The sequence below is a fragment of the Vreelandella sulfidaeris genome (genome assembly GCF_042429665.1).
Lineage (GTDB): Bacteria > Pseudomonadota > Gammaproteobacteria > Pseudomonadales > Halomonadaceae > Vreelandella.
On the sequence record NZ_JBHMAC010000012.1, the window covers coordinates 114,025 to 168,445 of the forward strand.

63 protein-coding genes and 3 pseudogenes (2 of these 66 running past the window's edge) are annotated in these 54,421 nt (G+C 55.2%); 16 read left to right on the top strand and 50 right to left on the bottom strand.

Features of this window, described 5'->3' with window-relative positions:
- The 4 genes in view from ACFFLD_RS14160 to ACFFLD_RS14175 are tightly spaced (each overlapping or abutting the next) and all read left to right on the top strand, a layout consistent with a single transcriptional unit that may run on beyond the window.
- Positions 1-75: the end of a hypothetical protein gene (locus ACFFLD_RS14160; protein ID WP_386036881.1), read on the top strand. 249 nt of this gene lie to the left of the window's left edge; only the last 75 of its 324 coding nucleotides appear in the window; the start codon falls outside the window, past its left edge; it ends in the stop codon at positions 73-75.
- Entirely contained in the window at positions 68-1,024 is a 957-nt protein-coding gene (locus ACFFLD_RS14165) for a tyrosine-type recombinase/integrase (RefSeq protein WP_386036884.1), read from the top strand. Before ACFFLD_RS14160 ends, ACFFLD_RS14165 begins: the two co-directional genes overlap by 8 nt.
- The gene (locus ACFFLD_RS14170; protein WP_240719873.1) at positions 1,021-1,389 is read left to right on the top strand and encodes a hypothetical protein; all 369 of its coding nucleotides are present in this window, start codon (positions 1,021-1,023) and stop codon (positions 1,387-1,389) included. The genes ACFFLD_RS14165 and ACFFLD_RS14170 overlap by 4 nt, the downstream gene beginning before the upstream one ends.
- Entirely contained in the window at positions 1,386-2,117 is a 732-nt protein-coding gene (locus ACFFLD_RS14175) for a hypothetical protein (protein WP_240719871.1), read from the top strand. Before ACFFLD_RS14170 ends, ACFFLD_RS14175 begins: the two co-directional genes overlap by 4 nt.
- A gap of 51 nt (positions 2,118-2,168) precedes the next feature.
- Here ACFFLD_RS14175 and ACFFLD_RS14180 read toward each other — a convergent pair whose 3' ends face one another.
- The 20 genes and pseudogenes from ACFFLD_RS14180 to ACFFLD_RS14275 form a co-directional block, all read right to left on the bottom strand.
- Positions 2,169-3,230, bottom strand: a complete 1,062-nt coding sequence (locus ACFFLD_RS14180) for a YaaC family protein (RefSeq protein WP_386036888.1) — start codon at positions 3,228-3,230, stop codon at positions 2,169-2,171.
- 108 nt (positions 3,231-3,338) lie between these two features.
- A complete protein-coding gene (locus ACFFLD_RS14185; protein WP_240719867.1) occupies positions 3,339-4,352 on the bottom strand; it encodes a hypothetical protein in 1,014 nt (337 codons plus the stop codon).
- Positions 4,353-4,440: 88 nt separating this feature from the next.
- Positions 4,441-4,722, bottom strand: coding sequence for a helix-turn-helix domain-containing protein (locus ACFFLD_RS14190; protein ID WP_240719865.1), 282 nt, complete (start codon positions 4,720-4,722; stop codon positions 4,441-4,443).
- A 5-nt stretch (positions 4,723-4,727) separates the two neighbouring features.
- Positions 4,728-5,897 (bottom strand): ParB/RepB/Spo0J family partition protein, encoded by a 1,170-nt coding sequence (locus tag ACFFLD_RS14195; RefSeq protein WP_240719863.1) that lies wholly within the window; start codon positions 5,895-5,897, stop codon positions 4,728-4,730.
- 1 nt (position 5,898) lies between these two features.
- Positions 5,899-6,675, bottom strand: coding sequence for a ParA family protein (locus tag ACFFLD_RS14200; RefSeq protein ID WP_113270641.1), 777 nt, complete (start codon positions 6,673-6,675; stop codon positions 5,899-5,901).
- A gap of 196 nt (positions 6,676-6,871) precedes the next feature.
- A complete protein-coding gene (locus tag ACFFLD_RS14205; protein WP_240719861.1) occupies positions 6,872-7,102 on the bottom strand; it encodes a recombination-associated protein RdgC in 231 nt (76 codons plus the stop codon).
- Positions 7,086-7,406 carry a recombination-associated protein RdgC gene (rdgC, locus tag ACFFLD_RS14210; RefSeq protein WP_386036894.1) on the bottom strand — a complete coding sequence of 107 codons (321 nt, stop codon included), beginning with the start codon at positions 7,404-7,406 and terminating at the stop codon, positions 7,086-7,088. Before rdgC ends, ACFFLD_RS14205 begins: the two co-directional genes overlap by 17 nt.
- 634 nt (positions 7,407-8,040) lie before the next feature.
- A complete protein-coding gene (locus tag ACFFLD_RS14215; protein ID WP_240719857.1) occupies positions 8,041-8,409 on the bottom strand; it encodes a hypothetical protein in 369 nt (122 codons plus the stop codon).
- Positions 8,406-8,864, bottom strand: coding sequence for a hypothetical protein (locus tag ACFFLD_RS14220; protein WP_240719855.1), 459 nt, complete (start codon positions 8,862-8,864; stop codon positions 8,406-8,408). The genes ACFFLD_RS14215 and ACFFLD_RS14220 overlap by 4 nt, the downstream gene beginning before the upstream one ends.
- A 449-nt stretch (positions 8,865-9,313) precedes the next feature.
- On the bottom strand, positions 9,314-10,129 hold the full coding sequence (locus ACFFLD_RS14225; protein ID WP_240719853.1) for a DsbC family protein: 816 nt from the start codon (positions 10,127-10,129) through the stop codon (positions 9,314-9,316).
- A gap of 94 nt (positions 10,130-10,223) precedes the next feature.
- Positions 10,224-10,787, bottom strand: coding sequence for a hypothetical protein (locus ACFFLD_RS14230; protein WP_240719851.1), 564 nt, complete (start codon positions 10,785-10,787; stop codon positions 10,224-10,226).
- A gap of 64 nt (positions 10,788-10,851) precedes the next feature.
- Entirely contained in the window at positions 10,852-11,193 is a 342-nt protein-coding gene (locus ACFFLD_RS14235) for a single-stranded DNA-binding protein (protein WP_386036899.1), read from the bottom strand.
- 153 nt (positions 11,194-11,346) lie between these two features.
- Positions 11,347-11,808, bottom strand: coding sequence for a hypothetical protein (locus tag ACFFLD_RS14240; protein ID WP_240719847.1), 462 nt, complete (start codon positions 11,806-11,808; stop codon positions 11,347-11,349).
- Positions 11,809-11,979: 171 nt separating this feature from the next.
- Positions 11,980-13,017: pseudogene (locus tag ACFFLD_RS14245) on the bottom strand (ISL3 family transposase).
- A 332-nt stretch (positions 13,018-13,349) separates the two neighbouring features.
- On the bottom strand, positions 13,350-14,696 hold the full coding sequence (locus ACFFLD_RS14250; RefSeq protein WP_240719845.1) for a dihydrolipoyl dehydrogenase family protein: 1,347 nt from the start codon (positions 14,694-14,696) through the stop codon (positions 13,350-13,352).
- Positions 14,697-14,834: 138 nt separating this feature from the next.
- A complete protein-coding gene (locus ACFFLD_RS14255) occupies positions 14,835-15,419 on the bottom strand; it encodes a DUF3231 family protein (protein WP_386036903.1) in 585 nt (194 codons plus the stop codon).
- 431 nt (positions 15,420-15,850) lie between these two features.
- Positions 15,851-16,288 (bottom strand): glycoside hydrolase family 15 protein, encoded by a 438-nt coding sequence (locus tag ACFFLD_RS14260; protein WP_240719841.1) that lies wholly within the window; start codon positions 16,286-16,288, stop codon positions 15,851-15,853.
- Between the two features lie 219 nt (positions 16,289-16,507).
- Positions 16,508-18,142 carry a mercury(II) reductase gene (merA, locus tag ACFFLD_RS14265; RefSeq protein WP_240719839.1) on the bottom strand — a complete coding sequence of 545 codons (1,635 nt, stop codon included), beginning with the start codon at positions 18,140-18,142 and terminating at the stop codon, positions 16,508-16,510.
- A gap of 63 nt (positions 18,143-18,205) precedes the next feature.
- Positions 18,206-18,511 carry a mercury resistance system periplasmic binding protein MerP gene (merP, locus tag ACFFLD_RS14270; RefSeq protein ID WP_035557896.1) on the bottom strand — a complete coding sequence of 102 codons (306 nt, stop codon included), beginning with the start codon at positions 18,509-18,511 and terminating at the stop codon, positions 18,206-18,208.
- Between the two features lie 33 nt (positions 18,512-18,544).
- Complete coding sequence (locus tag ACFFLD_RS14275) at positions 18,545-18,964, bottom strand: mercuric transporter MerT family protein (RefSeq protein WP_035557893.1); 420 nt, start codon at positions 18,962-18,964, stop codon at positions 18,545-18,547.
- Between the two features lie 78 nt (positions 18,965-19,042).
- Between ACFFLD_RS14275 and ACFFLD_RS14280 the strand changes: the two genes are divergently transcribed.
- A complete protein-coding gene (locus ACFFLD_RS14280) occupies positions 19,043-19,441 on the top strand; it encodes a MerR family transcriptional regulator (RefSeq protein WP_386036909.1) in 399 nt (132 codons plus the stop codon).
- A 606-nt stretch (positions 19,442-20,047) separates the two neighbouring features.
- Here the strand turns inward: ACFFLD_RS14280 and ACFFLD_RS14285 are convergent.
- The 5 genes from ACFFLD_RS14285 to ACFFLD_RS14305 all read right to left on the bottom strand — a co-directional run bounded on the left by ACFFLD_RS14285 (position 20,048) and on the right by ACFFLD_RS14305 (position 23,857).
- Complete coding sequence (locus tag ACFFLD_RS14285) at positions 20,048-20,830, bottom strand: hypothetical protein (protein WP_240719835.1); 783 nt, start codon at positions 20,828-20,830, stop codon at positions 20,048-20,050.
- Between the two features lie 125 nt (positions 20,831-20,955).
- The gene (locus ACFFLD_RS14290) at positions 20,956-21,534 is read right to left on the bottom strand and encodes a hypothetical protein (RefSeq protein ID WP_240719833.1); all 579 of its coding nucleotides are present in this window, start codon (positions 21,532-21,534) and stop codon (positions 20,956-20,958) included.
- Positions 21,535-21,728: 194 nt separating this feature from the next.
- A complete protein-coding gene (locus ACFFLD_RS14295; RefSeq protein WP_386036913.1) occupies positions 21,729-22,073 on the bottom strand; it encodes a DUF6927 domain-containing protein in 345 nt (114 codons plus the stop codon).
- Between the two features lie 1,024 nt (positions 22,074-23,097).
- Positions 23,098-23,508 carry a DUF6573 family protein gene (locus ACFFLD_RS14300; RefSeq protein ID WP_386036916.1) on the bottom strand — a complete coding sequence of 137 codons (411 nt, stop codon included), beginning with the start codon at positions 23,506-23,508 and terminating at the stop codon, positions 23,098-23,100.
- Positions 23,501-23,857 carry a hypothetical protein gene (locus tag ACFFLD_RS14305; protein WP_240719829.1) on the bottom strand — a complete coding sequence of 119 codons (357 nt, stop codon included), beginning with the start codon at positions 23,855-23,857 and terminating at the stop codon, positions 23,501-23,503. The genes ACFFLD_RS14300 and ACFFLD_RS14305 overlap by 8 nt, the downstream gene beginning before the upstream one ends.
- A 442-nt stretch (positions 23,858-24,299) precedes the next feature.
- On the opposite strand from ACFFLD_RS14305, the gene ACFFLD_RS14310 reads away from it, so the two are divergent.
- Positions 24,300-24,830, top strand: a complete 531-nt coding sequence (locus tag ACFFLD_RS14310) for a hypothetical protein (RefSeq protein ID WP_240719828.1) — start codon at positions 24,300-24,302, stop codon at positions 24,828-24,830.
- A 243-nt stretch (positions 24,831-25,073) separates the two neighbouring features.
- On the opposite strand, the gene ACFFLD_RS14315 is transcribed toward ACFFLD_RS14310, so the two are convergent.
- From ACFFLD_RS14315 to ACFFLD_RS14325, 3 genes are all read right to left on the bottom strand, one after another.
- Positions 25,074-25,349, bottom strand: a complete 276-nt coding sequence (locus tag ACFFLD_RS14315; protein ID WP_035557873.1) for a hypothetical protein — start codon at positions 25,347-25,349, stop codon at positions 25,074-25,076.
- Between the two features lie 191 nt (positions 25,350-25,540).
- Entirely contained in the window at positions 25,541-25,693 is a 153-nt protein-coding gene (locus tag ACFFLD_RS14320) for a hypothetical protein (protein WP_157826462.1), read from the bottom strand.
- 457 nt (positions 25,694-26,150) lie between these two features.
- The gene (locus ACFFLD_RS14325; protein ID WP_240719825.1) at positions 26,151-26,777 is read right to left on the bottom strand and encodes a class I SAM-dependent methyltransferase; all 627 of its coding nucleotides are present in this window, start codon (positions 26,775-26,777) and stop codon (positions 26,151-26,153) included.
- Between the two features lie 1,487 nt (positions 26,778-28,264).
- Here ACFFLD_RS14325 and ACFFLD_RS14330 point away from each other — a divergent pair.
- From ACFFLD_RS14330 to ACFFLD_RS14355, 6 genes are all read left to right on the top strand, one after another.
- Positions 28,265-28,411 (top strand): hypothetical protein, encoded by a 147-nt coding sequence (locus ACFFLD_RS14330; protein ID WP_240719823.1) that lies wholly within the window; start codon positions 28,265-28,267, stop codon positions 28,409-28,411.
- Between the two features lie 287 nt (positions 28,412-28,698).
- Positions 28,699-29,610, top strand: coding sequence for an MBL fold metallo-hydrolase (locus ACFFLD_RS14335; protein WP_240719821.1), 912 nt, complete (start codon positions 28,699-28,701; stop codon positions 29,608-29,610).
- Positions 29,611-29,630: 20 nt separating this feature from the next.
- Positions 29,631-30,059 carry a TIGR01244 family sulfur transferase gene (locus tag ACFFLD_RS14340; RefSeq protein ID WP_240719819.1) on the top strand — a complete coding sequence of 143 codons (429 nt, stop codon included), beginning with the start codon at positions 29,631-29,633 and terminating at the stop codon, positions 30,057-30,059.
- A 69-nt stretch (positions 30,060-30,128) separates the two neighbouring features.
- Entirely contained in the window at positions 30,129-30,302 is a 174-nt protein-coding gene (locus ACFFLD_RS14345; protein WP_306420927.1) for a hypothetical protein, read from the top strand.
- A 110-nt stretch (positions 30,303-30,412) separates the two neighbouring features.
- Positions 30,413-30,874 carry a YeeE/YedE family protein gene (locus ACFFLD_RS14350; RefSeq protein WP_240719817.1) on the top strand — a complete coding sequence of 154 codons (462 nt, stop codon included), beginning with the start codon at positions 30,413-30,415 and terminating at the stop codon, positions 30,872-30,874.
- Positions 30,871-31,284: a DUF6691 family protein gene (locus ACFFLD_RS14355; RefSeq protein WP_240719815.1), complete on the top strand. Its 414-nt coding sequence runs from the start codon at positions 30,871-30,873 to the stop codon at positions 31,282-31,284. The genes ACFFLD_RS14350 and ACFFLD_RS14355 overlap by 4 nt, the downstream gene beginning before the upstream one ends.
- A 236-nt stretch (positions 31,285-31,520) precedes the next feature.
- On the opposite strand, the pseudogene ACFFLD_RS14360 reads toward ACFFLD_RS14355, so the two are convergent.
- Positions 31,521-32,243: pseudogene (locus ACFFLD_RS14360) on the bottom strand (IS3 family transposase); the annotation flags it as partial.
- 161 nt (positions 32,244-32,404) lie between these two features.
- Here ACFFLD_RS14360 and ACFFLD_RS14365 point away from each other — a divergent pair.
- Both ACFFLD_RS14365 and ACFFLD_RS14370 read left to right on the top strand, forming a co-directional pair.
- Positions 32,405-32,812, top strand: a complete 408-nt coding sequence (locus ACFFLD_RS14365) for an alcohol dehydrogenase catalytic domain-containing protein (protein WP_306420926.1) — start codon at positions 32,405-32,407, stop codon at positions 32,810-32,812.
- A complete protein-coding gene (locus ACFFLD_RS14370; protein ID WP_306420925.1) occupies positions 32,800-33,387 on the top strand; it encodes a zinc-binding dehydrogenase in 588 nt (195 codons plus the stop codon). Before ACFFLD_RS14365 ends, ACFFLD_RS14370 begins: the two co-directional genes overlap by 13 nt.
- A gap of 382 nt (positions 33,388-33,769) precedes the next feature.
- Here the strand turns inward: ACFFLD_RS14370 and ACFFLD_RS14375 are convergent, their stop codons facing one another.
- The 3 genes from ACFFLD_RS14375 to ACFFLD_RS14385 are packed head-to-tail and all read right to left on the bottom strand — an operon-like array spanning position 33,770 to position 36,064.
- A complete protein-coding gene (locus tag ACFFLD_RS14375; protein ID WP_127059532.1) occupies positions 33,770-34,297 on the bottom strand; it encodes an EAL domain-containing protein in 528 nt (175 codons plus the stop codon).
- A 9-nt stretch (positions 34,298-34,306) separates the two neighbouring features.
- The gene (locus ACFFLD_RS14380) at positions 34,307-34,630 is read right to left on the bottom strand and encodes an EAL domain-containing protein (protein WP_101145389.1); all 324 of its coding nucleotides are present in this window, start codon (positions 34,628-34,630) and stop codon (positions 34,307-34,309) included.
- Between the two features lie 21 nt (positions 34,631-34,651).
- On the bottom strand, positions 34,652-36,064 hold the full coding sequence (locus ACFFLD_RS14385; RefSeq protein WP_240719813.1) for a sensor domain-containing diguanylate cyclase: 1,413 nt from the start codon (positions 36,062-36,064) through the stop codon (positions 34,652-34,654).
- A gap of 712 nt (positions 36,065-36,776) precedes the next feature.
- Between ACFFLD_RS14385 and ACFFLD_RS14390 the strand changes: the two are divergent.
- Positions 36,777-37,349: pseudogene (locus tag ACFFLD_RS14390) on the top strand (recombinase family protein); the annotation flags it as partial.
- A gap of 445 nt (positions 37,350-37,794) precedes the next feature.
- Here the strand turns inward: ACFFLD_RS14390 and ACFFLD_RS14395 are convergent.
- From ACFFLD_RS14395 to ACFFLD_RS14480, 18 genes are all read right to left on the bottom strand, one after another.
- Complete coding sequence (locus ACFFLD_RS14395; protein WP_232774555.1) at positions 37,795-38,418, bottom strand: RES family NAD+ phosphorylase; 624 nt, start codon at positions 38,416-38,418, stop codon at positions 37,795-37,797.
- A 39-nt stretch (positions 38,419-38,457) separates the two neighbouring features.
- Positions 38,458-38,877, bottom strand: coding sequence for a hypothetical protein (locus tag ACFFLD_RS14400; protein WP_035557849.1), 420 nt, complete (start codon positions 38,875-38,877; stop codon positions 38,458-38,460).
- Positions 38,878-38,973: 96 nt separating this feature from the next.
- Positions 38,974-41,955 (bottom strand): hypothetical protein, encoded by a 2,982-nt coding sequence (locus tag ACFFLD_RS14405; protein WP_240719811.1) that lies wholly within the window; start codon positions 41,953-41,955, stop codon positions 38,974-38,976.
- Complete coding sequence (locus ACFFLD_RS14410; protein ID WP_240719809.1) at positions 41,952-42,596, bottom strand: M48 family metalloprotease; 645 nt, start codon at positions 42,594-42,596, stop codon at positions 41,952-41,954. Before ACFFLD_RS14410 ends, ACFFLD_RS14405 begins: the two co-directional genes overlap by 4 nt.
- 9 nt (positions 42,597-42,605) lie before the next feature.
- Positions 42,606-45,218, bottom strand: coding sequence for a TraG/VirB4 family ATPase (locus tag ACFFLD_RS14415; RefSeq protein WP_240719807.1), 2,613 nt, complete (start codon positions 45,216-45,218; stop codon positions 42,606-42,608).
- 1 nt (position 45,219) lies between these two features.
- Positions 45,220-45,717 carry a TraV family lipoprotein gene (locus ACFFLD_RS14420; protein ID WP_240719805.1) on the bottom strand — a complete coding sequence of 166 codons (498 nt, stop codon included), beginning with the start codon at positions 45,715-45,717 and terminating at the stop codon, positions 45,220-45,222.
- A gap of 4 nt (positions 45,718-45,721) precedes the next feature.
- On the bottom strand, positions 45,722-47,209 hold the full coding sequence (locus tag ACFFLD_RS14425) for a TrbI/VirB10 family protein (protein WP_240719803.1): 1,488 nt from the start codon (positions 47,207-47,209) through the stop codon (positions 45,722-45,724).
- The gene (locus ACFFLD_RS14430; protein WP_240719801.1) at positions 47,202-47,894 is read right to left on the bottom strand and encodes a TraK domain-containing protein; all 693 of its coding nucleotides are present in this window, start codon (positions 47,892-47,894) and stop codon (positions 47,202-47,204) included. Before ACFFLD_RS14430 ends, ACFFLD_RS14425 begins: the two co-directional genes overlap by 8 nt.
- A complete protein-coding gene (locus ACFFLD_RS14435) occupies positions 47,891-48,448 on the bottom strand; it encodes a TraE/TraK family type IV conjugative transfer system protein (RefSeq protein ID WP_035557829.1) in 558 nt (185 codons plus the stop codon). The genes ACFFLD_RS14430 and ACFFLD_RS14435 overlap by 4 nt, the downstream gene beginning before the upstream one ends.
- Entirely contained in the window at positions 48,448-48,741 is a 294-nt protein-coding gene (gene traL, locus ACFFLD_RS14440; RefSeq protein WP_008958346.1) for a type IV conjugative transfer system protein TraL, read from the bottom strand. The genes ACFFLD_RS14435 and traL overlap by 1 nt, the downstream gene beginning before the upstream one ends.
- A 17-nt stretch (positions 48,742-48,758) precedes the next feature.
- On the bottom strand, positions 48,759-49,121 hold the full coding sequence (locus tag ACFFLD_RS14445; protein ID WP_035557825.1) for a TrbC/VirB2 family protein: 363 nt from the start codon (positions 49,119-49,121) through the stop codon (positions 48,759-48,761).
- A complete protein-coding gene (locus tag ACFFLD_RS14450) occupies positions 49,118-49,531 on the bottom strand; it encodes a lytic transglycosylase domain-containing protein (RefSeq protein ID WP_045812323.1) in 414 nt (137 codons plus the stop codon). Before ACFFLD_RS14450 ends, ACFFLD_RS14445 begins: the two co-directional genes overlap by 4 nt.
- A gap of 10 nt (positions 49,532-49,541) precedes the next feature.
- On the bottom strand, positions 49,542-50,321 hold the full coding sequence (locus ACFFLD_RS14455; RefSeq protein WP_035557823.1) for a hypothetical protein: 780 nt from the start codon (positions 50,319-50,321) through the stop codon (positions 49,542-49,544).
- Entirely contained in the window at positions 50,318-50,962 is a 645-nt protein-coding gene (locus tag ACFFLD_RS14460) for an OmpA family protein (protein ID WP_240719799.1), read from the bottom strand. Before ACFFLD_RS14460 ends, ACFFLD_RS14455 begins: the two co-directional genes overlap by 4 nt.
- On the bottom strand, positions 50,962-51,570 hold the full coding sequence (locus tag ACFFLD_RS14465) for a hypothetical protein (RefSeq protein WP_386036716.1): 609 nt from the start codon (positions 51,568-51,570) through the stop codon (positions 50,962-50,964). The genes ACFFLD_RS14460 and ACFFLD_RS14465 overlap by 1 nt, the downstream gene beginning before the upstream one ends.
- Positions 51,567-51,875, bottom strand: a complete 309-nt coding sequence (locus tag ACFFLD_RS14470) for a hypothetical protein (RefSeq protein ID WP_386036719.1) — start codon at positions 51,873-51,875, stop codon at positions 51,567-51,569. Before ACFFLD_RS14470 ends, ACFFLD_RS14465 begins: the two co-directional genes overlap by 4 nt.
- A 172-nt stretch (positions 51,876-52,047) precedes the next feature.
- Positions 52,048-52,266, bottom strand: coding sequence for a hypothetical protein (locus tag ACFFLD_RS14475; RefSeq protein WP_127062877.1), 219 nt, complete (start codon positions 52,264-52,266; stop codon positions 52,048-52,050).
- 84 nt (positions 52,267-52,350) lie between these two features.
- Positions 52,351-54,009 (bottom strand): DUF4942 domain-containing protein, encoded by a 1,659-nt coding sequence (locus tag ACFFLD_RS14480; RefSeq protein ID WP_386036723.1) that lies wholly within the window; start codon positions 54,007-54,009, stop codon positions 52,351-52,353.
- A 169-nt stretch (positions 54,010-54,178) separates the two neighbouring features.
- Here ACFFLD_RS14480 and ACFFLD_RS14485 point away from each other — a divergent pair, with 169 nt between their 5' ends.
- Positions 54,179-54,421 carry the 5' portion of a hypothetical protein gene (locus ACFFLD_RS14485; RefSeq protein ID WP_240719793.1) on the top strand. Its footprint extends 75 nt past the window's final position, so 243 of the gene's 318 nt are visible here — the first part of the coding sequence; it begins with the start codon at positions 54,179-54,181; its stop codon lies off the right edge, out of view.

Below are 54,421 nucleotides of genomic sequence, written 5' to 3' on the forward strand. Positions count from 1 at the left end.
ATGTGCTCTGCAGACCAGGCTGATTATTTGCAGCAACACATTGCCGGCTTAGAGGGGGGGGCCGGGAATGGCTGATTCACTAACGATGATTCCTTATAACGTCACTGGGGGCCTTGCTGAAGCATCGAATTCTTTGACAGAGGCCAAGGGAAACCCCGCGCTCTCTTACCTTATGGGGCTTGGCTCCCGCCGTAGCCGGGTCACGATGCGATCTCACCTCCAGCAAGTTGCCTACCTTAGCGGCGGTCATGACATTAAGAGTTGTCCGTGGCATCTGATCCGGCGCGAACATGTGCGCTCAATCATCGAGATGATGAGTGAACTGGGCAAGGCTCCATCCACTATCAATACTGCATTGTCTGCTATGAAAGGTGTGGCGCGTGAGGCTTGGGTTGCGGGTCGCATGGATAGTGAGAGCCACCATCAGATCAGCGATCTCAAGTCTGTCAGGGGCTCAAGGTTACCGAAGGGCGTACACCTTGATGATGTAGCTATCCAAGCCCTTTGTTCCGCATGCGAAACAGACGAGACCTCCAAAGGGGAGAGAGATGCCGTGTTACTCCACTTACTGGTCAACACGGGGCTGCGTCGATCGGAGAGTGTATCCATAGACATCGAGATGATTGACCGCGGCCGGCAGTCGATCAGGATTCTGGGCAAAGGTAACAAGGAACGCCTCGTCTTTCTGCCCAATGAAACGTTCCTGAAAGTCATGGCATGGCAATCCCGGTTGGGGCGGGATGTCGGGCCTCTGTTCCCTAGAGTGCGCCGACATGGTGTGATTACTGATCTTCGTATTACTGACCAAGCTGTGTACTTCATCATAAAAGAAAGGGCCGTTCAGGCGGGCATTAAGGAGTGCGCGCCTCACGATTTTCGCCGCACCTTCGCTACGAATATGCTAGATCGAGGTGTCGACGTTCTCACGGTGCAATACGCTCTAGGCCATACCAACCTAGTCACCACACAACGCTATGACCGAAGTGCGGAAAGGCGCCTGGAGGAGGCGATGAAAAGAATATGACACAACAGAGCAGTGCTTCACCCCAAGCTATGGGTGTCATCCAACGCCATGCTAACAGTGACATAACGTTCAACACCAGCCACGATGGCCTAGCTGGAAAGATAACCGTGACGCTAACGCCAGGTCAGCTCGAGGTGTTCTGGAGCGATCCGGCTGCAGCTTTTGCCAGTGTCTATGGTAATACCCGGGGAGACTGCCTCGCCTGGCAAGCAGCCGGGTACATGGCGCAGTGTGCCGAGCTGACCACGAAGGGGCGGCAATGCCGGAACCCAGTCCATGGTGGCTATCCTGTAGCAACCCCAGATCGATGGGTAGCCATGCGCGGCAAATACAGCCTAATTCATCAGGAAGGGGTCAGCAAATGACTGGTCAGCGAGAAGTAAGCGGTTTATGGAGCATCGGACCTCTCTACTCACGTCACCCTGCGACCGACCCTCGAGATGTTTTCGTTGGTGGGAAGAACCCCAGCCAAGCGGAAAGTGATTTTGAGAATGGCATCGCTCGCATGGGTGGGTTTTGGCGCCAGCCATCTTATGTGGGGGCCTATCTGACTGCAGCCTCTTTGCTCGTTGAGCAAGGGCAGGCACGTGGTAGCTTCGATGAGATAGGATTACCAGCTTTTTATCTTCAGCGTCACGCTGCGGAGTTGATTCTTAAAAGGCTACTGCAGTGGTGTTTTGAGATTATTGAATGTCGGAACCAGATCAAACCTGGGCAGGCTATTATGATTACAAATCGGCATCGCCGTTCTCTAAATAATGAGCATGACCTGCGGAAAATTCTGAATAGTCTGAAAAAGGCAGCCAAGCTAGCCGATGAGAAAATTCCTCCAGAGTGCTTGGCACAGCTAGTTGAAACCATCAGCTCTGTGGAGGCTTCACCGCACTGGTCCCGCTACCGAGTTGATTCTCGCAGCACACAGAAGAAGCTATGGGAAACCACGGAGATAGTTATTCCAGTTGCAAGCCTTCAGACCCAATTGGATCTTGTCGCCAGTGACGTGCTGGCGCGTAGCCTTGAGCAGGAATGTTATGAAAACGCGCTGTATAGTACCTGGGCTGGATTGACGTCAGCCTTAGAGGGATCACAGTAGCCAGCTCAGTCAATCGGCTTGTCGGCTATTCATATCGTACCTTGACAGTTCTCACGGGGTTCGTATGGCTGGTCGCCAAAACTGAAACCCTGTAATTTCCGACGCCATCTGATCAATGAATTGATCTGCTGAATTTGTCATGAATTCCGTAATTAACCAGTTCGATGTGCCGTAGAGATGTCTCTCTAGGCCATTAGGATCGTAACGGGCTAATTCGCTCAGCCGATGCATCGCAGCAAATATAATGGTAAGACCGTGGCGCTCAGATGGTGGGTTGCTGCTCAGATTTCGTTTGATGTACCACAAGTCGCGATTCCCAGAGATAGGAACTATGATCCGACGAGTCTTGCTGTGATATGTGCCTAGCCGCTTTTGGGCCAAGAGTTTTTCAGCCTGTGGGGCTTTATCTCGCCACCAATTGAAGCGCTTTTTTCGGCGAATATATGTTCTACCGTCTTCAGTGAACCATTCAAAAGAGTGAGGGATATTTCTGAGCATCCGACCATCTGCATATCTGGGCGACACTTCAGCCTGGAACCAGCATTCACGAGCCTTGGGGTCTGGATGTTTTACGTAGCAAGCACTTTCTAACGGTATGAAGAGCTCTGGGGCCGACCTGAAGGTATGCAAGAATGCTCTATGCACAAAAGGTACATTCCAGAGTAAGTCTTTGAGGTTGTACTTTTCGGCGGTGTGCGTGACGGTGCTTTCGCCGAGATACGTACACAAAGCTGGCAAGATACCGCCAGACTTAAAAGTTATGGCCTCATTAGCCAAGCTAGCCTTGGGTTTTGCTGGCCTATCTCCGGTTACACCATGATTCTCTGCATGTGTGGCGCCTCGAACAACCAGAAGAGCTTTGGTTGCGTTCAAAAAAGAGTAATAAAGGGACAGTGGCGACGCTTCAACATCCATATACTTAGCGGCTTCATGGAACCTTCGTGCCTGTGACCAGAAGGATAGTGCCTCACTCTTATTCTGTCGCTTAAGCCAAAGCTCTACGAAGCTCCATGGATCTCTTGTGAGTACGCTCTCAGATGCGAAGTCAGGGTGGTTGATAGCTTTGTGCATCCATACCCGACGATTGCCAATTTTAATATTTTCTCCAAGCACTTTCGCTCCTTAAGAGGCTGTACTGCGGGATATTAGGCTAAAATCTGTAGTATGTTTGGTCGTCATCAGCCTTAGCGAGCCTTTTAAGGTAGTTTCGTTCTCATTCATTTATGATTTTAGCTTTCGCGGGCCTGTGAACCTCGTCAGTTTCTGGCTAAGCATCATGCCAGATGTTACACCCACCAAGCCAATCCCTGTTCTGATCGACCAGTCATGATCAAACTTTACTAGCAATAAACCTGTAAATAGCAGGAGGCACATCACTACAATATTGCGCTTCCAGTCAAGACGATATGGGCCGAGATCATGACAATGAAAATACTGCTCCTGACTGTCCTTGGCCATTCGAGCGAGATGAGCCTGCAGATCAAGAGTTCTATCGATTTCCTTCCGTGTTCTGGCTGGTCGATGAAGCCGGCGCTCGTAAATCGCCAATCGCACCATCTTTTCATCTGGTAGATGATCTATATTCTGCCAGCTCGTTGTCTTTACGCCGTAAGCATCAAGTATTTTCCTTGCAATGTTCGGACGCCGCAGTACCTGAATGTAGCGACCATCGAGCATTGCTAACCATTCGTCACGTTTATCGCTGGGCTCAATTATAGTAATTCGAGATGGAGCTGGATAACCAGCTTCCTGAACCCACGCTGCTATAGCCGGTTGATCATGCGATCGCATAAAAGCGACCCTGTGTTTTCCCTCATGAGCAATGAATAGCCCAAGTGGCTTGTACCAGACATAAAAGGCGTTATCCCTTGAGCCAAAGTAGGTCGCGTAGCGCTCGATCCTATTCACCACCTCCTCTGGTGGCACGTTCTCTGGATGCCCTTTGATGCTTGCCCCAATGACATGTTTCGGATCTACAAAGGCTCGATAAGCCTGCCCATTCTGGTCTTCCCAGTTTAAAAAAGGTATCAGCACAGCCATTAATGAATCTGGGTGTAGTGCGCAGGTTCCTCGATCATTGTCCCCTATGTCATTAAGCAACGGTTGCCCAATTGTCTTACGTGCGTATCTATCCAGCTCGACCTTAAAAGTAGCAAGCTCTTTAACTACGTCTTCATGACCAATTGAAACAGGTTGCTTGATGAGATTCAGTGGGGGATTGGCGGGTTCAGGCACTGCTGATGACTCCGTGTTGACTGGCTCAGAAAGGTGGGGCTGGTTTGACATAATTCGGGGAGCTATTTGCTCCCCGGGTGTCAGCTGGCTAGGAAGTGCTGTCTCCAAAATGCATTCGAAAGGAGTTTGGGTCCAAGATTCCCCAGCCTTCAAGTGCGTAATAGCCCATTGCACCTTCAGGTGAGCTAGGGTCACGAATAAAGAGGATTTTTACCTTAAACTCTTCCCGGATCGAAGTCAGCTGCCGTTTAACCGTGCCAGCCGGGATGCCCGTAGCTTCAGAGATGTCCTGAAGGCTTGGGCGATCCATGTTGTCTATAGCACGGATAATGTCGTATTTTCGCTGTGTGTCACGCGATAGGCTCGGCATAGAGGTCAGTCCTCACCCTCGACACCAAGTAGCTGAACGTCAGAGACTCTTACCCTCAGTGTGTCTTTTTCATCATTATCTAGTCGAACCCAGCAATAGCCAGGCTCATGATCGATACGATCAGTCTGTAGCATGCCGCTACGTTGTGCGCCCTTCACGGTAACGCCTACCACGACCCGAGCCCGGGTGGGCTCCTTTGCCATTACTGGCGCTGGTGTATCAAGCTCGGCGCCAGCCGCCTTTTTAGGCTGGGGTTGCTCAGTATTAGTGGCCGATTTAGGTGTCGGTGGCTTTTCCTGTGCAACATCCCCCTTACCAAGAGAGGAGTCATCTTTCTCGTTAACCTGGGGCGGCATTGCGGGCTGGACATCATCAACAGTGTTCCCCATGCCAGAGTTTCCAGCGGAGGGGGATGAGTCGAATCCGCTCAGTGGTGGCTGGTCATCATGCGTCCCTAGAGCTGGCGCTGGCACCTGAGCCTCCATGGGAACTGTTTCAGGGTCTTCAGCCAGAGTGCCATCCTTCGCCTGTTTAAGCAGCTCACGGCAGGCTTTTCGGCTGATTCCGTCTACTAAGGCCTTTTCGCAAATGCGTTCAGCCTTCTCTGGCGCAATTTGATAAATCTGCCTGAGCGAATTCAGCGATTCGGGGTCAGCCGTGACATCTTCCTCGTATAGCTTCTGTACGCATTCGGGGAGCTTGAGCAGCGATAGGTGCTGCGAGATATAACCACGCGATTTACCTAGACGCTTAGCCACATCGACGGCCTTCCACTTAGCGTCAATGAATTTCTGAATCCCCTTGGCGATTTCCATCGGAGTCAGGTTTTCCCGCTGAATGTTTTCAATCAGCTCGCCAGCTGTCTCGTCCAGCTCGCCCTGGTCCTTTTTATTGACGATCGCCTCAACCGGCACACCGGCCTGTTTACATGCACGCCAACGACGCTCACCTTTCTGAATCCGATACTTACCGCTGGCATCCTTAGGAGATACGATGATCGGCTGTTCCTGGCCATGCGACTTAATTGAGTCGGCTAGCTCCTCAATACCGCCGAATTTCTCTCGGACTTGGCCATTTTTCGGCACCACTTCAGCTGTATCCAGCACCAATACTTCCTTGGCGCCTTTAGAGCGGCGTGAAAGGCTCTGTAGGTTGTCTAGTTGTCCTAATGCCATGTCAGCCCACCTTTTCCATGAGTTCTTCGATAACTGCACGGATCTCTTTACCAGCCTCTCGTGCCGATGTCTTTTTAATGCTCCAAACGGGTACGCCGTTGAGATTGGCCACGTCGAGTTGGCCGCGAACGCCAATCTCAGATTTGTAGACCAGATCCGGCACTGCCTTGCGAAGCTCATCTCGCGTGATCATGTCCTCCTCGAAACCGCGTTTGAGGTTATTGATCACCATCCCGGTGTTTTCCAACTCGGGATTTAGCTCCTCCTGAACGCTTATGATCGTGTTCAGCAGACCCTCTACGCCATCCAGTGCGAAACCACTTACTTGCACCGGACAAATGACATGAGTGGACATAGTGAGTGCAGCTACTAGCTTACGGCCCAAACTAGGGGGGCAGTCGACAAGCACGTAATCGTAATTATCCAGTATGCCGCTAGCCTTCAGGTTTGTGATCGGGTTGACCACACAGTTGAGCGGTAGGGACTCAATCTCAGATAGCTCTGGATCATTCTTGGTTGTCCAAATCAGATCCATTCCGCGCACGCACTTCATCGGCTGGATTTCATGCATGTTCTCATCGAACAACCGGACTGAGGGAGTGCCTGTATAGGTTGCCTCATCGCTCTGGCTCAACCGGCTAGAGGTGTTGCCCTGTGGGTCGAAATCAACTGCTAGTACGCGATAGCCCGCCTCCACGAGGTAGAAGACTGTTTGAAGGCAAATGGTCGATTTTCCGACCCCGCCTTTCTGATTGGAGAAACTGATTATTTTGGTCATGAAGTTCCCGGTAGCCGACCTGGAAAAAGACTGATTGAGAATGTCCTGGTGCAAACGGCGGCGATCCTTGCCAAGTTACGCATGCGAAACATGATAATCCACATAAACTGATACGGCAAATAGTATAAAACGATCTATCTAGAGCATAAAAAAAGGCTTGGACATAGCCAGGCCAAACGCAGGATATGGGTAGGGTTCAGGCTGTTTTAGATACCTGAACAGGATTTCCAAGGGCACTCTCCAGCGTTGGGACAACTTCACCCTCCTGGAGGGTGATCAGCTCCTCGGCAACGGCAGCAAGAGCGGGGATGTGAATATGAGCATCAGCATCAAACCTTGATGCTTCATCGTCACCCGAATCAGCCATCTCGAGCAATGCGTCATCGAATTTATTCTTCTTTAAAGCCAGATCATCCTGAAGCTGCATCGCTAGTTGGCCGATCGCGAGTTGCCATTGGCGGGACTTTGAGCGACACCAGTGTAAGGCGCAGCAGTTCAAGCGCTTCTTCTGCTTTCTTACGACTGGCTGCGTCAATGAAAATCCATTTACGCCTGATGTCGATAGCCATCAGAAAATGCCCGGTTCGCTTCAGGGAGGTGGGCAGTAGCTCTTCGTATACCTGCTCTTTGAGCAATTGTTTCTCCGCACGGCGCAGGGGACTTCCTGAGGCCTTCTCCATTTCAGCCGCCCTCTCCTCCACCAGCTCTTTGACCGCGGCTACTGGGAGCAAACGCTGCTACTGCCGAAAGCGAAGAATGAGATATTGAGACTGGAGTGTGTATGCCAATACTTCACCGCAATCAGCCGACCACCCTACCCTTCGAGCCTCTGTGGGCGCGCAGGCCCTGAAAAGATTTTTTTCGATGAGGCTGGTCATTTCGTCAGCCCCAAAGAATGAGCTATGTGCCCTATATGACAGTGTGTTGTCGAACACGACTAGGCCCTACGATCTTATTATTTTAGGCAAGGGAGCATGGTATTTAAATGGTGAAATAATAGATAACGGTATAACCCTCCCTCCCCCTCCCCTAGGCGCTATAGTAAACTGGCCAGTCATTTACCTCGGATGGTCAAGTGCTTCAACACCCAAGGCCTCCCGGAGAAAGGTGTTGGCTGCCCTCCTCCCAACGTTATCTCTTTGCGGATAGTCGCTGACTCAGCCGCATTGTTCCAACACAGCTGGTATGCCGCGAGGACGGGTTGGTAGTCGACCACTCCGCCCTCACGGAGGCAGCGGAGTATGAAGCGCTGATCTTCTTTGGTAAGGGGAAGCTCATTCAGCTGGTCCAGTCGGCTATTATTGCTATCCATATTATATCTATACCAGACGACGAATTACATTAAATTCAAGCAGAATGAAACATTCAGTGTTTGCCACTTGACGAAGGGATGTACAACCGTTGCCCATTGCTACTATAGCTGGCGCTTATAGTCTCCCGAGCTGTATGGCCATAATCCACGACCCCATGAACCGCCTCTTCCATCCGCCAGTGATCTCCATCCCGCGGGGCGAGGCTAACTCTCGCCAAGCCAGGGGGGAGCCTTACAGGGAAACAATGTAGATGGATGTCTTCCAGGCCTTCAATCATCTTGAGATTGATCTCATCAATCTGATCCGTCTCGACCGCATACACTGTGTAGCTCCCATCCAGGCCAAGCTGTTCCTTGGCCACGGTGGTCAACAATTCATCGAACTTCAGAGGGGCATCTGCAATGACCTTGGTATCAATCATCCTTCACTTTGTCCCCACTGAGTGCCACCGTTCGGGCTGTTTATGCGATGATCTGTTAGCAAGCATAGGCGCCGCCCATCGACCCATAGCTCTCTAAAAACACCCTCGTGGGTATACACACCTACAAGCACATCTAAAGGCTCTTCGTAGTACGTGGATGAAGGTGCCAGGGTGCTATCGTTGAATGGCTCTTGACGGACTTGTAACGCTACAGCAGTTTGCCTGGCCAGCGGCACGCTCTTGTTCTTCATGCCCCATTTCCATGAGACACGATCTTTAGGCTTGAAACGCTCGTGAGATTGCTCTTCGTTCAGGAGATCCAGTGCTAAGCTAATTGTCATCTTCGTGATAGCAGGGTCACTTGGATCAGCTTGGCCAGCATCCGTCGACTGATTACGCAGGCCGGACATTACGCGCTCCAAAGAGGCGAGCCAGCTTTTGTTGCCTTGCGTCATGCATCTATCCTCGGAGTCTTTCTAACCTGCCCGACAGCCACGGCCACACCTATTAATGTCCATGCAGCAAGTAGCGTAAAACCTAAGTGGAGGAATGCTCCGTAAGGAGGTCCCAATTTCACAGAGAGATAAAGAGACGCACCAAACGCGATGAACCACCGGAACCAATAGTCAACTGACCTACTCGCGACCCAGCGCGCCTGCTCAAGCGTCAGGGGACGGTGCAGCCAGCGAAAGGGGTAAAGGGTCTTCTCCCGTGTACCACGGCCTACCTTGAGTGACTGACGTGCAAATAGACGGTTCACGGCGAACTGCGGAAACATTCCTTCGATTGCACGCCGCATAATACTAACAGTGCGTTGGTCTTGTAGAGACATGGGTGCCCTCTAGCTGAGCGCCCGGACTGCCCGAGAGGGAGCCAGGGCGCATTTCTTCAAGGTGCAGTAAGGTTATAGGTTACGGATTTCAGCCGCACGAAGAGCACCACGCATGATATGAGCTTCACCGTTCTCATCCTTGTAGAGCGTATTCGGTGTAGACCGGATACCCAGCTGCTGGATCAGGTTGCTGTTCTCACTCACGATGTTCATAGCTTCGGTGCTCGGGGAGCCAGACACATTGCCGTCTCTCTCAAATGTGGCCAGCACTTCGGTTGGGTTCTCGGCGTCGACTATTTGCGCAGCCTGGTGGAGCGAGCCCTCGCCCATGAAGCCTACCGGAATCCAACGGATGGTCACTTCATCCAGAACCGCCCGGGACTCTTGATACATTTTCTGGCAGTAACCACATTGCGTATCAAAGACGACATACAGAACCTTGTCGCCGCTCCCCTCTTCAACGTAGAAGGCATTTTCCTCAACTTGCGCAAGTGCTGCGGCCTCATCCTCATCTGTAAACCCATTGTCCTGAGAGGCAGCTCGCTTCGGCATGCTGGCCAGCGGGCTATTCTCCATGTGCTGCTCCATGTGAGCCTGCGTCAAGTTTTCGCCACCTTCGCCCAGAATCATCCCGATAAAGGCATGATTACCATCCTCAGTGGTATAGATCACATTAGTGTCGTTCTCGACACTAATAACCCAGCCATTGATGCCATCCAGGCCGGTATCGAATGTTTTGTCGACCTTGGCTCCAGGGATGCCCAAATCGGACACGGCCTTGGGAAGCTCTAAGCTGGAGCCGGCATTGTCGTCATTGGCGACGGTAGTTCCCGCGAAAAGTGCGGAGGCGACTGCAACAGCGGAGGCGATCAGGGTAAGGTGTTTCATCAATAAGCTCCTTGAGCAAAGTTAAGCGCCAGTGGTGCTGGCGTAGTCTTCGCCATGCAGGGCATGGCCACATCAGGTTCTAATCATCTGCTGTTTATGGCAGCAGCTCTTCAATTCCCGCCTCGCGCTGCGAATCGGCACGCTCACGCGCTTGCTGGTTAGCACGACTGACCAGCTCTCGAGCCTCCTCATAAAGGTTCGATGCGCTGTAAGTGGTGTCTCCATGACGATCAAGACTTGTCTCGATCGTGGGGGCATCTGTTGGCAGGCCTAAACCAGCCAGTACGGTGTCAGTGATGTCAGGAATAGTGCCGTCCAAGACGGCTGCTTGACGGACGATGACCAAAGCGCCATCTGCTGCATCAACGATCGCTGGGCGAACGCCATTGTCGACACGAGCCAATGTGGATACGGCTGAATCTCTTGCCTCACCGTCCCCTAGCAACTCACTGGCTGCTGCACGGCGAGCATTAACGTATTTGGCCGTATCGAATGTCACCACGGCTGGTGATTCAGCGTTTGACGAGGCCCATGGGAGGTCTAAGGGAATGACGGTTATAGCGAACGCCATCGCACCCAGCACACCACCTGCCAAAGGCAATACCCTAGCCAAGGGGTGCTGAGATCGGGATCTGGTTTTTTGGTCTGTCTCGCTCATGTGCCTGCCTATCGTCTACGCATGAAAAAGCCCCAGGAATAAACCAGGGGCTGTGAATAGAACATCAAAAGGGAAATTCCCCTCCTTCGTCTCCATCACCTGCAGCACCAGCGCTACGCGGATCACGGAGGATGCGGCAAGTGTCCACCATAAGGTTGGTATACACAGTGCCGTTATCAGCCTTACGGAAGGACAATTCGCCCTCGACAAAGACCAACTGACCGCGCTTCAAGCGATCCTTCATAACCTCGGCGAAGCGACCACCAAGGATGCAGTTAAGCCACATCGGATCATCACCCGCTTTCTTGGCCATGTTGATACCGAACCGAACGTAAGTTTTGCCATTGCCGTTGGTCCGAACTTCTGGTTCGCCAATGTGACCAATCTGTAGAGTCTGTCCCCACATGTTCAAATCTCCTCTCTCTCACATTCCCAACGTAATGGGTCTCGTTGGGGGATAGGGGCGCTACTGACACTAAGGAGCGAACCCGGGCGGTTTATTTTCCTAACGCATGAAAAAGCCTCCTGACTCAGATGAGTCGAGGAGGCTTTGAAGTGGTCACCTCGGGAGGTGACGAACGATTCTTGCCTTGGGCTGGAGATAACTCCAGTGCGCCAAGTTAAGAAGGAAATTACCAAAAGCTCTCTTGGTGAAGCTCACAATGAATGTATCTTCGGCGCTCTCAATGGCCTGTAAAGTGCTTTCCCGATGCAATTCGCGATCAGGGCGACGCACCTGAATGACAGTTCCATCCTCGACAGAGAAAGCGAACCCCTCCAGCTCACCAAGCGAGAAGACCTCAAAGGCCACATTCACATCCGTTCCCAAGTCAGCCATTTGACGTGGCGTTGGCTGGCGCCAGCGGCGACCGACCTCACGAGGCAGAATGAAACGTGAGCCTTGCGCTGAGTCGATGGCAAACGCCACCTGATCAGCACGGAGGTCATCTAATTGCAGCCCGCAGAACTCACGACCAAAAGCTATGGCATCTTCTTGATTAACAATCAGCTCAATATTCATGTCGCTCTCTCCTCTCATTCCTGCGATGCAGGTCTCAAAAGGAGATAGGGCGGGGACTGCCATAAGTGGACAGCTAGAGCGCCTGTAAAATGTTTCGCATGCAGAACATCCCTAGGCTGTAGAGGTGTTTTTTACGGGGTTAAGAAAGGGCAAGCGCCAGCATAAAAAGGTTCATCGCATTTTGCCGGGAAATGCGACTTTGATCTTCAGAAAGAAATACGCCGTGTCCCGGTAGCCGTAAGCCATTCGCTTGATGACTTTGATGCGATTGTTCATTCCTTCCAGGACGCTGGTGTTGAGTCGATAAAGGGCACTGGCAACGATACCTTTTAGGTAGGGACGTAGGCGCTTGGCGAAAGCAACCAGCGACTTGAGCCCACTGTCGATGGCCATTCCAAACTACGCTTTACAGCGTCGGCGGGCCTCGGCTTCACTAGGTGCGTACCATAGCTCCTTGAGTTAGCTCTTAAGCAGGTAGACCGTGGTCAGCGGCTCTTTGGCGGCTAGCAATACATCCAGCTTGACGGCCTGCTCAGGGGCCAGGTTGGTGCGGTTGCGCAGGAGCAACCAGCGACTGCGCTTGATCACACGCCGGCCAGCATGGTCCTCGCGTAGCCGATTGACTTGATCGACCCGCATCCGGTCGATCACCTCGCGACCGAACTTGGCGACCACATGGAACAGGTCGTAAACGACCCTGGCTTTTGGGCTGTGTTGCTTGGCTTCCAGGTCCATTGCCGTATTCATGCCTATGGCGACCGCTTCTTTTTGCTGACAGGTGTCCCTGTCCAGCCATTCGAAGGCAGCGCATGCGCATGAACGCCCCTCGCCGACCCACAGGACTTGCTGTGTGTCGGCGCAAATAGCCACCATGGCATAGCGGTTCCCCTTCAGGACAAACTGACGCCGCACCCGGGTCAGGTCTGTCTGGGCTGTCTCATGACTCAGGCGCCTATGATCAATAGTCTTGACCGTGTGCCAGTGAAGCCCCACCAGCTCGGCCACGTGTTTGAGGGGTAAGAGCCGAGACAAGGTTTCGACCCAGCTCACCATGGCGCAGGTCAGCGGCTGACGTCCGGCCAGCCAGACAATACGCTCTCGTCGGGGGCCACAGGCCGAGCAGCGCACGCGACGCACCGGGAAATCCAACCACACACGATATTGGAACAGGTCGCGCTCACGCACGCGGCGATGGCTGACATCGTGAATGAACCAGGAGGATTGGCCACAGCGGCTGCAGTAAGGTGGGTTTGAGCCTGATCAGCAGGCCATTGGCGCCGAGTGGTTCGTGGCTATCCCACTCGAAGACCTCCCAGAACAGGGTAAACAAATAGCATCCATAGCGACGGCGGTGGTCTGGTGGGGTCGTGTTTTGGCGAATACAACCTTAAACCTTTCTGCCGCCGTCATTCTCGTTTACTGATGCTAGCCCGCAGTGAAACCTGGAAATGGTTTGGAACTCTTATCCTCAGTTGCCAAATAAAGATCTCAATGCGTAGGCATGAGGTCTAGCCATCTCAAGTTGCTGCTATCAGGCTGTCCTAGAGCATCGAGCCTATGTCTGAGGCCCCCGTTGGGTAGGCAAACATTGTCGTCTTGAGGTCCGTGGTGGTGAGCCCATGACGGATGGCCAGCGCGAATACGTTGATGACTTCATCCACGTTGGGGCCGACGAGATGAGCGCCCAGTACCTTATCTGTCTCTTCTTCGATCAATATCTTGAAGCCATAGACCGGCTCGGCGGCCTGACGGGCGGTAAACCAGTTGGGTGTGTGTTGTCTCGAGACGCGGAATTTCAGCCCTTGCTCACGGGCCTGTGCTTCGTCGAGACCGGCGGAGGCGATAGGCGGAATGGTGAAAGCGACACTCGGCACCCCTTTATAATTCGGTGTGCTACGTTTGCCATCGATCAGGTTGGCGGCCACCACCTTGGCATCGTGACTCGACACGGGGGTCAGGGGCGGCCCCACCTGGGCGGCATCGCCTGCGGCATAAACGGCGGGGTTCGAGGTACTTTGCAGATGCTCATTTAGCGATAACCGCCCCTTCTCGGTCTCGATACCGGCCGCTTCCAGGTTGAGGGCCTTGAGGGCTGGCTTTCTTCCGGCCGCGTGCACGACTAGGTCTGCTTCAACCGTGCCGGTCTCGCCATTCGAGGAGGTGCGAACACGATAGCCGGAGGCCGTCTTTTCGATGGCGTCCACGTTGGTCTGGGTTCGCACATCAATGCCCTGATCACGGAAGGATTCCATGAGCCAATCGACCAGGTCCGGATCGAAGGGCTTGAGCATCCGCTCGCCGTGCTGCAGGACGGTGACTTGAGCTCCAGCCCGGGCAGCCAGGTGAGAAAACTCTGCGGCAATATAGCCCCCGCCGACCAGGGCAATCCGTGGTGGCAACGCATCCAACTCAAGAAACCGCTCGTTGTCGACGAGGTGTTCTTCGCCTGGAATGTCCAGCGCTACCGGCTCGGCTCCCGTGGCGATCAGAATATGTCGTGCTTCAAGCGTCTGACCATTGACCTCAAGGCTTTTCGGACCGGTAAAACGCGCCTGGCCATGGTAGGTATCGATGCCCTTGTCGCTGAACATGGCCTGATGTTTTTCAGGCACAGGATCGGTAAAACCTCGCTTGAAGCGCATCAGCTCCGCCCAGTCGATGCGGACCTCCCCCTCCACGCCCTTGCCTTGCATGCGGTGCGCATGGTCCAGCGCCTTGGCGCCTTGAATCATCATCTTCTTGGGGTCGCAGCCGCGTAGGGCACAAGTGCCACCAAAGGGGCGGGAGTCGATGATCGCAACACGCCAGTTGGCGGCTTGGGCACGCATGACCACTATTTTAGCGGCGGTGCCGGTACCGATGGCGACGAGATCGTAGGATGCTGCCATGAGTATTCCTCCTTCGCTTAGCGACGACCTTGTAGACAGTTAGTCGCTGCGGTGAAGTCATCACTGCCTAGGCTTCGTTCTATCAAGGCCGGACAGCGATTCCCTGGAAATGCGTTGTTCATCTCTAAACCGTGCCACTTATTCGGAGATAAGCGGCATGCCCTTCGGCTCCACGGTGGGCAAGGGGGCCATTAGCTTCTTCTCTACCGCGATTTCATGGAACGTGACTTGCCAGCGGAAGGCCCGGTGATAGTTTCGAATGAAGGCGTCCCGGATATCCGTGCGCTGGCTCATGCTGGCGTAGTTGTGCCAGAGCGTCATGAACGCGCGCGCCGCGAACCACTGGGCAATGACTATCATCCGACCATTGGCGACACCGGTATCCTGGTCGGAGACCTTGTCCGGGCTCATGATTTCTTCAAGCGGCGCCGGCAGGACGTAACCGCCAACTTCCAGAATCTTCTTCATCTCATGGATGTTGGGGTTGCATACATCCTCAAGGTAGGTCTTGATCGCCTCCTTGATTTGCGAGTCTTTCGTCGCGGCGAGGTACAAGTTGCACTGCCCCATGCAAACGACTTCACGCCGAAAGCCCTCGACGACGGCCACGTACTCGCTTGCGGAGAGGCTGTTTCTTCCCGCCCCCGCTTGAGCATAGTAGCGTTCGGCGTAGTCACTGTAGGACGTGCGGCCTTCGGGGCGGCCTATTTCCACTTCAGACATCGTCGTTGCCTCCTTTCATTGACATTGGAGAGCCTCTTGCTCCGATAAATCAACGGCCATCCGGCAGGTATTCATGGGAGCGAGCTGGCAGGGATAGGCCCTCCTCACTCGGTGGCGAATCTGAAAATCCTGACCTTGCTGACTTCAACGTAGACCTGTAGTTATTACAGGGGCAAGGTGGTTGTTGTTTATGTCTGGTAACTGAAGAAGTCAGCCTGCCCAAGGTCGACTCGGTAGCCTTGTGGGCAGGGGCAGACTTTGTCTGGCTCGCCTCACTTGCCTGGCCAGGAGGTCGGGTGCAGTTCCAGAACTGTGTCACGAACCCCGGCCTACTTGACCGAGGCAGCGCCGCCAAGGCGCATTGGTTGCGACCGAGGACAGGCTTGAAGCAGTACGCCGGACGCAATCCGCATGGGTGCCGTCACGCTACCTTATTCGTAGAGCTGTATATGCAGGGCACGGTTGATCAGCGCAAGATGGGTAAAAGCCTGCGGGAAGTTGCCAAGGAACAGGCCCGTCGTCGGATCGCTCTCCTCGGCATAGAGCCCCGCATCGTTGGCGTTGGCCAGTAACCGCTCGAACAGGGCGCGAGCCTCCTCGGCTCGACCAAGCATTAGAAGTATATCGACCAGCCAGAAACTACAGATCAGAAACGCATCTTCGCTGCCGGAAAGCCCATCCGAAGCCAGGTAGCGGTGTACGACATCGCCATGACATAGGTGCTCTTCCACTGCTGCGGCCGTCAGTTCAAGTACGGCCTTGTCGATAGGAATGCCCATCAATGGGATCAACAAAAGCGCGGCATCGAGATCGTCATGACCGAAGGCCTGCGTGAGGTAGCCGCCACTGAGCTTGATCCCCTGAGTCACGATGGCCTGGAATATGCCATCTCATGCCAGTTCCCAGGCGGGCTGAGGACCCAGCAGGCGCAGTGTGCGGTCGAGTGCCACCCAGGCTATGGTATTTGTAGACGTGATGACGCGGTTCCCCACGCATTTCCTAGATCCCTTGATCGGGTTCGTGCCAGTGGGCGGCGACATGATCGGCCATTTCTCGAACAAGGGTCGCCAACGTCACATCAAGGCTTGTCACCCCGCGCAGCAGGACAGTTGTTTGACGTCCTTGGTAAAGGTCTGGGCACAGAGCTTGAGCCCCTCGACCATAGTCAAGTAAGGAAAAAGCTCATCAGCGATGTCTTGTACCGTCATCCCGGCACGCAGGGCCATGACCGCCGTCTGAATGAGCTCGCCGGCTTCGCCGGCCACGGCCTGGACCCCGAGCAGGCGCCCGCTGTCGCGTTCGGCGACGATCTTGATGAAGCCGCCGGTCTCAAAGTTGACCAGCGCACGGGGCACGTTATCCAGGGTCAGGGTCCGGCTGTCGGTAGCGAATCCTTGAGCCTCGGCCTCGGCTTCGGACAAACCGACGGTTGCGATCTGCGGGTCGGTGAAGACCACCGCCGGCATGGCACTCAAGTCCAGGCGCGCCTCGCCCCCCGTCATATTGGTGGCGGCGCGGCTGCCGCCCGCAGCGGCGACATAGACGAACTGCGGCTGGTCGGTGCAATCCCCAGCGGCATAGATAGTGGGTACGGTGGTACGCAGAGAATCATCGACCAGAATCGCTCCGCGGGCAGTCTCTACGCCGATGGCGTCAAGGTTCAGCGTTTCGATATTAGGCGTGCGGCCCGTCGCGACCAGCAGCTTGTCGGCCTTGATGCCCCCCGTGTCCGTCGTGAGCACGAACTCATCGTCGGTATGCACCACCTGGCTGATCTGGACGCCTCGTAATACATCAATGCCCTCGGCCTGGAAAGCGGCTTCCAGGGCCTCGCCAATGGCCGGGTCCTCGCGGGAGAACAGGCGGCTACGCGCCAGGATCGTCACTTTGCTGCCCAGCCGCGCGAAGGCCTGGGCCAACTCCACCGCGACCACCGATGCCCCGATCACCGCCAAACGCTCGGGAAGGGTGTCGCTGGCCAGGGCGTCGGTCGAGGTCCAATAGGGCGTGTCAGCCAGCCCCGATACCGGTGGAATGGCGGGGCGCGCGCCGGTCCCGATGAAGACACGATCGAAAGCGACCTCGCGCTCGCTGCCATCGTTCTTGTCAACAATCAGGGTCTGGGCATCACGGAAGCGGGCCCTGCCGCGGATAACCGTAATGGCCGGGTTGCCTTCTAGGATGCTTTCGTATTTACCGTGACGTAACTCTTCCACACGGCTCTGCTGCTGGGCCAGTAAACGGCCACGATCAATGGTTGGTGCCGTTGCCGTGATGCCGTCATCGAACGGGCTTTCGCGGCGATGATGGGCAATATGCGCGGCACGGATCATGATCTTAGAGGGCACGCAGCCGATGTTGACGCAGGTACCCCCTATGGTACCTTGTTCGATCAGGGTGACACGGGCACCCCGCTCGACACTTTTCAACGCCGCTGCCATGGCAGACCCGCCACTGCCGATCACGGCAATATGTAGACCCTGTTCGCTGCCTCGGTCACTGCTGGCTCGCTCTGTGGCCTGCGTCAGATCGGCGCCGTAGCCCTTGGCACGGATCGTCTCAAGCAGACGCTCGGTACCCACCTCGCCCGGGCGCATTATTACCGCGCGGCCCTGGTCATAAGAGACCTCAGCCTCGACCCCGGGCAGTGCATTGAGCGCCGCCTGAGTCGAGTCGGCGCAACTCGTGCAGGTCATGCCGGTAACTGTAATCGTGGTTTGCATAAAAATTCCTCGGTAATCCTTTCGCACAACTCCCGCAGCCCTCGATGAACGTGGGCTAGGTGGTTACTGGGCTTGTTTAGTTTTCTCGGAGGCCAGGCGCGACGGATAGCCCGCATTGGTCGTAGCGGCGGTCAAGTCCGCCACGCTCGCCTCGGCATCTTCGAAGGTCACGGTGGCGCTTTTTTCCTCGTAGGAAACCGTGGCGTTCTCCACACCGAGCACTTGATTGAGCGCTTTCTTGACGGTGTAGGGACAGGTCGAACAGGTCATATTGTCAACAGCCAGGGTGACGGTCTGTTGAGCGGCGAAGGCCGTCCCGGCACTTGCCGCGGACAAAAAAAGCGTACCGATCAAGGTGCTAAATTTCATATAAGAAAGACTCCAGGAAAATTTGAAGGTGTATTAGCCAAGGAACAGCGGGGCGATATACGGCCAGGCAAGCACCAAAACGACGAGTGCCGTCGCACCCCACAACGCTATCTTGATCACTCGCTCGGCAAGCGGCGTGCCGCAATAGCCATCCACATCACAAGCGTTGGCCCGGCAGGCGCTCTTGGGCTTGCGATAAACCTTATAAAAACCGATACCGAGCATTGCCAGGGTGAAGGCGAGAAAGAGCGGCTGGTAGGGCGCAAGCGCCGTGAGATTGCTCATCCAGGCCCCGCCGATGCCCAGTGAGAGAAATACCACCGGCAGAATGCAGCAGGCGGAGGCGAGTATCGCGCCAATGACACTACCGCTTGCCAGTAGGCCTTTGCGCCCTGATCGGCTCGTCGTGGTTTGCTCGCTTCGATCAAGCGTCTGGTCTTTACTGTCTTGCATAGTGATTCTCTTGCAATTTGGGTATTCATAGCTACTGTAGCCCCTGTAGCTACTACAGGATCAAGAGGAAAGTAGGCCATGCCATTACGCCGAGGGGAGCTAGCCAGACGAGCCGGTTGCAACATCGAGACGGTTCGGTACTACGAGCGCATTGGGCTTATGCCGAATCCGACCCGAAGCGAGAACGGCTTTCGTAGCTATGAAGAGCGCCACCTCACACGGCTGACGTTTATCCGCCGAGCGCGCGAACTGGGATTTACGCTCGAAGAGGTGCAGGACCTTCTACGACTGGTTGATGGCGGGCATTACACCTGCGCTCAGGTACAGGAGCTTGCACTCAGGCATACCGACGATATCCAGCGCAAGATAAATGACCTGCATCGCATGCAACGCGCCTTAAAAGAAATGTCGGCCCAATGCAGCGGAGAGGAAGTTCCCAAATGTCCCATCATAGAAATTCTTTCTGAGACCTCTTAGCCGAATACCTATTACTGCGGTGTGGTTCATCTTTTACCTCTTCGCATCAGAGCGGCTTAAGGCAATCTCTGTGATTGACGTCCTCCTTCTCTTTCTCGCTGATCGGCGAAGAACCATAAAAAAAGCCCCTGACCGAAAGGTTCAGGGGCTAGTGAATCATGTAGGTCTAATTGAGCAGCGTGTCACGACAGTCTGGGAAATCCCGCGGTACTCGCCGTGTTCCTTGACTCGCCCCTTCAGTACAACCTTACTCCCCTCAAGGGCCTTACCTGTTTTCCAGACAATGTACCGACCTTCGAGGTCGCAGAATATGTGCTTCCACATCAGCTCCCATCGCGTATCTGATGAAAAGGACCGCTTACGCACAACTTCCATCTCCAACTGATCGCCAGGATCTCCAGCATAGCCGAGAGCCATCATTGACTCGGTGTTAACAGCTGACTCCTCATGTCGATCGTAGGCAGTGACAGCCGCCGTCATAACGCCGACTCCGCGTTTAAGCTTAACCAAGTCGAAACGAGCATGATGAACAATCATCGTCTCGAAATCGTTATGCTCAGTCTGCAGAGGGATCACTTGCCGTGCCCAAGCTATTACCGCATCAGCCTACGCCACGTCCTCAGAGACACACGCCTTCATTCGCTTGCTGACCATCGGGACTGAACGAGCCATCTCACCCACAATTTCTGCTGTGGCCAGGTCGCCAGTTTCTTCTGCTCGAGCACGAGACACGAAGCCTCGCTCCCGAATCTGCCTTACTGCCGCGGCAACCAGCCATCGCAGCTCGACAACAGCCTCTGGAGGGCGACCGCCGCATATGCCCACCTCATCGATCTCTTCCATCATATTGATAACAGAGACCAATAGTTGAGCACGGGCCATCATCGACTCAGCGCCTTGGTGGCCAAGATAGTCCTTGAGGCATGTCTTTCCGACCTCTAGGACAACGCCAATTGCCATCTCTTCCATCAGAAAGAGATAACGCCGCTCACGCCGTTTGTTGCAGTGGCTGCAGTCGCCCGTGGCGTCGCCCGATCTGTATGGCTCGGGCAATCGGCTATATGCCCACTCCAAGGGAGTGCCCCGTGCTGCCTGGTTCGCTGCCATGTCGATTCGCGCCAGCAAGCGATACCCGTCCAGCTTCGGAGGTTCGCCACTGACTGCGACTTTCACGGCAACGATCTGCTCCAGCTTAAAGTGCGACAGTCGATCTTCAAGATCCAACTTCTCACGAGCCCAGGGCTTTACAGCCTCTTCCAGCACGTTGATCTCGAAGGGCGCCATGCCAAGTTTCTTTGCCTTGCGATCGAGCCGTTCTACCATTTCGCGCAGTGCAGGAAGGTGGCACTTCGGTATCCAGCAGGTGGTCTTGTCTGTCTGTGTCGTCATGATCCTTACTCCTCTCTCATTCCTGCGTAAATGCAGGACTCAAGATGAGGTAGGGGAGTAACTGACCAGCTAAGTGTTTCGCACGCGAAACAAAGAGGGTTCATAGTACTGTCGCTATGGCTGTGTCAGGCAGCTCTTTTCGTCCTGTGACGAGAAAGGGTAAGCAACTGCTGTAGCCGAGAGGCCTGCCGATGCAGCCTTTGGGCTGTCGAAAAATTGTCCCATCCTGACTGAAAGCTACCCTCTCGATTCAGCTCCTCAATCTGAACTGCCGTTTCGGCCCATTGGCTAGGAGGTATTGTGTCCACGAGCCAGCCCCCTCGTTCGTAAAGGTCTATAACAACCCCATCACTATTGCAGATACGCATGTTCAAAGGCCTGAACAATCCTTCATATACGTCTTCGGCTTCACTCGATGCCTGATAAAACTCAGCAAAACCAGCCTCAGCCAGCTCACGCAGTTTGTAATACTCAGTGTATGGAGGTACAGCCACAGAACGTGAGGTTTCCTTCTCAAAGAATGCGAGCCCTGGCGCGTGATCGTACATGTTCATCTTCACCTCACCCTCAATGGTGATCGAGGCGCCGGTTGCGGGCAGCACATTAGTGCCGAACGCTTGATCAAAATAGCCGGCCAAACTAGCAGCGATATTTTTCTGTAGCTCTCGAAGAAACAAGCGGTCTTCATGCGTTAAGTCAGTCATAACGGCTTCCATTTGGCTAAGGTGAGTTTCAGTATCGGGGGGGGGGAGGGTGAAGCAAAGGGGCTTCATGAGGTGAACACGAACACGGCCAAAGCCTCAGGAAGTGATAGGGGCTTGTGTGTCAGGTGGTATAGCGCGGCTGGCGCCAGCGTGAAAAAGCCCCATGCTGAGAACAGCAGAGAGGGCTTGAAATACTACGCGAGCACTACAGCATCATCCAGGTGGCGGGCCTGAAGCCTTACCAAGCTGGACGAGCCATCTGGCCTGAAAACATTGCGTTTGCGCGGCAAGTCCACCTTGGTGAATGTGTCGCACTCCAGGCCTCCAACGAACCGTACTGTGTACGGTAGTTTTATCCGATCGCCATTTTGCAGACGCACACGCTGCTTTTTCGATTCAGCATGCTTTAGGCATCTCTCACGCCATTCGCTGGCATACTTCAGTCCGACTCCCTCTACTACCCCCAACTGCTCCAGCTCCTCAAGCGGAGATAGCAGTTTGAGAATCGATGCAGGGCACTGTGACAAGGCTGGCCCCATGGTTTCATCCATCGACTAGTAGCAAAACTCTCCCTGCGAACAGCTAGTTTTCACGACCGCCGCTATCGTGTACTCAATAGACGCATGATCCGAGGTCTCTCCCGTCCGCTGGACCCTAATCGCAGCGTAGTAGGTAGAGCCCACGAAACTCGACTTCAGCACTTCGTTAGATCCATCCTGGTTGGTGTGTTCCTTGTCCAGGTAGGCTTTACGGTCGGACGGCTTTGGTATGCATAAAGTACCCATAATCTTACTCCTCTCTCATTCCTGCGGTATTGCAGGTCTCAGGAGGGGATAGGGGTGAAACTGACAGAAAATGTTACGCATGCGAAACATAGCGGCTGGGCCGCTTGACCCATTAGCTATCGAATGGCCAGGCAGGCTTGTTAGAGCTGAAAATCTGGCCATGATTTTACAGCTGCAACGTGCTCTGGCTCGACAATGAAAGGGGCCGAAGCCATCCCTAGCAGCTTCATCATGGTTATAATGCGATGGCGTCCATCCTGCAACGCTGGGCGGCCGCCAGGCAATGCTGACATCCAAGGGTGGTAACACCAGCCCTCCGAGAGGTCTCGCACCACCTTGTTCCATCTTGCCGGGTTCAATGAATACTAATCTTCCTCTTCCAAGGTCTCGAGGGCCGAACGCAATGGCAGCTTGATGACATGGAAACCGTCTGTGCCAGGAGGTCGGCGAAACGAAATTGGATTGTCTATGTCCAGCTCGTATTTGCAGCTATACGGCGGCAAGTTGTCCAATGATTGGAAGTCATACCACTCGCTTCCATCCTCGCAAAATGCATCTGTACACATGCGCATAAAAAAATACGCTGAAATGCTTTCTGGGACGGGCGGCAAAGGTCCCTGTGTCGTCATTTTTATCCTTTAGTAGCTAACTAAGGCTGCCGAGTTGTTTGCTCCAAAGCCAACAAAGCATGCCCCAGGCGCTAAGCATAGAACCCCCCCCCAGGCAGCACAATGCTGACTGGGGGCTCAGAATGAGGATTGGTTACTGCGCGATCGCGTCAGTCCTCCTCGGGTAGCATGATCGTTATAACCGGCTCAGGGGTATCCCCTGGGCCGATAATCATAACGACATGCTTGGGCACAACGACTGAATCAGATGCCTCTTTCTCCATCACGTCAACAATGAAGTTGATACATCTCTCGTTGCGCTCCTTCGCAGCAGCCTCAAGGGCCACAAGCAATACATCATCTAGCCGCTTTTCTTCTTCCAAAAGCGCGTCTAGTGAGTTTGTACCGTCATGCCACGCCACCAATGCCTCCCAGGCTGCAGCAGTCATGGCAACAGGCACCTTGAAACCCATCATGTTGCCGGCGGCGTGCTCAGCACGTTCGCTGACATCTACCAAATTGCCATCTTCGATGGCATCCGCACGGGAATAGCTATGGATCATGTCAATTTCATCAAACATGAGCAGAAGCCCCCTGTGGGCGTGACGCCAAAAAAGCAGCCATTGAGATGGATGTTACCTCAGGCCCAATCGGCAACTTCCAGGCGCCCTCACGCCTAACAACGCGAGCCAGCCGATCAGCAGCAAAGCATAGCCCCCAGCGCTCACTAGATCGCTCAGACAGGCCGCTTGCTTCGTGCGTAACCTCCCACATCCAGTCAGCATCCACATCAACACAAGAGCGGACTTTGAACACCTGCTCGCTTATTCGCACCCTCCGGCTCAGACCTTCAACGCCTAAGTATTCACCGAAGTTACCGCCGCGACGGCTGTAGATGATAGTTTCCAAACGCTCGCCAAATGTTTCCATTGGAATTCTCTCTCTTCTCTCTCTCACATTCCTGCTAAGCAGGTCTCAAGAAGAGATAGGGGCCTTGCTGACGTTGAAAAGTATGGTATTGGTAGCCCCCTACCTGTTTCGCATGCGAAACAATCAATTCAGGAGATACCTATGGTCGGTCCAGCAACAGCCCAAGACAGCACTACAGAGGGAGCGCCCAGAGAGAACTTGCGTGTTATCCAGGTTCGCCACCGAGAGACACCCAACAGCGAGACCCCAGACGCGACTTTGATGATCGAGCACATAGAACACATCGTTGGGCAGGGCGCTTCGAGTTAAACGAATCGACACCCAGCGGCCTCCTGAGGGAAATGAACTCAAATGGTCAGCTGCATATTCGCCTTCAAGTTCAACAGATAGGGAGCGGGTCAGACTCACTCACGGTGAATGCAGAGGTCCCACAGATATTCAAATGCTTCTTACCGGCCTACGCGGGTTTCGCGTCGGCACCTACCTGATGGCAGAGATCGTCACCTGGTCCAGGCAGTGGCCGCTGGTAGAGGTAATGAAGATCGAGCTGTCGTGGCAAGATGAAAAGCTAGGCGCACACAATGGAAATAACAAGGTTAGGCGTGATCGATTCTATGAGCAGTTCGGTATTGAATTCATCCCTAGTGAAACCGAATCGCAGATAACCGCTCGTTCGAAATACATGCTTGCTGAAAACCTGACGACTGACGATGCAGAGCATGCCTGGCGATTGATTATCTGCGAGATGAATGCGAGTGACTGGCTAGTTGATCAGCAGCTCAAGCTGGAAGAGCAGGGAGGGCAGCTAGCGAAGCCCAAGCTAAAGGCTACGTTTTCTGAGAAAAGGCGCGACCTGATTGAAGCACATCCATTCCGTTATGCTGCGCATCGGTTGGTAACCAACCCTATCGCATGGATTTCCCTAGCAGTGGTGCCCGCGGCCTTTCACCTTGCCAAGGGTGTGATTAGTTAATACCACCGACATTTTTCGTATAACGGAAATAAAAAAGCTCTTCGCAAAGGAAGAGCTTGTTGAATGAGAGATCAATGTCTCTTGTCCTGGCGAGAATGACAATCGCCAGGATTCAGCTAACTGCTGCTGCCGTCCTGATGGTGACGATGCTTGCTGCGTTCAATTTGAACGAACGTGAATAAACACACGGCCGCCATAAAGACTGCAAAAGCTGTAACTAACCATCCAAAAGGGCTCATAAATTCAATCCTTTTCTGCACTGTTGCGCTCAATTCTTACAAGAAACGCAATACCTGTTACCCAAATGATAGCACCTACGAAAAACATGGCAACTGATGCACCAAGAGTGATTTTCTCGCTAGGAGCGAAGAAACCCAGAACTCCGGCACCCATAGCGCCAAGACCGAGTTTTCGTACATCGTCTGTCAGTGCCTGCAGGCTGTCCGGCCCCAGCAGAGGCTGGCCATCCTGCATCCTTCGTCGCACCGTGGCGACCCATTGTTGAAACTTTACGCTCATGTTCCTACTCCTCTCATTCCTGCTGGATTGCAGGTCTCAAGAGGAGATAGGGGGCAGGGTGACACTCAGGTTCGTAAATAGGGTGCACAGCGAATTTTCCGTGAACGATAGCTATCACGCGGGCGACTCGACTAGCGCGGATCCGCCTGCCGATGCCAATGTCCGGCTCGTTGCGTCGTTCTTGACCAGCGTCAGGTGAGACTGGTCTGCGTCAGCAGTTCATCGAGCAGGCCGTTCAGAGTGCGCCGAAGGTAGATCAACAGACCCTTCTCCTTGGCCACCACCGTTACCTTGGCGAAGAGATTAGAGGCGGCGGGGAAAGGCGTTCGCACTACGGGGCCCATGACCAGTTTCACCCCCCCCACAGCAGGCCGAGGCCGCGCACATCGCCGATCCAGCGATAGCATAGACCTACCGTCCTTAACATGCAGAACGGCAGATGCAAAAGCAGTGGCCTAGCGAAAGACCACACTGGCGATTAGGGCAATGCCAATTAAGAAAAGCACCATAATGCCGATAGTTTGCCGGGTACTGGGCCTGTTGAGCCTCGTAAACCACTGTTGAACCCGAGACCTCATTACCTGGGCTCAAGATAAAAACCAGAATGTCACTCCGAGATAGAGCCGAGGGTGACCGTACCGAGACAGGGGTGGAGAAACATAACATGCTGGCGATCACGTTACTGGGCCGCTGGCTCCGCCATGCATGCTGGGCTACACCAGCAGCTGTGTAGCATGTAATTGATTTTTTCACATCTCGCGCCCCGGAGTTCGCCATCTACCGCCAGCGAACCCAGTTCACTCACCCGACAGCGGGAGGCTTGGCCGCGCCTTCATACATGAACGTCATGGTCTTGGGACGACCGAGATAGCCTGTAGCCAGATCCTGGAGTACAAAGCCGGCATTGAGAAGCAACACCTCTGTCTGCCGATCCAGATGGCAGCCACCGGCGCAACGCTTCCAATACGGAGTCAGCCGTTGCTGCCAGCTGGCAACACGGGTTTCTGGCGCGAGTCCATGCTCGACAAAAATCAATTGTCCCCCGGGCTTGAGCACCCTTCGCGCCTGGGCTAGAGCCGCTTCTATGTCTGGAATCGTGCAGAGTGTCCAAGTACTCAGGACCGTGTCTATGCTGTCGTCAGGTAGTATTATCTGCTCTGCGCCCATTTGCAGCACTTCCACCTTGAAAGGGGCTTTGTTAATACGCTTTTGCGCAAGCTTTAAAAGGCCACCATCCGGCTCCACTGCATAGTACTTCTCTATAAGCTCAGGGTTGTAATAAGGTAGGTTAACTCCAGATCCAAATCCAAGTTCTAAGACACTCCCCCGAGCTTTGGCCACGGTACGTTGACGATATTTCTTAAGCATCCCCGCTCCCATCGTCAGGTTGATCAGATGCGGCAGTATGTGGCGACTATAAAAACCCATGGCACTTCCTCCACATTCGATAGGGATAAAACTCATATCATTGTGTTGTAAGCCTATAGCACCCCCGCTAAGCCAGCTTGTGCCCTTTGTTGCCCTCCATCTCTGGGGCACTACAACGCGCTCGTTCCCGTCCTAGGTGTTGAACTTTCCGGCAATGTCTACTGCTACGACTATTGCGCCCAAGACCCATCGGGCAAGAAGAAGGAGTGATGCTCGTCATGTCTTTCTCCTTTTTGGCGCGGGCGTGACCGGGCCTATGGGCAAGGAGATGGTCGGTAAATCACTTCCCAGCTTGGTTAGGGATCCAGCTGCGCTGAGACCGTGCGGTGATCTGGAGTACCTCCTTCATGCGCAGCGTCGAGAATAGGCCCGAGGCGAACGTCAAAGCCACCACCACTCACAACGCCGCAGCCAGTCCCAGTGTATCCGCTACCACCCCTGCGATAATAGCGCCTAAGAAATAGCCAAGATCACGCCAGAGGCGATAGATGCCAACCGAGGATCACCACGCTGGATGCACGACATCACCGATGACGACGAACAGGGTAGGATAAACCATCGCTTTACCTATCCCAATAGGAACGCGCCCGTCGCAAATCCCGAAAATCCTACGGAGACAGCAAACACCACAATGACCACTGCTGGCAGACGATGAGCGAAATGGTGGCTTGCGGCGGATTGATGATGTGGTGGGATGGACCTGCTCTGTCTGCTTGTAATCCTGCTCCTCGTGCTTGGGGTTGCCGCACTCGTATAGTACTTGTTCTTTAGCAACAGGCAATGAGTGGCTGCGGATGTCCCGCGCCTCAGTTGGAATAACATGGCACTCGTATATGCCGGCTATCTGCCCTTGTGTGAACTTGGGAAGCAAATGGTTGTACTCACTGAGAGCCCTCAGTATCCTCACCGCTTTTAAGGTCTCGCTTATTTTTTTAATAGATACTTAACGAGAGCCCCAATCCCGAGCACAAGCAGTATTAGGACAAGAAGCCCTATCAGCCCCATCCCCCACATCATTGCATCACCGTTCATCATTCCATCCATCATTGTTTCTCTCCCTTTCTATCTCATTTACAGTAATGGTTACGTTAAGCACACCTCGCTTAGCTTTTCCTGCCGATAACGCCACGCCTTGAATTTCATCCTGACTTGGATTCGCTTTTTGTCGATTTGCACGAGCTATCTTCTTACCCTTTCCTCGTGGGCTGATTGTTACAAAGTCAGTACTTCAGTCCCTGTACAGCACCTATAGCGCATACTCCTCGAGCTCGTTGAGCCCGAATTCCACGCTGCAGAAGGGTAAATGGACAAAAATCACCCTAGATATCTAATGGTCACAGTTGGCAGAAGTCAGCACTGTTTCTCCTAGGAAGACCCCAGCCAATCTAAGTTTTGCGACGTTTACTTCAATGCATGCTCGATATCTCCTCCCGGTCCAGTTCGTTGGGCCGACGGAAACCTGCGTAGGAATGCTTAGGAAATCAGCCATGTTTGGTCGAGCCGCATACCCAGACTGGCGGTTGATTGTGTCAGCCGTGTTGGCTGCGATCCGTGAAGCCATGGATGGCAAAGTATTTGTCGAGCATTCCCTTGTAGCTACGCACGCACCCAAAGCCCGCCGTACACGGCCATGATCAGCTATAACAAGCCTCCTTACCAATGGGGATTTTTGCCATTGCAAGTATCGTCAGCTTGGCCCTGCATGATCTAGCACAGGTCGGCAAACTTCATCCTCATCAGGATTTCTATCGCATCATTATAGTCCACGAAGCCCTGAAATGGGTCAATCCAGCGAAACAGAGTAGGTGTTTCTCCTTGAAGGCTGCCGCGATAAATGATTTGTGCGGTTTGGTTGCTGATGCTAGACATTATGTTTTTTTGTTCTAACCTAGTAACGTTTTTACCAACAACCGAGGATGCCATGCAAACGTTTCGACACTCGCCAGGCAAGCCAGATGTTGTCGGCTTCTACGACATGCGGACCTCTAGCGTGCAGTACGTTGTTAGCGATCCTGTGACTCGGCGCTGCGCAATCATCGACCCAGTCCTAGATTTCGATGAAAAGTCCGGCGCTATCGCAACGCACCATGCGAATGAATTGCTGGACTACGTTGCCAGCCAAGGGCTGAAGGTCGAATGGATTCTGGATACCCATCCGCACGCGGACCATTTTTCGGCAGCACAGTATCTAAAGGAAAAGACAGGGGCACCAAAGGCCATAGGAGCTTACGTTACACAAGTGCAAGCGCTATGGAAGGATATATACAACTGGCCCGACTGTCCGGATGACGGCCGCCAGTGGGACCACCTTTTTGTAGAGGGCGATACTTTCCACGTGGGCGAGATAGAAGGCCGGATTATGTTTTCGCCCGGCCATACCAAGGCGTCGATCACCTACGTCATCGGCGATGCGGCGTTCGTGCACGACACGCTGTTTCAGCCGGATGGTGGTACGGCCCGTGCCGATTTCCCCGGTGGCAATGCTCACAAGCTGTGGGATTCCATTCAGGCCATCCTGACACTGCCGGACGACACTCGGCTCTTTACCGGTCACGACTACATGCCCGGCGATCGTGAGCCAGAGTGGGAAAGCACAGTGAGTGCCCAGCGCGAAACCAATATTCATCTCCAAGACAGCCCGACAGCGGAAAGCTTCATCGCTTTGCGTAACGAACGTGACGCAAAGCTGCCCATGCCGAAACTGATCTTGCACGCTTTGCAAGTCAATATCCGGGGCGGCGACCTGCCAGAGCCAGAGGATAATGGTCGTCGTTACCTGAAGATTCCCCTCGATGCTCTACCGGGAGCCGCCTGGGATGAGGCGCGCTCCTAAAGCGACCAAGGAGGTAACCTATGGATATCAAACCGCTAGATGATCGCCTTTTTGTGACAGCACAACCTCGCCTCGACGAACTTGAACAACTCGCCGAGCAAGGGTTCCGCACCATTATCTCCAATCGCCCGCGTGGGGAAAGTGATGACCAGCCGGATCCCGATGCTCTCAAGGCTAAGGCAGAATCACTGGGTATGGTCTGGCATGAAGTTCCCGTCAAGCCCGGCAAGTATTCCCAGCAGGACATTGCCGCCTTTGCCGATGCCCTGGAGTTATCGCCGACTCCCGTGATCGGTTTCTGCCGGACCGGCACACGGGTCGCTCATCTCTGGGCCTATTCACAGGTCTCGCATCGTCCGATTTCGGAACTCGTCGGTGCTGCCAAGTCGGCCGGCTATGACCTAGAGCCGCTTCGCGAGAGCCTCGAAAACCAGGCCAATGACAACTAATAGCGCTGACCGGCATGGCCAGTTTGCGCCGCTATTTCCCCATCGCTCAGTGGCTGCCAGGCCGTCAACTTGATCGATGCCTCGGCACTGGATAGTTTGGAGTCGATCAACCCGCGTTTGAGTGATGCGGGGTTACAACTGCACCTCTGCGAGGTCAAGGGGCCAGAGATGAACCGCCTGCTGAAGACAGCATTCCTACGCAATTTCAGCGGTAATGTCTTCCTGAACACGTTCGATGCTTGACATGCCTTGCACGTTCATTCTTCTGCAGAGCTGAGCGATCCCGACAATGACGATGCTTCGACACGGCTTGTCCGACATATTTCAAATACCTGACATAGAGGAGACACAACGTGGACATAGGGGCAAGTCTTTCCGGTTTGATCGGCGGTGTGCTGATCGGCCTGGCAGCTGTATGGCTGATGGCAACGCTGGGTCGTATTTCCGGCGTCAGCGGAATCCTCTCCGGACTATTGCTGGAGCAACCCGCAGGAGATTCGGCTTGGCGCCTGGCCTTCCTGCTGGGTCTGTTCAGCGGCCCACTCATCCTTATTTTACTGGGAGGTGGGCTAGGTAATGTCTCCGGTGCACCGGATGAGGTCATCGGTCAGCCGGCGGGAGATATCGGGCTGATGCTGCTGGCAGGTCTATTGGTCGGCGTCGGGACAAAAGTCGGCAGCGGCTGTACTAGTGGTCACGGCGTCAGCGGCCTGGCGCGACTCTCACCACGATCGTTGGCGGCCACCTTAACCTTTCTTGGAAGCGCCATGCTGACCGTCTTCGTCATGCGTCATCTCATCGGAGGTGGCATATGAAAACGTTGATGGGTTATCTCGCCGGGTTGCTGTTCGGGTTAGGGTTGGCGATCGGCGGCATGACCGACCCGACCCGGGTGCTGAATTTCCTTGATGTGTTTGGAGATTGGGACCCGACCTTGATGTTTGTACTAGGCGGTGCCGTCACCACGACGTTCATCGGTTATCGACTCGTGCTGCGCCGCTCACAGCCCTTGTTTGCTCAGGCCTTCCAACTACCCACTCGGCGTGATCTGGATGGAAGACTGATGGGTGGGGCGGTCCTGTTCGGAATTGGCTGGGGATTGTCCGGTTATTGCCCCGGACCAGCATTCGCCTCTTTCGCTGGGCTGACCACGCCACTCATGGCAATGCTACTGTCGATGATAGGAGGATGGTGGCTGGCAAAGCGGTTCTCAGGCAGTCGCTGATCGGCGCTTGAGCTTCAACCATATTTTCTACGATTGAAGAATAGGTTTATTAGAAGTGTAATTCTAGTAAAGCACTAAACAATTCATCTCTGGGCAAGTGAAGCAGTCAACATGGCCCGAGTATTCTCTGCGCGACCACTTTTTAGCCACTACCGCTGGCTTTATTACCGTACAGCCGTGTTTCAGGCTGCCACGCCGGATTTCAAGACCCACTAACCCCATGAGCGTGTTCTTGGCATCGTCCAGCCAATCGTTTTCCTAGCAAATAAGTCCATAACAACGGCTAGATAAGCCCAGCGATTGCCAGTCCAGATATAGGTGACATCGCCACACCAAACGCGGTTGGGCGCCTCAACGTTAAACTGACGCGCTAAGTGGTTCGGTACCTCAGCATGTTCTTCGCCCGTTTTCTTGTAGCTATGACCGGGTATTTGGCAACTAATCAGGCCAAGTTTTTCCATCAGGCGGCCAGCGCGATAGCGACTTAACGGTACATTCTGCCTTGTCGCCATCTCTGCAATGCTGCGCGCCCCTGCAGAGCCTTCGCTCTCGCGAAATAGCTCTCTGACCTTGGCTATTTCCTTAGTCTTCGTGGCACACACAGGCCTTTTTGAACGTTGTCTCCAGTATTTAAAGCTGCTGCGATGCACGCCAAACACGTCACACAGTTTTTTTACCGGGTAGCTCGTCTTGAGTTTCTCGATTAGCGAGAAGTGTTCAGGAAGTCCGACATCAAGAGAGCGGTAGCCTTTTTTTAGGATGTCTTTTTCCATCTCAATGTCACGGATGCGCTTTTAAAGCTCGCGAATCTTGAGCTGATCGGGTGTCATGGGCGTTGCTTTAGGGCTTTGGTCATCACGCTCTTGGCGTAACTGACGAACCCATTTATCCATGCTCGAATGCCCCACATTTATGGCTTCAGCCGCTTCACGAACAGTGTAGTGTTGATCGACGACCAGCTGTGCTGCTTCGAGACGGAATTCAGGGCTAAAGTTACGTTTTGGTCATGTTGTCATGCTGCCACCTAGTGATGTCTTGGTGCATATTAGCACCTCTAATTAGGTGGCCAAATTCACTATGCCACTACAATAAAAGACCCCACCACGACACGAGGTGCAACATGTTCAAAGCCATCCTGTTCGACAAGCAAGACAACCGGCAGCAGGCGACGCTCGAGACCCTTGACGAGTCGCAGCTGCCCGAGGGCGACGTCACCGTCCGGGTCGACTGCAGCACCCTCAACTACAAGGACGCCCTGGCCATCACCGGCAAGGGGCCAGTGGTGCGTGCCTTCCCCATGGTGCCGGGCATCGACCTAGCCAGTACGGTGGAGGCCTCCGCGAGCGAGGCCTATGCGCCGGGCGATGCAGTGCTGCTCAACGGATGGGGAGTGGGCGAGGGCCACTGGGGCGGACTGGCCGAGAAGGCCCGTCTAGAGAGCCGCTGGCTGATTCCCCTGCCGGCGGCCTTCACGCCACGCCAAGCCAGGGCATCGGCACCGCCGGCTACACCGCCATGCTCTCAGTGATGGCGTTAGAGAGGCAAGGCGTCACCCCGGAGCAGGGTGATGTGCTGGTCACCGGCGCCAACGGAGGGGTCGGCAGCTACGCCATCGCGCTGCTCACGCGGCTGGGCTACCGGGTGGTGGCCTACACCGGCCGCCCAGAGGAGACCGACTACCTCCAAGGGCTCGGCGCCGCGGAGGTGATCGACCGGGCTACCCTCTCCGAGCCGGGACGCCCGCTGGGCAAGGAGCGCTGGGCGGGAGCTATCGACGCCGTGGGCAGCCACACCCTGGCCAACGTCCTGGCCTCAACCCGCTACGGTGGCACGGTGGCCGCCTGCGGTCTGGCCCAGGGCATGGACCTGTCCGCCAGCGTCGCGCCCTTTATCCTGCGCGGCGTGACCCTGGCGGGGATCGACAGCGTGATGCGCCCCTACGCGGATAGCGTCGAGTCCTGGCGGCGTCTGGGGGAGCTGCTGGTTCCCGAGCAGCTCGATGCTATCACCAGCTCCATCGCCCTCGACGACGCCATCGAGGCGGCCGATGATCTGCTCGCCGGTCGCATTCGCGGACGCGTAGTAGTGACCATGGCTCTATAAATCCGAATAATAGGTACGTTTTCTTTACGTAGAAAATTTAACGTAATTTATTTACGCAAAATTGCCCCTCCAGGAAGTCCTGGTGTCATTTTCAGAAGACGGCTGCACCAGCGCATCGAGCGGACCGCCCGGTGTGCAGTGGTCTTCTGAAAGAATTGTTTCAGCAATCGCCTTCACCAACCTCGACTATGCTCAGTCCTCCTAAGCACCATGGGCGGGTCGAGGCATGGCATCAGATACATCACCAATTGCCGAGCAAGGCGTGACCATCCTGTCCGACCTGAGCACAGGCCCAGTTCCGAACGTCCATCATCGGAGCCTTGGTGACACTTGAATTGGGGCATGAGGCCGCCGCACGCATCAAGGTCAGCAAGACGGCCCTCTACGCCGTTTTGAAGGCCAGCCAGCCCGACACGCCAGTGGGCCTTGGGCGGGGCAACGGGCAACGGGCAACTACAATGCTCGACCATGCACCACGATAGTGCATGGCCGGACACAGGGATGACTCCCTGGCGCCTGATGGGGCATGCCCCGAGACCGAGACGCTCTCGTTCCAGGACGCCGTTGGGGAAGGCGAGGGCGGGGCCATCAGGGCAATGATGTCGGCCACCGAGGTCGGACGGCTGAAGAGGAAGCCCTGGCCGTGGGTGCAGCCGGTATCGCGCACGAACGCTTCCTGCTCGGGGGTGTCGATCCCCTCGGCGATGGTCTTCATGCCACAGTGGTTGGCCATGAAGACGATGGTCTTGACCAGCGAGGCGTTCAGCGAGGAGGCTTTCGGGCCGGACACGAACGACTTGTCGATCTTGACCGTTTCCAGGGGATAGCGGCCCAGGTCGCCAAGGCCGTAATACCCCGTGCCGAAGTCATCCAGCACCAGGCGGTATCCTCGCTTCGCCAGGTCGAGCAGTACACGGTGCTAGTTGTCACTTTCCAAGATCAACAGGCTCTCGGTGATCTCGAGCTTGATGCTGGAAGACTCTACGCCGTGTTTTTCCAGCAGCTGTTTCAGTTTGAACGGAAACGTCAGGTCGCGCAGCTGCTTGGCCGAGATATTGATCGAGACCGTGATATTCCGGCCCGTTTCTTCCGCCACGGGAATGAATTCGGCCGGCAACACCTCCCCCAGTTCCTTGTGGCGCCACCGGAGCAGTGCTTCCATGCCGGTGATCTCACGGCTCACCAGAGAATAGATAGGCTGATAGCGCAGGTACAGCTCTTCATGGGTCAGGCAATGAGCCAACAGACCCTTCAGCCTTGCATGTTACTGCGAGCGCTCCTCCATCGTTGCATCATAGAAGCAGAACAGGTTTGTGCCCCTCGACTTGGCTTGGTACATGGCGATATCGGCATAGCGGAACACATCGGAGAGATCCTGAGTGTCGTCGGGAATCATCGCGATCCCGATACTCGCCCCGACCAGCATGTGCTTGCCGCCCACCTCAACGGGGCCCGCCAGCAGGGCATGAATCTTGTCGACGACCCGTGACACATCTTCCTCAGAGGCGACGTCGGTCAGCAACAGACAGAATTCATCACCACCGAAGCGTGCCACATCGTCCTCGGTGCGCACGAGCTTCGCCATGGATTTGGCCACCCAGCACAGCAGCTCATCGCCGGCGGTATGGCCCAGGGTGTCGTTGACGGCCTTGAAACCGTCCAGGTCAACGTAGAGGACTCCGGCCTTCAGCTTATGGCGGATGCAGCGCGCCAACTCGTGGTTCAGGTGCTCTATAAACAGCGACCGGTTCGCCAATCCGGTGAGAAAATCGTAGTTCGCCTGACGAAAAAGCAGTTCCCGACTGGTGCTCAATTCCATGAGGTGACCATGGGCCAGCCTGCCATAGGCTCGCAGCCGTCGATAGAAGAAGAGGCTGCCCGCGAGGATCAGTAGCACGCCTCCAATCACCCAGGGTAGGAGCTGTGTGAGGAGGCTCTGGCCAGGATGCTCCGGACGCCATTGAAGGGTGCCCAGCGGCTCGCCGCTCGGTGTTGCCAGGGGGAGGGACGCCAGTTGGCCTGTCTCCCGAGGGGGAGCTGCCGCTGCAGGCAGCAGACGCAGGGCCTCGATCTGAAAATCACGACGCCAAGCGCCCAGAATGGCCTCGTCGATGTAGTTGACCAGGATCAGATAGCCATGCGCCTGATCGGTGGCATACGGGGTCGGGTCGTAGGCCACATACGGCGACACGGCGACCAGGGCAGGCGCTCCCTGGATATCCAGGATGTCAGATGCGGGCTCGGGGTCGGCGAAATCGGTGTCGATGGCCTCGGCCATGAGCTGCTTGAACTCGGCGGTCAGCAGGCCCTCGGGCAGCGCCTCCAGTTCCGTACCCTTGTGTACGCCGTGGATCAGTGTCGCCTCGCGATCCAGACTCACTACCCAGTCGGTACCGTACTGGTTCTGCAGATAACCGCTGACGTTTTCCATGGCCCAGTCGGTGTCTCGCTGGTAGATTACCAGCTCGACGGCCTCGTTCCACCAGCTATAATCTCGGCTGCGGTTGGCCAGTTCCTCGAGCTCGAGATCGAGCAGTCGCTGCACCTGCTCCCGCGACTTCGCTTCGGCATAGCGATCGAGCGACTGCGACGACAGGATCACCACCCCGAAGACCCCGGCCACGGCGATCAAGATCGTGACCAGGCTGATTAAGAGACCGCGCCCCAGGGCTCTCATAAGCCGTTCACTGGACTCGATGGAGGCCAATTCGTCCTGAGGGGCGCTATCCCCGCGTTCTTGTCCGGCGTGCACTTACACGTTGTCCATGTCGAAGCCTTAAGAAGAGTATCCGCGTGCTCTTTCGCCAAAGAGCCTTCGTCGCCCGTCGCTTGTCGCGCTTGTGCGAACAGACTGTGATATAGCTCATAACTTATCTGTAAGGAAGTTACACTGAAAGCGTCTCAAGAGTAATTTTATTCACCCGTAATCGGCCACCACTCCCTTTAACGCTGGATAGAGAAGCACTGCTGGAGGCACCGCGGCTGCCGGCAGTCAGGGCAGCGAGCGATGGTGACGGAACGATGAACCCGCCATATTCATCAGCGCGTCGAACGCGTGTGTTGAGCCCATTGATTGCCTGTCGTTGTCAGAAGGTGGTTGTACCCATACATTGGGCGGTTCGCCCGGTGTGCAGCGGACTTGTGAACGAGCCGTGTCAAACGATCCTCGAATTGGTTCAGCATGGCGGCGCACAATGCAGCCTGTCCGAGAAACGATCATTAGGCGGCCAATCCGGACATTGTCCGACAACAGCTTGTTTGATGTATTTTGGGACAATAAGATAAACGGACGGATTAGCGGACAAAAGGGGCAGTCAATGGCGCTGATTGGCTATGCGCGGGTCCCGACGGCGGAGCAGAACACCGCCTTGTAGACCGATGCGCTTCGCAAGGCGGAGTGCGAGCGAATCTTTGATGACACCGTCTCCGGGGCCAAGGAAGAACGACCCGGCCTAACAGCCGCGCTGGGGTTCCTGCGCGACGGGGATGTGCTGGTTGTGTGGCGACTGGATCGACTGGGACGCTCACTGCCGCATCTGATCGAAGTGGTCAGCACTCTGGACGCGCGTGGCGTCGGATTCCGGTCGCTGACCGAAAGCATCGATACCACCACGCCGGGTGGGCGGCTGATCTTCCACGTGTTCGGCGCCTTGGGGCAGTTCGAGCGTGATCTGATCCGTGATCGCACCAAGGCGGGGCTGGCCGCTGCCGCCGCCCGTGGGCGCAAAGGAGAATGCAAGCCCGTTGTCACCGACGACAAGCTGAAGCGGGCAAGGGAGCACCTCGCCAATGGGCTGAGCATCCGCGAGGCCGCCGCACGCATCAAGGTCAGCAAGACGGCCCTTTACGCCGCTTTGGAGGCCAGCCAGTCCGAAGCCCCAGACCACAGTGCAACCGACTTCAGACACGCAGTGCGATCGTCTTCTGAAAATAACACCTGGAGGGGCAAGCTTCATGTGTAAAGAAAACTGGACTGCTCTGTGTTCTCCGGACACTTCTAGCCTAATAGTGATGCTTTATATCGACTTTATGATCAAAGATGGCAGAAAATCAGCCGATATGTGTAAGCATAATAGTATTAAACTTGGAGCATTTAAGGATAGGCCAGTAAGAACTTGGACTGGCTGCAGTCCCCTGAACCCAATTGATACTGATTTTTAAGAAGGCACCACCGAGCTAGCAACTTATTCCACTTAGCGCTGTTCATAGCTTTTCTCATTATTCGAGCTTTCAAAAAGCATGACTGACCGGATGGATTAAGCGGTTTTGAAAATGCCTCCCTCAGCAGACAGCCTGGGGAAGCGTGAAATCAACAGTCTGGGCGAACTACAAGCCCGTATAACCCATGCTTAACGGGCAGGTTCTCCGTTTGCCATCAATTGATAGCCTTACTGTGGCAGAGTAGGATCAGTCCCAAGTAAGGAACCTTACCTGCGCTTTCTGCCGCTCGATCCCGAACTCCGCTGGCTCGACATCTGCAAAGGGCTGCCCCTCCATCGCTAGCCAGTAGCAACGTAGATCAGCATCGCCTCGGACAATCAGCACATCATCATGATTTTGCATCCTTCTCTTCTCATTCCCGTATGACAGGTCTCGAAGAGAGGTAGGGGCGGTGTGACGTGAAATGAAGGCGTCGGTGTAGACTACGAGGTTTACACCCCGTGGATTGGCCAACGACGGGAACAGTATGCCGCTAGCACCAGCCTCCAAGGCTAGGTCAGCGAGCAACCAGCTGGGCGGTTCAACGCGATCATTAAACAAAATTCTACGCCAGTCACAACCCATTTCCTGCCAGAGAGAGTCCCAGTCAGCCGTGTACCCATGGCTGAAGTCCACTACTGTGGCCAACGCTACCGTGTAGCTCACAATAAGACCGGGTGGCATCAGGGTCGAGAGCTGCCGGCACTCCTCAAGCGCGGTCAGCTCTTCCAGAGCAAGGTAGAGTGCGGGAACCCCGATACGATTGAGGCGACCGCCATGCTGGGCGGCGCCTGCGCCACTTGTGGGGGGCGATGGCCCAGCGGGGGACATGGACACGATAGGCTGGTTGATCTGCCAGGCTGGTAAGGATCATCCAGCCGCGCCTGCGTGAAGTGATTGAACATAGTTCAATAGATCCTCAGCTCGTCCCTCGCTGACCAACTGCTCTGGTGTCCTGAAATTGAATGCGCTGATCGGTTCATTACGAAACCAGAACGCGGCATCCTGAAAATTACCATTTATGTCAGCCGCTGCTCCCATGACTCGCACCGCATCCCGTAAGTAAGTCTGCAGCTTCTCAGCCCCCTGGGCGCGGTTTACAGTAACGCGGTGGACATGCGCCCGCGAGGCCAGCGTCTGTACATCCATGCCCAGGGCAAGGCAGAACATCCTCGGGCTGATGATTGGGCTCTTGGTTTGCCGTGCCCGAGCTTTCAAGTCAGCGAGGAATTGATTGAAAGTGTCGGGAGCAACGTAATCGGACGGCTCGATGATTGCTTCAACGCTCATAGCCTATTTTCCCTGCAAAAATGCAGCGATGTTGCTACATAAATGCATCATATAACTTCAGCGCTTCGAAGTCCATCTCCGCAAGGTGATGTTTGGTCAACTGAACAGCTTAGGCACTCCTTTTACTTCCGCCTTGGCACCGGCAGGCTTGGATGACCCTCTGCTCGCTTTCACTTGGCCTGTCTGTTCGCTTTTATCCGCTGGCGCTTCGTTGTTTAAAGCCTTTTGGCGACCAGCCGAGGTCCCACCTCGCTTCTTCAGGCGTCGCTGGATAGGTGAGGATGTCCGTACATCTTTCTGCCCAGACACAGCCGATTTCTGCTGTTCTGTAGCACCTTGCGTCGTTTTATCAACCATGACAGTAGGGACTGGCTGATGGCTCGGCTGTGTCACTGGGGACTCATGCTCAGCTGTGGCCAGCATTGCCTCCCCCAGGCCAAGTTGAATATGGGTATCATTCGGTGCGTTATCGGCCTCTGGGCTCCAGTCACCCAGCTCAGCCGAAACATCACTATGGTTATCTGCGTCAGCCCCTAGCGTCAGCTGACTAATCTCTGAAAAGTCATTCGTGGGTTCGGCTTGCTCAGCGATCAGTTCAACATCCCCCCCGCTTGTTGTGGGCGAAATTTGGTCATTGGTCGCTATCTGTGCAACGTTCCCACCGGCCGCCTCAACAATCTCATTTAGTAACCAAGCTCCCTCTGATTCTCTTTTAAATCCTGCTGGAGTCTTAGTATGAATGGAATTACTCATCCCATCCTGCTCATAATGTGCAATATCCCCACCGACACCGGGGACATCCTCTAGCAGCCAAGCGCCAACTATAGCCTTTTCGTCGCCTGTTTCAGCTTTGGCTGAGGCCTGCTGATTCTGGGCATCATTGCCTTTCTGTGCAGCATCCCCACCGCAAGGTATTGGCTGGCCCGTGCCTTCCTGTGTAGTGTTCTCACCTGCCGTATGAGAATCGTCCAGCAGCCAGGCACCATCTATAACTTTTTCTCCGCCTGTTTCAGCCATTGCGGAAGCCTGCTGGTTCTGGGTGCCATTGCCTTTCTGTGCAGCATCCCCACCGCAAGGGGTGGGCTGGCGCATCTCTTCCTGTGCAGTATTCCCACCTGCCGCATGGAGATCATCCATCAGCTTGGCACCGGCTATATCTTTTTCTTCGCCTGTTTCAACCATTGCGGAGGCCTGCTGGTTCTGGGTGTCATTGCCTTTCTGTGCAGCATCCCCACCGCAAGGGATGGGCTGGCGCGTCTCTTCCTGTGCAGTATCCCCACCTGCCGCATGGAGATCATCCATCGGCTTGGCACCGGCTATATCTTTTCCTTCGCCTGTTTCAACCATTGCGGAGGCCTGCTGGTTCTGGGTGCCATTGCCTTTCTGTGCAGCATCCCCACCGCAAGGGGTGGGCTGTCGCGTCTCTTCCTGTGCAGTATTCCCACCTGCCGCCTGGGAATCATCTAGCAGCCAGGAGGAAGCCACGTCGGTATTCGTGAGTGATTCATGGCTGAATGTAGAGGTTTTGCTCGCTGCCCCTAAACTCTTCTGTGCAGCATTCCCACTGGTTTTCGTTGCATCACCCGTACCCGTAGGCACTGAAGCAAACAGGCTGACATCACATACGTCTGACGCTGGAATACCTTTAGGCTTAGTCATGCGCTCTTCCCGCTTACCACTGTCTTTTGTTGGCGCAACGCCAGCGTTGCTACTGTGCTTGCCCTGGGGGCCGAGGACGGTTACCTCATAAGCGGTTTCTCGCGGGTATAGGCCTTGGTGTTCTACTGGCAGCTCCACCGCGATCATTCCCCTGAACTCGATTATGCCGGAACGTACCCGCCACAACGCTTGGTCAGATGGCAACGTCCAGGTCTTCGCCGCTTCGCTCCCCTCTGGCACTCCCTCCATTTCAGTGATGAGCCAGCCGCGATCGGCCAATGCTGCCAAAAGTGCCTGTGTAAACTCCCCTGATTTACCTCGGGCTCGAAAGTCACCGCCAAAGGCCGCGGCAACGTCATCATCCAGCTTGGAAAGGGCTGTCTCCCGAACATGATGTTCGGAGAGGTAAAGCCGCTCACCAACGCGGAAGCCTGCCGCTTTGACACGCTTCGCTAAACCTTTCACCTGATAGGGTACTTGGGGAACCACTCGCAAGAACGTTTCGATCGCCAGCTCCTGGACATTCAGATTCTCAAGCACCTTGCGTTTCTCGCCTCGTGTAGCGAGGCCGTCTATCTCTCGCAGCTGCTGGAGGAGAGTGACTGCGCGGCGCACCCCCTTGCTACTGAGGCCAGGGAAAGCCACTGGCATCAGGTTGGGAGAATGCTCGTATTTTACTGCCAGCAACAGTATGGCTCGCTCATCCTCAGGCAGCTCCCACCACGCGGGGAACTTTGCCAACAGACGCCCGCTCTGTTTATCGTGGTAGGACAGGCGGACCCACTGCCCGTCCTGTTTCGCATGCGAAACAGTCTTGCCAATATCATGTGCTGCCGCGGCAAGAGGGAGGAGGGGATCGGCACCTTCGTACTCGAAGGCCTCATCGATCACGCCTAGATGGTGCTCAAGCAGTGTCGTACTGTGGCCGTCACCGCAAAAAGCATCAGGGTGAGCCTGGAGGTAACCGAGCAACTGGTTAATTAGCGGCATGTGATGTGCCGGAACGTTACCCGACAGCTGCGCTTTCACTGGCTTGAAGTTAATCGGATCAGGATAAGGCATGTACGTAATTGAGAGATCCATGCCCCGGAACTCACCGCGAGATTTAGCGCGCTGTCGACGTGTTATTAATCCCATTCCCACTATGAGCAGAACGATCACAGAGCCAGCAGCCATTCCCCCGGCTAACCATGGCCAGACAACACGCAACCTTGCCAGGACGACCTCAGTGGCCGCTGATGCCGCGTTCGCGGGGTTTATCTCTTCGTCACCCTCTACCCAAAAGCCAGCGCCAGCTAGCCACTCCTGCAGCGTTTCCGGCCCCATGAAGTAAAAAGCAGTAGCCGCGGCGAGACTGTAGAAGATAGTTAGAGCAATAACGGATCTTAGCAGTGTCGAGCGATACCCCATCAAACTCATGTCATACGCTCCAGGCGCTTGATACGCCGATATGTCGGCGGATGTGTCGAGAAAAGCCCTAATGCCAAGCGAATCCCCAAGCTCGCCACAGAAAAGTACAAGCCGCTCAACAGGCCAATCAGGGGAATGGGACGAAGAATTGTATAGATCAACCGCGCCAGCCAAAGCGCCACCCGCAAAATGCTGTGCTGCGTCCACCAGTATAGGCTCGCAGACGCATCGCCGCGGCGAAGGTGTGACCTCTCGTGCGCCAGCAGCCACTCAAGCTCATCAGGAGGCAGATTGAGGGCGCCCCGGGAAACGATTACAACGCCACCCGTAGGGCTCGGCATAGCATAGGCCTGAAGGGCAGGCGTCTCGTAAACCCAGACACGATCTGCAATCTCACGAGCCCTTGGGAATAGCCGGCCGATACGGTAACTGGCTGGCGCCAGCCTAAGCCCTAGCCAGGCGAGGGCAGTTAGCCACCCACCTGCGAGGTAGGTGGCCTTGGCCAGCCAAGTGACTGTCATAAGCTCACCAGGGGGACGTATGAACTCCAGGGGTAAGCCAACGAAGACCACCACCGGCAATACCACCATCACAGTATAACCAAGCGCCCCAGCGAAACAGGCCGACAAGGCAGACAGGAGCGCCAGCATAAGCCAAGCCTACCCTTGCCCCTCGGCCAGCATGCGGATGGCCTCCTGCGTGTTGTAGCCCGCTGAAGTGAGCTTCATCAGGCGTGCCTGGTCCTTGGGATTGGTCGAATATAGGAAGTAGGAGTAAGGATCGACCACAAAGCGGAAAAGGCCACCCCCGCTCTCGTGCTTGACGAAGACCTCCGAATAGCCGGCACCGGGCTTCACACCGCGCAGCATATCGAATAGGAATTCGTCTTCGCCGCCCAGCTTTCCGTTTTTCTGTGCGTAGTCGAGCGAGGGACCCGACTGCTTGAGCACAAACGTCCAAGGTGCATTGTCGAAGGCAGCCTGAGCGGCCGGCGACAGGTCGGTATCCTTGAAGCCCTGTGTAATGAAACCGGCACTGCCGTAATACTTACGGATGCGCCGGAAGGCGGTTTCGATAAACTTCCCGCTTTTCGGGTCCGCGAGTAGATCCCATGCCTCATCGATCAGCATCATTTTCGGGATGTTGCGTGGGCGCAGATACATGTCCCGCGTCGTCCGAGCCATCAGGAGTGTCATGACCACATTCCGAAGCTCACGATCGACGTTTAGCTCTTCCAGCTCGAGTATGGTGAACTCATTGGAAAGATCCAGCTGGGGCTCACCGTTGAACCATGCGGCATGCCGACCTACGGCATACGGCTCCAACTGCAACGCAATACTCTTGGCCACCGGATCACTGTCTGCCCGGGACTCAAGCCACTGATAGACATGCTTGGTTTCCATGACCTCGCCATGTTTATCGTGCGCCTCAAGGATGCCTTTTTCGATCAACTGGTATTCGTAGTTGTCGGGCTCACCTAGGGGGAACGCCATCTGAGATATGGCATCCTTCAGCACCGGGATCATTTCTGCGATCTCGCTGCCACCTTCATCATCGTCGTAACGCTGCTTGCCTTTGATACCCCAGAATGGGTTAAGTGAGACCGGATGGTTAGGATCAAACCTCAGTTCCTGACCGCCCAGCAGTTCACACAGCTCCTTATAAGAGCCGCCCACGTCAATGATACGGACCACGCCATCACGACAGCGCATGTCGGTAACGAATTCGTTGGCAAGGAATGACTTACCCGCACCCGAGGTCGCGATCACCGAAAAATTGTATGAGGTGGCCGAATCGAAAATGTCGATACACGACATTTGACCGCGGCGAGAAACCAGCAACAGTCCGTTTGCGTAGAGGTAAGGGTTCCCCTGTGGGTCTTTGCGTACTACTGGCCCGTTACCGCCCCAATCGCCCTGGCAGATTGAGGCGCAAGCGCCGTTTAGGCTGGACACCATCTGTGCCCGCTGAAGGCCTGATGTAGGCTTGTCCATGCGTGGGTTGTAGCCCCATGGCAAAGACGACAACCAGATAGGCAGCGAGATATAGCGTTCACGCGAGGCTCTGAAGCCTGCTTTCCGCCACAACGAGGAAAGATAGTCAGCGTCGGAGGCTGCGCGCTCGGGTTCGGTGATGATATTGATCCCCGACCACATGCGTACCGGGCAGTAGTTTGAGCGAGTATCGTTGAGCAGCTGCTGGGTATCTCTACGCCGCGTGAAGAGGTGAGGCATCATCCCCTTGTACCACTCGGAATCACTCATGCATTGCTTTGAGATCATGCCCATTCGCATGGTGATGTCATCACGAGCCTTTTCGGTGTTCGGCTTGTAGATGGTGGTATACATCCAGTAGGCCGGCGCGATCCGATCGGTCGCCGACTTCAACTCCCCAAGCATGTCACCTGTCATGTAGAGACGCAGGTAGTCCGGGTAGGTGTCGATGGTCAAAGGGACAACATCCACCTCCCTTTCATTGTCGCTAAACTGGACTGCACCCGAGGACTTCACTCGAATGCGTGTGCGCTTATCGAAAATGGAATCAATGAAGTGACCACCTTCCTCCTCCAGGCGTTGAAGCTCCCCTGGCACCATTTGTGGGTTGGCTATGCGGCGCAGCACACGTCGCGTACCCAATTCGTTCATCAGGGCAGGGGACAGGCCCATAGAGCTGAATGTCCCCATCACCGACTGCCGGAATTCGTCGCACATGTGCCGCCATGAACGAATCTCTTCAGCATGCTCTGGATCACCGCCAAAGGTCATGGTGAAAAAGGCGAAGTAATGCACCTCCCGGGGATATAGACGCTCATTCGGTAGGAGGCTTTTGTTCCCGGCCGCGGCGTCAAGCATGTGCTTGCTACGGCGCTCTACCAGCTCTTGGAGCATAGGGTCTTTGCAGTAACGTAACCGCCGTGCCTGCCAGGTATTTATCCGGTCCTCAATGGCCGGCGAACTATGGGCGACGAACTGGATAACCGTGTCCGCTGGCGCTCGCGTAATCAGCGACTCGATTTGCTCCTCGATGTCCTTGCCAGCCACCATCAATGGCGCAAACTGGACGCCGAAGCCAAGCTGAGGATGTTTACCATCATCCCGGACACAGTAGTTATCTTCATAGTCGATGTAGGGGAGCAGGCTCGCGGGATCATCCCGCTCAGTCAGCGCCTCGGCTGCCTGGAGGGGGAGGGCGCGATCGCCATAATCGGGAGCGCCCTGCTGGATCATGCGGCGCACTTGGTGCCGCATACGAGTCATCGCGGTTATCTTCATATCAATTCTCCGGGACGATCTGCATTAGCGGCTGAATGCGATAAGGATTCACGCTGGCGTCTTGCCCTCTCGGCGCGATGTGTTGAACACCCGGAGAAGGTCCGATCATGCCTGCCCCAATGCCATCGTCACGCAGCTGGCCATAACTCCACTCATCGGGCAGAGTCACATACAGGTACTCGCCCGATCGTAGAATGCCGTCATCACCGCGCCATGGCGCCACCCAGATACGCACCGGTTTACCTGGCTGGTAGACAGGCATATCGGTTAGGCCTCCCCCGCTATAGGGTCGCCATTGCTCGATCTTTTCTTCTTCAGCTTCTGAGCCATCCTTACGGCCCTCCATCACTGTTTCAGAGGAACCACTATTTGCCACCGCAGCTTCATAAACATCGCCGGTACCGACACACTCGCTTCCCAGCTCACAATCATGCTGGACAGTGGCACAGCCACCGAGGAACAGCAGGGCGGTCAAGGGGATCATCAACTTCAAGCTCATCGTATTAGCCCTCGCTCGGCATCTTGTCGGACAGCTCGTAGGCTTCCCACTCGAGCTTCTGGCCTTCCTGGATTACAACAGTGCCGCGGCGCCCTGATGGAACCTCGATCACCGGGAACATGGATTCAGCCTCTTCGATGTAACGCTCTGCCAGTATCTCCATCGCGCGGCCAGCACCGCCGTACATGCCAACCTCGGCGACACTGTTCGGGTCGATGGTGGTGACAACGCCGCTGCCTGTGACAGCCGATTCAGCACCTTGAGCTGCTGTTGCCGCAATGCTGCTGGCGCCTTCTGCGAAGCCAGCAAGCATGGCCTTACCCAGCAGGGCGCCAGCACGTCGCTCAACTTTGCCGCGAAGCCCCAGACGGCCATCCGAGTCCACGATGTAGCCATTGATTGGAGACTCAAGCATCATTCCAGTCCGTGTATCGACACAGGAAATACGAGAGACGTTGATATGCGCTCGCTCGCTCGACAAATCACCGTAGCCACCGCCCATACCAAAGCAGTCAGCGAGGCGATACCGCGCACTGCCAGGTAGGAATGCATCGTTTTGAATGCGGAATAGCACCGGCTGAGGGTTGTTGCGGGTACGCTCGGCAGCGCCAAAGTCAGCGCCAGTCAACATTGCCACCTCAGAGAACGACCCCATAGGGAGGAACCCAGCTTTAGGTGGCCCCAGATCCTCTTCTTCGTCATCCTGCTGAGCCGCTTCATTACGTAAGATGCGAGCGCTGGACTCACCACTTGAGCCATTGAGTACGATCGGGTCAGCCGGTCCTTCTTCCTTCTGGAGCTGTGGAAACTGTGAAGGAATGACGCCGCCCTGTGTCGACGATTGTTGCCTCGGGGGTAAACCGGCACGGCCAGAGTCACCATCTCGACGCGCTACCGGGGGCGGAGGTACCGCGCCAGCGTCGTCGCCTCGGGGGGGGCGAAGATAGTCAGACGGGGCACGGTTGGCGTCGGTGCTTCTGTTTGAAGATGTGCCAATGCGAACCTCACTGGTGCCATCATCTCCGCTAGAAATATCGGCTAGTCGTGTGCGCAGCGACTCCATGGTTTCCCGCGTTTGCTCGCGTTCGGATTCCATGCCAGCCTGCATTTCTTCGAGCTGCGCCTGAAGTCGTGCATCCCTCTGCTCTTGACTCTCGCGCTGGTCTGCCAATTCTTCATGAGCCTCCCTTAACTGTTGTTGAAGTCGGGAAATAGTGACTTCCTCCCCATGCCGTGTATCCGGCGTGGTGTCCATAAATTCCGGGGGAGGGGGCGCTTTATTGCTACTGTTGTCTCGTGCGCTAATAGCGTTACTTGCCACAAGCCAGATGACTAGGCAGGCCCCACCACCATATAGAAGCCACTTTCTTCCCTGCGCTCGCTCCAACAGGCTCTGAGAGACTACCTTGGACTTAGCTCGGGCCTTGGCCACCCTAGAAGGCTTGTCCTGGCCCGATTCATTCGGCTGCTGGTTGTTCTGATCTTCAGCCACGGTCAACCTCCACGACGATCATTCGGGGCTGATCGCGCTCACTTACCGTGTCCCCTTCCAAGGAAACAGCAACGACGCCATCGCGGTAGAAGTCACGAGGCTCGACTTCAAGGGAGGTATCAGAAGACAGCCGGTAAATATTCACGACATGGCCGGAACCACGGTACTGGGTTTCCGCTGTGAGCTTGAGCGTGCCGCCATTAGGCATTTCAAGTCGGGCACTAGGCGGGGCGCCAGCCGGCTCAAACCCGCTAGGGCGAGCCCCCTGGAAAGCGGACAGGATAGTGTCAGCAATCCAACGATCCTTGGGCCGGCTTTCCCTTTCGGGCTCTGCGGATAGGTCAGGGGCGTTTCGATACCGGAACACCTGGGCATCGATGCCGCTTTCCGGCTCTAGCTTCACCGTGAAGGCCTCGCCGCTTCGCAGCTGGATGAAGATAGAGAACGGGTCGGCTTCGTCTGCAGGACGGATGAGGAGACCACGTTTGCCATCAGTCGGCACAGGGTTGTCACGCAACTCGGCCTCGGGGGGGATAACAATCGTAGAGTACGGCTCTGGGAATACCAGCCGGTTATAAGCATCGGTGGATACAACCACCTTCTGGACATCATCGCTGGCGCTGACAAAGGTGGCGACGGCAAGCGCCGCCACCATGACCAGCCCCTGCATCTTAGGCTTTTTCATTCGTCCTCCAAAGAGAAACCAGCGACATACGGAACGCCACCGCTGAAGGAATAGCGGACACGGTAAGCAATCGGTTCGTCTTCGATCTGTTCGGTGCCATGCCAAGCCCGCAAGCGCCCATAAACTCGCACTGTGCCGTCTAGGACTTGGGTCCCTTCAATGAACAAGGCCTGGGTACGCTCAGATTTCTCCAGGTCTGGAATCCGTGCTTGTAGATCATTGCCGACCTTGGCATAGAGGGCCGGCGTCATCCGGTTCTGGAACCGAGCGTATTGGCTTCTCACGTTCCTTGGGGTCCAAGAGCTGTGCAGCTGGGCATCCGCCATGGCTATCTCAGTGAGGTAGCTCGCATCGGTATAACCAGCGCTGGCGCCCACCTCGACCGGCCCATCCACGACGTGCAGGTTGTAGGGAACCAGCCGGGTTGGCATATTGGCGCTGAGCTGGACATAGCTCTGCAAGACATAGATCAGCAACCCAGTCAGGAGCAGGGTGCAGAACATCCAGCCCCTGGCAGCGACCCACTGATTTCGCAATGCATTGAGGTATTTCATCAGCGAATGTACTCCAATCGCATTGGCCTAGGTGCGTATTTGCCAAGCAGCGGGTCTAACTTGAGCCCCATCCGCCACAAGACATGCTGCACTTGTCCCCGCTTCTGGCCGGCACGCATCTTCTTAGCCATCATCATGAGAAAGATCCCCGCAAATAGGCCTGGGATAAAAAACCGCATGATGATGCCCACGCCGATCACCATGATGGCGACAACCACCTCGGTCATCTCCCAGGCGAAGATGGGGATAGGGGCATCAACATCCTGCGGTATCCGATAGGACTCGTTAGACATGACCCGCGACTCCTAACTCAGGTGCCTGAGAACCAGCTGAAGATTTCCTTGATCATGAAGGGGCCGACCGCAAAGGCACCGGCGATCCCTAGACCCAGGAACGCAGGGGCAGCAGATTGACGTCCAAGGCCCACCAGGCAACCGATGATCAGCGCCAGAATGGAAATGCCGATACCGAAGGGCCCATGCGCCAGCTCTTCAACCTTGTCAGCGAAGTCTTCAAAGTCTTCCTGTGCCCATGCTGGCATCGCCAGGAAAGCGGTAGTAGCAACCAACAGTGAGCGCTCTGCTGCTCGCTTCTTGTTCATGCGGAGGCATTCGACTAGATGAGCGAGCTTGCCCTGCTTGGTTGTGGCCTGGGTATCTACGGAAGTAGTCATTGGTACTGATCTCCTAATGTCGCGAGGACTTCGTTTGCGTATTGCTGGCCTGCCGGACTATTCGGCGACCCAGCGTTGTAAGCGGCCAATGCCGCCTCCCACTCGCCGTAGCGCGTGATGTTGTCGTAGAGAATCCACGTCCCTACAGCGAAATTCGTACACTCATTTTCCAACAACTCACGCTCGGTAATTCCCCATTGCTGGAGGTAATTCCGGTTGGTTTCCTGGTCGAGCCACCATGTATTGACTTGCATAGCGCCTAGGTCGTAAGTGCCATTCTTGTTCGGACCTATGCGACCCACTAATTGCCCTCGGCTGCCGCTCTCTTGAAGACGCACTGCCGCGACAATCTCGATGGGTACTTGGTAGTAATCAGCGATTTCAGGGACACAATCAGGTAGGGCAATCATTGACCACCTCCTAGCGCTGTTCTTCAGCCACTGCCGCGGATTCCCCAGCGCCAGCTTCGTCGTTGGTTTCTTCTGGGGTGTTCTGCGCTTCAGGCTTGGCCACATCAAACGGCGTCATCATCCGCTCAGCGACCATGGCAGTGGGGCTGACACGATCCATCACCAGCCCGACCTCCAGACTTTCCTCGAAGCCGCCTTCTGCTCCTGGTTTGGGGATCTTTCGCAATAGGCCGGTAACTCGTCCCTCAACATGAAGGGCGGTGCCGGCCTCGTACTCGACAAGTCGATCGACAACGCGCCCAAAAGCAGCCATGGACACCACGCCGGTATGCTGAAAGGAGCGCCCCAGGTCCGGTCGGTCAGGGCCGATCTGCAGGTACGCTGTGGAGGGTGGTCCCTCCTTCTCGGGAGTTTTCACCCCCCTCAGCAAGCCAATAGCAATGAAACGATTGAAAAGATGTTTTTCGATGTTGCCCTCGATCATCGGGGCAGCCGGCTGGATGTTGTTGGCCACCAACTCGGCACTCAGGTGCTGCTCACCCGTGTGGTGTGCACGGCGCACAATGCCGCCAACATGGCCGAAAATTTCAATGTAAGAATCAACATCCAGCTTGGCTGCGCGATCAGATAGATGATTCGGAATTCGGACAATGATCTGATTTACAGATTGGATTAGGGCTTCTGTGCTTCGCTTGTTCTTACCAACCTTGAGCACCATCAGACCAGAACGACCGCGCTCCTTTGGCGTCTCTTTTCGTAGAATCTGGGCGTGGGCGATAAAGACGTTCATTGGTCTGCCTCCAGGTAAAAAATCTCGGCGCGACGGTTTGCCGCCCGCGCTTCATCAGTCGTGCCGTCAACCAACTTGGGATAGATGCCATGCCCTTCCGTCAGGAACCGGGCCTTTGGCCAAGCCAAATGGAGCTGTCCCGCGATCGCATCAGCGCGGCGCTGTGAGAGTGAAATGTTGTAGGACTCAGGGCCGATATGGTCGGTGTACCCAACAATGAGCACACGGCCAGCCAGGTCTTCTCCTTCCAGGAAGGAAGCCATTTCACGCTGAGAGGTAGGCGTCAGCGTTGTTGAGTCGAACTCGAAATGGAAGCGCGCCAGAGGCACAGACTCCATGGCGTCCTTGTAGTCATCCAGCATTGAGGCATGGCGCTGCTGCCAATAGGCCTCGTCGTAAACGGTGCCGCCGTAAGCGTAGCGATCAAGCCCCTGGCCAGCCCCGTAGTACCAGTTGGTGGTACGGGTCGCGTTGACCCCTTGAAGCGTATAGGCAGGGATCACCACATGCCGACTGGTCATCGTGTTATACGATTCAGGTAGCGTTGACGTGCGTGCGTGCTCCAGAGCCGGAGGATGTGCTGCACAGCCAGCGAGAACAGCTGTCAGCGCGACAGCAAGCACAGGGTTTCGCAGTGTCATCAAAGGTTCTCCAGGTACTTGATTACCGCCTCGGCCCTCTCGGCAACGTCTCCCGACAGGCTCAATAGCTTCACTTCAGAACGAGACACAGCGACAAAGGCAGGGTACTCACGAAGACCTGCCCGACCAGCAAGCCTCGCTGCTCGCTCAATCGCCTCGACAGAGCTGGGATCGCTGATATGGTCGTCCGCAAACTCGTTCCACCGAACTTGGGGAACATGCAATTGGAGGTGCGCCAGCACATCGTCATAGTCCTTGAGGGGAACCCCGGTTTCGCCAGCCGTGAGAAAGGCTTTGCGAACGTCATTGGCGACCCCTGGAATAGAACGAGATGCGTAATAAGCGCGTTCGCGCCATGCTCGTTTAAGGCCGGTATGGGAAGGCAGGGGAGCATAGCGGTACTCCAGGCCCGCCGCTTCGACGGCTGCCTGAATAGAAGAGTGGTGTTTGTCCATGGCCTGGCAGTGCGGGCAATCGAAGCTGGCAAACTCAACCAGCGCCAGAGGCTGATCATTTCCGGCATGAGCGCCAGCAGCGAGCCCCAAGGTGGCCACGGTGACACCGAGAATTCTACGGATGGGGTGTAGCAGGCGGGTAGGGGAAATCATTGGTCGCTCTCCCCCGACTGATCACTAGATTCGTTACCTTGGTGGCTTTCGATCCAGGTGTCTTCGTGCAGCAAGCGCCACACGGTAAAGCGACAAGCATAGTCAGCTGATTCAAACGCCTCATGCACCGATTCCTGTTGCTTAGGAAAGGTTAGCTGCGTCAGTGAAGTTGCCACATTGCCAAACCAAAGAACGGGCTGACAGGTTCGCTCAATTCGAGCTTCTGAATCGGTCGCCAGGACAATCCATGCGACCCAAACTAATATGGCCACGCCAATAAGCGTGCTGCCTCGCATCGCCATCATCTCAATTCCGCCTCCCAGCGGTGCTCTCTCATAGGTGCCCTTATTGGGCCTCGCAGGTAGATAGGGCAGCCACTGACACTTAACCGGGGGAAGTAGAGATTTTTTTGCGCGAGTCGCTTTGCTGGCGCATGCCAAGGCTTAGAGGGAGAAGAAAACGACTATCGAGGGAGGCTTAGAACAGGGAGAGCTGGGTTTCTTGAGATTGAGGAGAGGGGGAGGCGCTGCTTTGCTCATTATCGGCTTTCAAATACTCTCCAGAGGCATCATCAACACCAGCGAGCCACGCCATATCCTCAGGCGACCAAGGACGATAAGGAGAGGGCTGATAGTTGCCCAGCGTTTTGTGTATTTCATGAGACAGGAGGTAAGCCTCGTAGCACCCTTGATCCATTACCTTTCCGTTAGGATGTGTTTTCGGAATGCTAACCCAAATGCTAAAGCTGGCGCGATCGCATCGACCGCGCTAGCTTACTTCTTACTGGGCGGGCTTATCAGCCACCAGGATAGTCACGTTTACGCCAGTCCCAGCGAACTCACCCTGATAGCTAGCAGTCCATTCCACCTCCCAGCCCGGCAGTAGATCCTTGTCGAGCATGCTGCCGGGGAGGATAGCCACAAGGCGCCCGCCAGGAGCTAGACAACTCGCTGCGGCTTCAAGATGATGCAGGGCTCGACCTTTGCTGTACGGAGGGTTCATGACTATTTTGGTGTAGCTTCTGGCCGTATTTGCCCACTCCAGAAAGTCGGCTTGATGGCAGCGAAACCCCTTCGCCGCTAGCACCTTGCAATGCAGCGGTGCCAGCTCGACACAGGTAGTCCGATCTTTGGGAAGCATATCAGCAATATGGCCCTGGCCAGCACTTGGCTCCAGCACCGTATCCTGGTCGTTGATCTCGGCCAATTCTACGACCTCATACGCCAAGCGCTCCGGGGTAGGGTAATACTGGTGGCTCTTATGGTCAGGGATGCAACCACTGGCAACAATCTCATCCAAAATCGGCTTGGTGTGGTAGTCGAACTCGAACCACGACACTGCGCCGTTATCACTGAATACCTTAACCCCACCGATGGCCTTGAGCACCTGCTCAGCCTCAGCCAACGCTACCTTATCCTTCACTCCATAATCGAACTCAATCGCCCAAGGGTTTTCTGTCTTCGGCGACCGTGTTTCGAGATGTCGAAGGTGGCTAGGGCAGCGGGTAGGGACGCTGCGCATGGAACCGAGTAAATTGATGACCGCAAATTGAAGTGGGCGATCCATTAGCACAAAGTCTTTAGGCTTGCGCTTAGGCGGGGTGCGGAACTGGGAAGGAATTGCTGTCGGGTGTAAATGCGCCAGCACTTGGTTTAGGCGAAAAGCGATTTCGGGGTGTACCTCAAAATGCGCCGTGCCTTTTTTAAAGACCTTCAGGTACAGAGCGCCACCATCAACCATAAACCGCTTGCCTGGGGTGCGCCGTGCAATATCAATCAATCGGCTAGTGGCCTGCCAGTTTGGTTCATCCCGGCCCATAAATTTAGCAATGACTGAGCGAAGGTCATTGATATGGCCTGCCTGATCATGATTCACCGTCTCATAGGAAGTGACGACATAATTGAGGATCATCCGTTTGTAGAAACCTTCAGGCCGATTGGTAACATGCTCACGGCTTAGGGCACGGAATATACCGTCGACACGCTCAGCTAGGAAGGTGCCGCGCATCATTAGCAGCTCGGTCAGGGTTGCCCTTACGGTTTCCTCAGTGAAGTCAGGGGTTTTCATCTCGTTAATCTGCTCCCACCACTCGCTACGGCGAGTCTGAGGCATGAAGTCGAGAACATCGGTCATCTTCAAGGCCCGGTCCCAATATTCAGCGTTCAGCGCTGCGAACGCGCCTTCTTCAATAAAAATATTCTCTGTGGACAGTGATGAGTAACGTGTGTTGTCGTGCTTGCGATTGCCCTGGATGAAGTAGTTGACGACACCTTTACGATCACCATCAAACAGTGCCGCCACTTCTTCCACACGCCTACGCATTGCGTTGTAGCGCCCCACCAGCCCATCGACCATATCTGTCGAGGCCGGGGCGAAGAACTCCCCCATATCTCCAAGATATTCTGTGCTGTCATAGCTATCAATGGCTCCGTGAATCATGGTCCCGTTCCCTATTTAGTGATCTATTACAAGCGAGCTTCCGAGGTGCCTGGCTTCCTGCGTAGGTGACGCCGACCGGCTGCCTTCGTTATGATGTAAACACTTTAATGCAGCATTACTGTTTACGGCAAGTAAAAATGTGTTCAATGCACACTTTTCAGGGGATACCATGTCCACAGATTACATCAGCACTCAACAGCTATACGCGGCGCTGGCAAGGCTTAGAATGAAGGGGCGTGCATGTGATGCAGCTTCAGATGTGATTATGAAGGTGTGCGATACATACGCTAAAGCAGCCAATAAGCATGGCGTGTCCAGAGCTGCTGTTTCTCAGGCAGCAAAGCGAATACAGGCGGAAGTAGATCGGGTGTTCGTGGCAGTCGAGGTGAGATTGCCCAAGGACAAGCTGCTG

Bases quoted from the DNA above. Each gene is read 5' to 3' on its own strand.
- ACFFLD_RS14165 (WP_386036884.1), top strand. From the start codon at position 68: ATGGCTGATTCACTAACGATGATTCCTTATAACGTCACTGGGGGCCTT.
- ACFFLD_RS14170 (WP_240719873.1), top strand. From the start codon at position 1,021: ATGACACAACAGAGCAGTGCTTCACCCCAAGCTATGGGTGTCATCCAA.
- ACFFLD_RS14175 (WP_240719871.1), top strand. From the start codon at position 1,386: ATGACTGGTCAGCGAGAAGTAAGCGGTTTATGGAGCATCGGACCTCTC.
- ACFFLD_RS14190 (WP_240719865.1), bottom strand. From the start codon at position 4,722: ATGCCGAGCCTATCGCGTGACACACAGCGAAAATACGACATTATCCGT.
- ACFFLD_RS14195 (WP_240719863.1), bottom strand. From the start codon at position 5,897: ATGGCATTAGGACAACTAGACAACCTACAGAGCCTTTCACGCCGCTCT.
- ACFFLD_RS14200 (WP_113270641.1), bottom strand. From the start codon at position 6,675: ATGACCAAAATAATCAGTTTCTCCAATCAGAAAGGCGGGGTCGGAAAA.
- ACFFLD_RS14205 (WP_240719861.1), bottom strand. From the start codon at position 7,102: ATGCAGCTTCAGGATGATCTGGCTTTAAAGAAGAATAAATTCGATGAC.
- ACFFLD_RS14215 (WP_240719857.1), bottom strand. From the start codon at position 8,409: ATGATTGATACCAAGGTCATTGCAGATGCCCCTCTGAAGTTCGATGAA.
- ACFFLD_RS14220 (WP_240719855.1), bottom strand. From the start codon at position 8,864: ATGACGCAAGGCAACAAAAGCTGGCTCGCCTCTTTGGAGCGCGTAATG.
- ACFFLD_RS14225 (WP_240719853.1), bottom strand. From the start codon at position 10,129: ATGAAACACCTTACCCTGATCGCCTCCGCTGTTGCAGTCGCCTCCGCA.
- ACFFLD_RS14230 (WP_240719851.1), bottom strand. From the start codon at position 10,787: ATGAGCGAGACAGACCAAAAAACCAGATCCCGATCTCAGCACCCCTTG.
- ACFFLD_RS14235 (WP_386036899.1), bottom strand. From the start codon at position 11,193: ATGTGGGGACAGACTCTACAGATTGGTCACATTGGCGAACCAGAAGTT.
- ACFFLD_RS14240 (WP_240719847.1), bottom strand. From the start codon at position 11,808: ATGAATATTGAGCTGATTGTTAATCAAGAAGATGCCATAGCTTTTGGT.
- ACFFLD_RS14250 (WP_240719845.1), bottom strand. From the start codon at position 14,696: ATGGCAGCATCCTACGATCTCGTCGCCATCGGTACCGGCACCGCCGCT.
- ACFFLD_RS14255 (WP_386036903.1), bottom strand. From the start codon at position 15,419: ATGTCTGAAGTGGAAATAGGCCGCCCCGAAGGCCGCACGTCCTACAGT.
- merA (WP_240719839.1), bottom strand. From the start codon at position 18,142: ATGCAAACCACGATTACAGTTACCGGCATGACCTGCACGAGTTGCGCC.
- merP (WP_035557896.1), bottom strand. From the start codon at position 18,511: ATGAAATTTAGCACCTTGATCGGTACGCTTTTTTTGTCCGCGGCAAGT.
- ACFFLD_RS14275 (WP_035557893.1), bottom strand. From the start codon at position 18,964: ATGCAAGACAGTAAAGACCAGACGCTTGATCGAAGCGAGCAAACCACG.
- ACFFLD_RS14280 (WP_386036909.1), top strand. From the start codon at position 19,043: ATGCCATTACGCCGAGGGGAGCTAGCCAGACGAGCCGGTTGCAACATC.
- ACFFLD_RS14285 (WP_240719835.1), bottom strand. From the start codon at position 20,830: ATGACGACACAGACAGACAAGACCACCTGCTGGATACCGAAGTGCCAC.
- ACFFLD_RS14290 (WP_240719833.1), bottom strand. From the start codon at position 21,534: ATGACTGACTTAACGCATGAAGACCGCTTGTTTCTTCGAGAGCTACAG.
- ACFFLD_RS14295 (WP_386036913.1), bottom strand. From the start codon at position 22,073: ATGGGGCCAGCCTTGTCACAGTGCCCTGCATCGATTCTCAAACTGCTA.
- ACFFLD_RS14300 (WP_386036916.1), bottom strand. From the start codon at position 23,508: ATGTTTGATGAAATTGACATGATCCATAGCTATTCCCGTGCGGATGCC.
- ACFFLD_RS14305 (WP_240719829.1), bottom strand. From the start codon at position 23,857: ATGGAAACATTTGGCGAGCGTTTGGAAACTATCATCTACAGCCGTCGC.
- ACFFLD_RS14310 (WP_240719828.1), top strand. From the start codon at position 24,300: ATGCTTCTTACCGGCCTACGCGGGTTTCGCGTCGGCACCTACCTGATG.
- ACFFLD_RS14315 (WP_035557873.1), bottom strand. From the start codon at position 25,349: ATGAGCGTAAAGTTTCAACAATGGGTCGCCACGGTGCGACGAAGGATG.
- ACFFLD_RS14320 (WP_157826462.1), bottom strand. From the start codon at position 25,693: ATGGGCCCCGTAGTGCGAACGCCTTTCCCCGCCGCCTCTAATCTCTTC.
- ACFFLD_RS14325 (WP_240719825.1), bottom strand. From the start codon at position 26,777: ATGGGTTTTTATAGTCGCCACATACTGCCGCATCTGATCAACCTGACG.
- ACFFLD_RS14330 (WP_240719823.1), top strand. From the start codon at position 28,265: ATGTTTGGTCGAGCCGCATACCCAGACTGGCGGTTGATTGTGTCAGCC.
- ACFFLD_RS14335 (WP_240719821.1), top strand. From the start codon at position 28,699: ATGCAAACGTTTCGACACTCGCCAGGCAAGCCAGATGTTGTCGGCTTC.
- ACFFLD_RS14340 (WP_240719819.1), top strand. From the start codon at position 29,631: ATGGATATCAAACCGCTAGATGATCGCCTTTTTGTGACAGCACAACCT.
- ACFFLD_RS14355 (WP_240719815.1), top strand. From the start codon at position 30,871: ATGAAAACGTTGATGGGTTATCTCGCCGGGTTGCTGTTCGGGTTAGGG.
- ACFFLD_RS14365 (WP_306420926.1), top strand. From the start codon at position 32,405: ATGTTCAAAGCCATCCTGTTCGACAAGCAAGACAACCGGCAGCAGGCG.
- ACFFLD_RS14370 (WP_306420925.1), top strand. From the start codon at position 32,800: ATGCTCTCAGTGATGGCGTTAGAGAGGCAAGGCGTCACCCCGGAGCAG.
- ACFFLD_RS14385 (WP_240719813.1), bottom strand. From the start codon at position 36,064: ATGAGAGCCCTGGGGCGCGGTCTCTTAATCAGCCTGGTCACGATCTTG.
- ACFFLD_RS14395 (WP_232774555.1), bottom strand. From the start codon at position 38,418: ATGTCCCCCGCTGGGCCATCGCCCCCCACAAGTGGCGCAGGCGCCGCC.
- ACFFLD_RS14400 (WP_035557849.1), bottom strand. From the start codon at position 38,877: ATGAGCGTTGAAGCAATCATCGAGCCGTCCGATTACGTTGCTCCCGAC.
- ACFFLD_RS14405 (WP_240719811.1), bottom strand. From the start codon at position 41,955: ATGAGTTTGATGGGGTATCGCTCGACACTGCTAAGATCCGTTATTGCT.
- ACFFLD_RS14410 (WP_240719809.1), bottom strand. From the start codon at position 42,596: ATGCTGGCGCTCCTGTCTGCCTTGTCGGCCTGTTTCGCTGGGGCGCTT.
- ACFFLD_RS14415 (WP_240719807.1), bottom strand. From the start codon at position 45,218: ATGAAGATAACCGCGATGACTCGTATGCGGCACCAAGTGCGCCGCATG.
- ACFFLD_RS14420 (WP_240719805.1), bottom strand. From the start codon at position 45,717: ATGAGCTTGAAGTTGATGATCCCCTTGACCGCCCTGCTGTTCCTCGGT.
- ACFFLD_RS14430 (WP_240719801.1), bottom strand. From the start codon at position 47,894: ATGAAAAAGCCTAAGATGCAGGGGCTGGTCATGGTGGCGGCGCTTGCC.
- ACFFLD_RS14435 (WP_035557829.1), bottom strand. From the start codon at position 48,448: ATGAAATACCTCAATGCATTGCGAAATCAGTGGGTCGCTGCCAGGGGC.
- traL (WP_008958346.1), bottom strand. From the start codon at position 48,741: ATGTCTAACGAGTCCTATCGGATACCGCAGGATGTTGATGCCCCTATC.
- ACFFLD_RS14445 (WP_035557825.1), bottom strand. From the start codon at position 49,121: ATGACTACTTCCGTAGATACCCAGGCCACAACCAAGCAGGGCAAGCTC.
- ACFFLD_RS14450 (WP_045812323.1), bottom strand. From the start codon at position 49,531: ATGATTGCCCTACCTGATTGTGTCCCTGAAATCGCTGATTACTACCAA.
- ACFFLD_RS14455 (WP_035557823.1), bottom strand. From the start codon at position 50,321: ATGAACGTCTTTATCGCCCACGCCCAGATTCTACGAAAAGAGACGCCA.
- ACFFLD_RS14460 (WP_240719799.1), bottom strand. From the start codon at position 50,962: ATGACACTGCGAAACCCTGTGCTTGCTGTCGCGCTGACAGCTGTTCTC.
- ACFFLD_RS14465 (WP_386036716.1), bottom strand. From the start codon at position 51,570: ATGATTTCCCCTACCCGCCTGCTACACCCCATCCGTAGAATTCTCGGT.
- ACFFLD_RS14470 (WP_386036719.1), bottom strand. From the start codon at position 51,875: ATGATGGCGATGCGAGGCAGCACGCTTATTGGCGTGGCCATATTAGTT.
- ACFFLD_RS14475 (WP_127062877.1), bottom strand. From the start codon at position 52,266: ATGGATCAAGGGTGCTACGAGGCTTACCTCCTGTCTCATGAAATACAC.
- ACFFLD_RS14480 (WP_386036723.1), bottom strand. From the start codon at position 54,009: ATGATTCACGGAGCCATTGATAGCTATGACAGCACAGAATATCTTGGA.